This is a genomic window from Dyella sp. AD56, from assembly GCF_002878475.1.
GTDB lineage: Bacteria > Pseudomonadota > Gammaproteobacteria > Xanthomonadales > Rhodanobacteraceae > Dyella.
The window spans coordinates 226,031-283,701 of sequence record NZ_NRDP01000005.1 but is presented as its reverse complement, the minus strand read 5'-3'; the positions used below and the strand labels follow the sequence as shown (position 1 = coordinate 283,701).

Annotated in this window: 44 protein-coding genes (2 of these 44 running past the window's edge); 25 read left to right on the top strand and 19 right to left on the bottom strand. The window is 63.7% G+C overall.

What is annotated here, in order from left to right:
- Positions 1–1,198 carry the 3' portion of a sensor domain-containing phosphodiesterase gene (locus DyAD56_RS05730; protein ID WP_102301776.1) on the top strand. The gene continues 644 nt to the left of window position 1, outside the view, so only the last 1,198 of its 1,842 coding nucleotides appear in the window; its start codon lies off the left edge, out of view; it ends in the stop codon at positions 1,196–1,198.
- 19 nt (positions 1,199–1,217) lie between these two features.
- Here the strand turns inward: DyAD56_RS05730 and DyAD56_RS05725 are convergent, their stop codons facing one another.
- Complete coding sequence (locus tag DyAD56_RS05725; RefSeq protein ID WP_102301775.1) at positions 1,218–2,897, bottom strand: AMP-binding protein; 1,680 nt, start codon at positions 2,895–2,897, stop codon at positions 1,218–1,220.
- A 162-nt stretch (positions 2,898–3,059) separates the two neighbouring features.
- On the opposite strand from DyAD56_RS05725, the gene DyAD56_RS05720 reads away from it, so the two are divergent.
- A complete protein-coding gene (locus DyAD56_RS05720; RefSeq protein ID WP_102301774.1) occupies positions 3,060–4,355 on the top strand; it encodes an amidohydrolase in 1,296 nt (431 codons plus the stop codon).
- Positions 4,356–4,422: 67 nt separating this feature from the next.
- On the opposite strand, the gene DyAD56_RS05715 is transcribed toward DyAD56_RS05720, so the two are convergent.
- A complete protein-coding gene (locus DyAD56_RS05715) occupies positions 4,423–6,351 on the bottom strand; it encodes a S8 family serine peptidase (protein ID WP_102301773.1) in 1,929 nt (642 codons plus the stop codon).
- Between the two features lie 55 nt (positions 6,352–6,406).
- Positions 6,407–10,081, bottom strand: a complete 3,675-nt coding sequence (locus DyAD56_RS05710; protein WP_146010442.1) for an ESPR-type extended signal peptide-containing protein — start codon at positions 10,079–10,081, stop codon at positions 6,407–6,409.
- A gap of 431 nt (positions 10,082–10,512) precedes the next feature.
- On the opposite strand from DyAD56_RS05710, the gene DyAD56_RS05705 reads away from it, so the two are divergent.
- Positions 10,513–11,808 carry an ATP-binding protein gene (locus DyAD56_RS05705; RefSeq protein ID WP_102301771.1) on the top strand — a complete coding sequence of 432 codons (1,296 nt, stop codon included), beginning with the start codon at positions 10,513–10,515 and terminating at the stop codon, positions 11,806–11,808.
- A 26-nt stretch (positions 11,809–11,834) separates the two neighbouring features.
- On the opposite strand, the gene DyAD56_RS05700 is transcribed toward DyAD56_RS05705, so the two are convergent.
- Entirely contained in the window at positions 11,835–12,581 is a 747-nt protein-coding gene (locus tag DyAD56_RS05700) for a response regulator transcription factor (protein WP_102301770.1), read from the bottom strand.
- 374 nt (positions 12,582–12,955) lie between these two features.
- Between DyAD56_RS05700 and DyAD56_RS05695 the strand changes: the two genes are divergently transcribed.
- Both DyAD56_RS05695 and DyAD56_RS05690 read left to right on the top strand, forming a co-directional pair.
- Positions 12,956–15,202, top strand: a complete 2,247-nt coding sequence (locus tag DyAD56_RS05695) for a protease pro-enzyme activation domain-containing protein (RefSeq protein ID WP_102301769.1) — start codon at positions 12,956–12,958, stop codon at positions 15,200–15,202.
- A gap of 158 nt (positions 15,203–15,360) precedes the next feature.
- Positions 15,361–17,937, top strand: a complete 2,577-nt coding sequence (locus tag DyAD56_RS05690; RefSeq protein ID WP_102301768.1) for an ESPR-type extended signal peptide-containing protein — start codon at positions 15,361–15,363, stop codon at positions 17,935–17,937.
- A 160-nt stretch (positions 17,938–18,097) separates the two neighbouring features.
- On the opposite strand, the gene DyAD56_RS05685 is transcribed toward DyAD56_RS05690, so the two are convergent.
- The 4 genes from DyAD56_RS05685 to DyAD56_RS05670 form a co-directional block, all read right to left on the bottom strand.
- A complete protein-coding gene (locus tag DyAD56_RS05685; RefSeq protein ID WP_102301767.1) occupies positions 18,098–18,313 on the bottom strand; it encodes a hypothetical protein in 216 nt (71 codons plus the stop codon).
- 184 nt (positions 18,314–18,497) lie between these two features.
- Entirely contained in the window at positions 18,498–19,316 is an 819-nt protein-coding gene (locus tag DyAD56_RS05680; protein WP_102301766.1) for an OmpA family protein, read from the bottom strand.
- Positions 19,317–19,357: 41 nt separating this feature from the next.
- Positions 19,358–24,997: an ESPR-type extended signal peptide-containing protein gene (locus DyAD56_RS05675; RefSeq protein ID WP_158241263.1), complete on the bottom strand. Its 5,640-nt coding sequence runs from the start codon at positions 24,995–24,997 to the stop codon at positions 19,358–19,360.
- Between the two features lie 282 nt (positions 24,998–25,279).
- Positions 25,280–26,251, bottom strand: coding sequence for a helix-turn-helix domain-containing protein (locus DyAD56_RS05670; protein ID WP_102301764.1), 972 nt, complete (start codon positions 26,249–26,251; stop codon positions 25,280–25,282).
- A 617-nt stretch (positions 26,252–26,868) separates the two neighbouring features.
- Here DyAD56_RS05670 and DyAD56_RS05665 point away from each other — a divergent pair.
- The 13 genes from DyAD56_RS05665 to DyAD56_RS05605 all read left to right on the top strand — a co-directional run bounded on the left by DyAD56_RS05665 (position 26,869) and on the right by DyAD56_RS05605 (position 39,343).
- Positions 26,869–27,051, top strand: coding sequence for a Flp family type IVb pilin (locus DyAD56_RS05665; RefSeq protein ID WP_102301763.1), 183 nt, complete (start codon positions 26,869–26,871; stop codon positions 27,049–27,051).
- Between the two features lie 103 nt (positions 27,052–27,154).
- Positions 27,155–27,697 (top strand): prepilin peptidase, encoded by a 543-nt coding sequence (locus DyAD56_RS05660; RefSeq protein WP_102301762.1) that lies wholly within the window; start codon positions 27,155–27,157, stop codon positions 27,695–27,697.
- A gap of 11 nt (positions 27,698–27,708) precedes the next feature.
- Positions 27,709–28,194, top strand: coding sequence for a TadE/TadG family type IV pilus assembly protein (locus DyAD56_RS05655; RefSeq protein ID WP_255409200.1), 486 nt, complete (start codon positions 27,709–27,711; stop codon positions 28,192–28,194).
- Between the two features lie 27 nt (positions 28,195–28,221).
- On the top strand, positions 28,222–29,217 hold the full coding sequence (gene cpaB / locus DyAD56_RS05650; protein ID WP_102301760.1) for a Flp pilus assembly protein CpaB: 996 nt from the start codon (positions 28,222–28,224) through the stop codon (positions 29,215–29,217).
- Positions 29,214–30,518 carry a type II and III secretion system protein family protein gene (locus DyAD56_RS05645; RefSeq protein ID WP_102301759.1) on the top strand — a complete coding sequence of 435 codons (1,305 nt, stop codon included), beginning with the start codon at positions 29,214–29,216 and terminating at the stop codon, positions 30,516–30,518. Before cpaB ends, DyAD56_RS05645 begins: the two co-directional genes overlap by 4 nt.
- Positions 30,519–30,528: 10 nt before the next feature.
- On the top strand, positions 30,529–31,809 hold the full coding sequence (locus DyAD56_RS05640; protein ID WP_102301758.1) for a fimbrial protein: 1,281 nt from the start codon (positions 30,529–30,531) through the stop codon (positions 31,807–31,809).
- The gene (locus DyAD56_RS05635; RefSeq protein ID WP_102301757.1) at positions 31,794–33,158 is read left to right on the top strand and encodes a CpaF family protein; all 1,365 of its coding nucleotides are present in this window, start codon (positions 31,794–31,796) and stop codon (positions 33,156–33,158) included. The genes DyAD56_RS05640 and DyAD56_RS05635 overlap by 16 nt, the downstream gene beginning before the upstream one ends.
- The gene (locus DyAD56_RS05630; protein ID WP_102301756.1) at positions 33,155–34,084 is read left to right on the top strand and encodes a type II secretion system F family protein; all 930 of its coding nucleotides are present in this window, start codon (positions 33,155–33,157) and stop codon (positions 34,082–34,084) included. Before DyAD56_RS05635 ends, DyAD56_RS05630 begins: the two co-directional genes overlap by 4 nt.
- 43 nt (positions 34,085–34,127) lie before the next feature.
- On the top strand, positions 34,128–35,081 hold the full coding sequence (locus DyAD56_RS05625) for a type II secretion system F family protein (RefSeq protein ID WP_199178889.1): 954 nt from the start codon (positions 34,128–34,130) through the stop codon (positions 35,079–35,081).
- 1 nt (position 35,082) lies between these two features.
- Entirely contained in the window at positions 35,083–35,925 is an 843-nt protein-coding gene (locus DyAD56_RS05620) for a Flp pilus assembly protein TadD (protein WP_102301754.1), read from the top strand.
- Positions 35,926–35,942: 17 nt separating this feature from the next.
- On the top strand, positions 35,943–36,332 hold the full coding sequence (locus DyAD56_RS05615; RefSeq protein WP_102301802.1) for a DUF3613 domain-containing protein: 390 nt from the start codon (positions 35,943–35,945) through the stop codon (positions 36,330–36,332).
- Between the two features lie 5 nt (positions 36,333–36,337).
- On the top strand, positions 36,338–38,464 hold the full coding sequence (locus DyAD56_RS05610; protein WP_102301753.1) for a TadG family pilus assembly protein: 2,127 nt from the start codon (positions 36,338–36,340) through the stop codon (positions 38,462–38,464).
- Between the two features lie 135 nt (positions 38,465–38,599).
- On the top strand, positions 38,600–39,343 hold the full coding sequence (locus DyAD56_RS05605) for a DUF2968 domain-containing protein (protein ID WP_102301752.1): 744 nt from the start codon (positions 38,600–38,602) through the stop codon (positions 39,341–39,343).
- Between the two features lie 80 nt (positions 39,344–39,423).
- Here the strand turns inward: DyAD56_RS05605 and DyAD56_RS05600 are convergent, their stop codons facing one another.
- From DyAD56_RS05600 to DyAD56_RS05590, 3 genes are all read right to left on the bottom strand, one after another.
- A complete protein-coding gene (locus tag DyAD56_RS05600; RefSeq protein WP_102301751.1) occupies positions 39,424–40,908 on the bottom strand; it encodes an alkaline phosphatase family protein in 1,485 nt (494 codons plus the stop codon).
- 110 nt (positions 40,909–41,018) lie between these two features.
- Positions 41,019–41,435, bottom strand: a complete 417-nt coding sequence (locus tag DyAD56_RS05595; protein WP_102301750.1) for a hypothetical protein — start codon at positions 41,433–41,435, stop codon at positions 41,019–41,021.
- A 197-nt stretch (positions 41,436–41,632) separates the two neighbouring features.
- On the bottom strand, positions 41,633–42,343 hold the full coding sequence (locus DyAD56_RS05590; protein WP_102301749.1) for a DUF6624 domain-containing protein: 711 nt from the start codon (positions 42,341–42,343) through the stop codon (positions 41,633–41,635).
- A 152-nt stretch (positions 42,344–42,495) separates the two neighbouring features.
- On the opposite strand from DyAD56_RS05590, the gene DyAD56_RS05585 reads away from it, so the two are divergent.
- The 7 genes from DyAD56_RS05585 (at position 42,496) to DyAD56_RS05555 (ending at position 52,014) form a co-directional block, all read left to right on the top strand.
- Complete coding sequence (locus tag DyAD56_RS05585) at positions 42,496–44,040, top strand: peptidase S10 (RefSeq protein WP_102301748.1); 1,545 nt, start codon at positions 42,496–42,498, stop codon at positions 44,038–44,040.
- Positions 44,041–44,061: 21 nt separating this feature from the next.
- Positions 44,062–45,627 carry a peptidase S10 gene (locus tag DyAD56_RS05580; RefSeq protein ID WP_102301747.1) on the top strand — a complete coding sequence of 522 codons (1,566 nt, stop codon included), beginning with the start codon at positions 44,062–44,064 and terminating at the stop codon, positions 45,625–45,627.
- Positions 45,624–47,324, top strand: coding sequence for an acid phosphatase (acpA, locus tag DyAD56_RS05575; protein WP_102301746.1), 1,701 nt, complete (start codon positions 45,624–45,626; stop codon positions 47,322–47,324). The genes DyAD56_RS05580 and acpA overlap by 4 nt, the downstream gene beginning before the upstream one ends.
- A gap of 125 nt (positions 47,325–47,449) precedes the next feature.
- Positions 47,450–47,764 (top strand): EF-hand domain-containing protein, encoded by a 315-nt coding sequence (locus tag DyAD56_RS05570; RefSeq protein ID WP_102301745.1) that lies wholly within the window; start codon positions 47,450–47,452, stop codon positions 47,762–47,764.
- Positions 47,765–47,922: 158 nt separating this feature from the next.
- Positions 47,923–49,779 (top strand): M1 family metallopeptidase, encoded by a 1,857-nt coding sequence (locus DyAD56_RS05565; protein WP_102301744.1) that lies wholly within the window; start codon positions 47,923–47,925, stop codon positions 49,777–49,779.
- Between the two features lie 88 nt (positions 49,780–49,867).
- On the top strand, positions 49,868–51,016 hold the full coding sequence (locus tag DyAD56_RS05560) for a DUF6624 domain-containing protein (protein WP_102301743.1): 1,149 nt from the start codon (positions 49,868–49,870) through the stop codon (positions 51,014–51,016).
- Between the two features lie 2 nt (positions 51,017–51,018).
- Positions 51,019–52,014, top strand: coding sequence for an alpha/beta fold hydrolase (locus DyAD56_RS05555; RefSeq protein WP_102301742.1), 996 nt, complete (start codon positions 51,019–51,021; stop codon positions 52,012–52,014).
- 82 nt (positions 52,015–52,096) lie between these two features.
- Here DyAD56_RS05555 and DyAD56_RS05550 read toward each other — a convergent pair whose 3' ends face one another.
- The 8 genes from DyAD56_RS05550 to ttcA all read right to left on the bottom strand — a co-directional run.
- Positions 52,097–52,663, bottom strand: coding sequence for a hypothetical protein (locus DyAD56_RS05550; RefSeq protein ID WP_102301741.1), 567 nt, complete (start codon positions 52,661–52,663; stop codon positions 52,097–52,099).
- Entirely contained in the window at positions 52,660–53,022 is a 363-nt protein-coding gene (locus DyAD56_RS05545; protein WP_102301740.1) for a hypothetical protein, read from the bottom strand. The genes DyAD56_RS05550 and DyAD56_RS05545 overlap by 4 nt, the downstream gene beginning before the upstream one ends.
- The gene (locus DyAD56_RS05540; protein WP_102301739.1) at positions 53,019–53,693 is read right to left on the bottom strand and encodes a sigma-70 family RNA polymerase sigma factor; all 675 of its coding nucleotides are present in this window, start codon (positions 53,691–53,693) and stop codon (positions 53,019–53,021) included. The genes DyAD56_RS05545 and DyAD56_RS05540 overlap by 4 nt, the downstream gene beginning before the upstream one ends.
- A 144-nt stretch (positions 53,694–53,837) precedes the next feature.
- The gene (locus tag DyAD56_RS05535; RefSeq protein WP_102301738.1) at positions 53,838–54,416 is read right to left on the bottom strand and encodes an isoprenylcysteine carboxylmethyltransferase family protein; all 579 of its coding nucleotides are present in this window, start codon (positions 54,414–54,416) and stop codon (positions 53,838–53,840) included.
- A 121-nt stretch (positions 54,417–54,537) separates the two neighbouring features.
- Entirely contained in the window at positions 54,538–55,308 is a 771-nt protein-coding gene (locus tag DyAD56_RS05530) for a SprT family zinc-dependent metalloprotease (protein ID WP_102301737.1), read from the bottom strand.
- Positions 55,309–55,456: 148 nt separating this feature from the next.
- A complete protein-coding gene (locus tag DyAD56_RS05525; RefSeq protein WP_102301736.1) occupies positions 55,457–56,374 on the bottom strand; it encodes a recombination-associated protein RdgC in 918 nt (305 codons plus the stop codon).
- A 70-nt stretch (positions 56,375–56,444) separates the two neighbouring features.
- Entirely contained in the window at positions 56,445–57,644 is a 1,200-nt protein-coding gene (locus DyAD56_RS05520; RefSeq protein ID WP_102301735.1) for an amino acid aminotransferase, read from the bottom strand.
- Between the two features lie 4 nt (positions 57,645–57,648).
- On the bottom strand, positions 57,649–57,671 hold the 3' portion of the coding sequence (ttcA, locus tag DyAD56_RS05515) for a tRNA 2-thiocytidine(32) synthetase TtcA (protein ID WP_102301734.1). Its footprint extends 865 nt past the window's final position; 23 of the gene's 888 nt are visible here — the last part of the coding sequence; the start codon falls outside the window, past its right edge; it ends in the stop codon at positions 57,649–57,651.

The following is a 57,671-nucleotide window of genomic DNA, read 5'->3' as shown; positions in this document are numbered from 1 at the left end:
GCCGGTGCAGCGCTTCAATGCCTTCATCCGCGCCATGGGCCACGCCTATGCCGACGAACTGATGCGCGGCGTGGCCGCGCGCGTACAGGCGTGGATTCCCCCTGGCACCCATCTCTATCAGGTGGGCGCCACACGCTTCGCAGCGGTACTACCCGATCATCATCTGCTCGATGACACCACACGTCTGGACGATCTGGTCAAACGCCTGCGCCAGCCATTCGACTGTCTCGGCATCCCGCTGACCATTCAACCGGGTGTAGGCCTGCTGAAGATCAACGCGACTGAACTGCGCGGCGGTGATCCGTTGCGGCTGGTGATGAATGCGTCGTATGCGGCGCAGCAGAGTCCACGCGGATGGGCGGTCTACAACCGCTTGCAGGATGAGCAGCAACGGCAGGAATTTTTGCTGGTTACCGAACTGGCCGCGGCGCTCGATGAGGGTGCGGAGCTGGATCTGCACTATCAGCCGCGCATCGATCTGGACACCGGCCGCTGCGTCGCGCTGGAAGCCCTCGCACGCTGGCACCATCCCACGCTGGGCTCCGTGCCACCTGCGCATTTCGTGGCACTGGCCGAGCGCGCCGGCTTAATGCACTCGCTCACACAATGGGTCATGGAGCGCAGCCTTGCGCAGCTCGCCGTATGGCGGCACGCCGGCCACGACATCAAACTCTCGCTCAATGTTTCCAGCAGTGACCTGGGTGCCGACCTGGTGGGCCGCCTACGCGCCGTCGCCGAGCGCCACAAGATCGGGCTCGACTCGCTGGAACTGGAATTCACCGAAAGCACGTTGATGGAACACAGCGCGATCACGCGGCGTCACCTCACCGCCATCCGCCAGCTCGGCGCGGGCATCGCCATCGACGATTTCGGCACGGGCTACAGCAATCTGGCCGCATTGCGGCAAATGCCAGCAACGAGCTTGAAGATCGACCAATCCTTCGTGCGCGGCATGGGCACCAGCCCACACGACGAGGCCATTGTTCGCTCCGTCGCAGACCTGGCGCGCAATATGGGTTTCCGCGTCGTGGTCGAAGGCGTAGAGACATCCAGCATCTACGAAAGCGTGCTGGGCATGGCCTGCGACGAGGCCCAGGGTTTCCACATCGCCTACCCGTTGCCCTCGGGTGACGTGCCGGCGTGGCTGGACGCGCATCAGGGCATGCCGTCGCGACGGGCGGTGCGCTGGGGCGAGTAACACCCCTCCGCCGCCCTGATCAGGCGACCGGCAGACCCAGTTCCTCCACCATGGCTTCGCGCATCAGGTACTTCTGCACCTTGCCCGTCACCGTCATCGGAAAAGCGTCGACGAAGCGCACGTAGTGCGGCACCTTGAAGTACGCCAGATGATGGCGGCAGTAGCTCTGGATTTCCGCCTCGCTAGCTTCGCAGCCTTCGCGCAGGCGAATCCACGCGCACACCTGCTCGCTGAATTTTTCGTCCGGCACGCCGAACACCTGCACGTCCTGCACCTTTGGATGGGTATAGAGGAATTCCTCGATCTCGCGTGGATAGATGTTCTCGCCACCGCGGATGATCATGTCCTTGAGGCGACCGACGATGGTGCAGTAGCCCGCCTCGTCGATCACGGCGAGATCGCCGGTGTGCATCCAGCGTGCTTCGTCGATGGCCTCGCGGGTTAGCGCCTCGTCTTCCCAATAACCGAGCATCACGGAGTAACCGCGCGTGCACAACTCACCGGGTGAACCTTGCGGTACGATACGTCCGCGCTCGTCCACCAGCTTCACTTCCACGTGCGGATGGATGCGGCCCACGCTGTTGACGCGCCGCTCCAACGGATCGTCAGTGGTGGATTGGAAACTCACCGGGCTGGTTTCCGTCATGCCGTAGGCGATGGTGACTTCGCTCATATGCATCTCGCTCACTACGCGGCGCATGACCTCGATGGGACACGGCGAACCGGCCATGATGCCGGTGCGCAACGAGCTGAGATCGAAGCGACCGAACTCGGGATGCTCCAACTCTGCGATGAACATGGTGGGTACACCGTGCAAGGCCGTGCAGCGCTCTTCCTGCACCGCTTCCAGCGTGGCCAGCACGTCGAAACCTTCACCGGGGATCACCATGCAGGCGCCGTGGGTTACGCAGGCGAGATTGCCCAGCACCATGCCGAAGCAGTGGTAGAAAGGCACGGGAATGCACAGGCGATCTTGCTCGGTAAGACGCATCGCGGCGCCAATGAAAAAGCCGTTATTGACGATGTTGTGGTGCGTGAGCGTTGCCCCTTTGGGCGCGCCGGTAGTGCCGGAGGTGAACTGGATATTCACCGGGTCGTCGAAACCGAGTTGGCATTCCGTGGCGCGCAAGAGAGCCATCGCCTCATCGTCGGCGCGCGCTGCCAGTTCGCGCCACGGCCGCGTGCCCGGCACGGCTTCGTCGTCGAGCAGAATGACCTCGCGCAATGACGGCAAGCGCTCGGACTGCAACTCGCCCGCTGTCGCCACCGCGATCTCCGGCGCCAGCTCCATCAGCATGTCCAGGTAATGCGAGGTCTTGAAGCGACGCGGCAATACCAAGGCGCGGCAGCGCACTTTATTGAGCGCGTACTCCAACTCGTGCAGGCGATAGGCCGGGTTGATGTTGACCAGGATCAGCCCCGCCTTCGGCGCCGCGAACTGCAACACCACCCACTCGGCACGATTCGGCGCCCAGATGCCGACGCGATCGCCGCGTTGAAGTCCCAATGAAAGCAACCCGGCGGCGACGCGTTCGACTTCCGCATGAAACTGTCGGTAATCGAGGCGGATGCCCTGTGAGCGCACCACCAGTGCCGGCCGCTCCGGATGAGTCGCAGCGATGCGATCCAGCAACGTGCCGATCGTCTCGCCAAGCAGCGGCTGCGAACTGACACCATGGACGTAGCTCGCACCGGACATGACAGGGTTCTCAGGGGTCGGGAACCGAGCATAGCACCGGGTTTGCGGCGCTCTTCGGGCTATCGACCTTGGTCGGAGTAGCCTGCCGCTGCGATGGTGCTGCGCACCCACGCAAGCTGATCCGTCTTGCTAGGATCAGGGTTCCTTACGCGGAGACATCCCATGCGCCTGACCTCGCTCGCCCTGGCCGTCGCCACCGTCATCGCTGGCACGGCCCACGCCGCCGACACCACGCAACTCGTGCAGGGTGAGCTGCCGCAGGTCACTGCATGGCGGCGCGATATCCACCAGCATCCGGAACTCAGCAACCGCGAAACGCGTACCTCTGCCCTCGTCGCGGCGCAGCTGAAGAAACTGGGCCTGGAAGTGCACACAGGCATCGCGCATACCGGCGTGGTCGGTATCCTCAAAGGTGGCAAGCCGGGACCGAAGCTCGCCATCCGCGCCGACATGGACGCGTTGCCCGTCACCGAAGAGGTGGATCTTCCTTTCGCCTCCAAGGCCAAGGGCGAGTACCGCGGCAAGCAGGTCGGCGTGATGCATGCCTGTGGTCATGACTCGCATACCGCGATGCTGCTCGGCCTCGCCACCGTGCTCGCCGGCATGAAGAAAGATTTGCCCGGCGAAGTGATGTTCGTGTTCCAGCCCGCTGAAGAAGGGGCACCGGCAGGCGAGGAAGGCGGCGCATCGCTGATGCTGAAAGAAGGCGTGTTCCGCGACTTCAAGCCCGACGCGATGTTCGGCATGCATGTGGTCAGCTCGCTCAACGTTGGTACCGTGGCGGTGCGTCCCGGCCCGACCATGGCGGGTTCGGACTGGTTCAAGCTGGTGGTGCATGGCAGGCAGACACACGGCGCGATGCCGTGGAACGGCGTCGACCCCATCGTCACCTCCGCTGAGATCATCAGCGCGGCGCAGACCATCGTCAGCCGCAAGCTCAACATCGGCGACCTACCCGCCGTGCTCAGCTTTGGCATCGTGGAAGGCGGAGCGCGCTACAACATCGTGCCCGATCAGGTGGAGCTGCAAGGCACGCTGCGCACCTTCGATGCGGGCATGCGCCAGCAAGCTATCGACAACCTCAAGAGCATCGCCGAGCACATTGCCGCAGCGAACGGCGCCACCGTGGATACGCAGATCCCGGTGGGCGACAGCAACCCGATCCTGGTCAACGATCCCGCACTGGCGGGACGCGTACGGACCAGCATCGGCAAGGCCATCGGCGGCGACCATGTGATCGAGGCGAAGCCGTGGATGGCCTCAGAAGACTTCGCCTATTTCGCGAAGGAAGTGCCCAGCGTGTACTTCTTCGTCGGCTCAACGCCGATGGGGCAGGACGCACTCAAGGCGCCGGCCAACCATTCGCCCAAGTTCTTCATGGACGAGGGCGCGATGAAGATCGGCATGGAGTCGATGTTGCAGGCGACGCTCGACTATCTCAATACGCCGGCCTCCTGATAAAAACACGCGCCCGGCTCCCGACGGTTCTGGACCCGTCGGGAAACCGGGCGACATGCCCCCTTTCTCAGTGCGCCGTGTAGCTCGCGGTGAGCTGCACGTTGGCGAAGGTCTTGACGCCGGTCACGCGCACGTACCACGTGCCCGTGACGGGCGTCGTCTGCACGATCGCTTCGTTGTTGGTATTCGGCTTGGCCGACGAGAAGTCGGCGTTGGAACCGTTGGGTGCCACCGGCACGCCGACCTTCGCGTACAACGACACATCCCCCGTGCCACCGATGGTGCGAATGGTGAGGTTGGTGGCGTTGGCCGGCACCGTGATGCTGTAGATCAGCGATGTACCCGCATTGCCCGCCACCGTTACCGGCGTGCTGCTTACCAGCGTCGATGGTAGTGCCGTCATGGTCGGACTCAGCGCGGCTTGCACGGCCGCATTGGCATCGACGACGCCGCTACCAAAGGCGACACCCTCGCTGACGGGGAACACACGGGCCGAGGAAATCAGTGCCTCCTGGATCTGCAGCGGTGTGAGCGCGGGCTGGCCCGCGGCCTTCACCGCACCGATCATCAAGGCCACTACGCCCGCCACGTGTGGCGTTGCCTGCGAGGTGCCGGCCATCTCGCCGTAGATTGGGTTACCGGGTGCGGTCGTGCCGTCGTTGAGTGTGGACCATACGAAGCCCGCGTCCGGCGTCGTCGTCTGGGTCGGATCATCGTTGGCGTAGATGCCGCCACCGGGTCCTGCGATCGATACATAGCTGCCGTAGTTGGAATAGAACGCGCGCTTGCCGGTGATACCCACCGACGACACGGTGATCACGCCCGGGCAGCTCGACGGCGAGTAGTTCGCGGTGTTGTCGGTGTTGTTGCCCGCAGCAACGACCACGGTGACGCCACGCGAGATAGCACCGGCAATGGCGCTACCGAAAGCATCCGTCGCCTCGCAGGTGCCAGGACCGCCAAGGCTCATGCTGATCACCTGCGCGGGACTGGGGTTCGCCGGCATGTTGGGCACCGAACCGCCCGAGGCCCAGGTGATCGCATCGGCAATATCAGAAGTCGCGCCACCGCAGTGACCCAGTGCGCGTAGCGGCATGACTTGCGAACCCGGCGCCACGCCCGTAACGCCTACGCCGTTGTTGGTGACTGCCGCAATCGTGCCGAACACATGCGTGCCGTGCCAACTGCTGTTCGCGATGCCGCAATTCATGGCCACGGTCGTCCAGTCGCCCGTATCCCAACCACCCGGCACGCGGCCATCGGTGGCCCGGCCAGACGTCGCTGCGGCGGTGATGAAATCGTAACCGGCGTTCGCCAACGCCAGATTGAGGTCGGGGTGTTGCGTTACGCCGGTATCGATCTCGGCCACCACCACGCCGGTGCCGTCGTAGTTCAGCCATGCGGCGGACGCGTTGCTGCCGCCATAGTTGGCATAGCTGGTCGTGTCGGTACCGATGGTTTCCACCGTACCGGTGCCAGGACGCATGTGCCACTGATACGAGAAGTACGGATCGTTGGGCGTGCTGGTGCCCACGGCATCCGGCTTTACCGTGCTGCCCGCGATGTCCTTGACGATGTGCATGCGCACGTCGGGCTCGACGTGCGCCACAGCCGGATCGGCAGCGATCTGTTGCATCAGCGCCACTGCTTCATTGCGGCTCAGTTTGCGACTGGTGTGCACCACATCAGCGCCGATGCCGAGCTTGCGCTTCCACTGCACGCTGACGGCGTTCGATGGCGTGGCTTTCTGCGATGCCGCGTCGAGCTTCGCGCGCGTCACGGCCACGCCGACATTCTGCTCGACGGCATTGCCGTTGCTGCGTTCGACGGTGCCGTCGCGATAGGTGACGATAAAGGCGTCGATCGTGTCATTCGCACCCATGGTCGATGCGTTGATGGTGGCGCCGGTGCTGGTGACGATCGATGCGGCGTGCACCGTGGAAAAACCCAGTGCCGCAGCCAGGACGGCCATGCGGCCAAGTGTTTGACGATTCATGCATGTCTCTCCAAATTGATGGGCATGGAAAGGCGCCATGCGGCGCCCTTTCGCCTTACCAGCTGAAACCGCCGCCGACGCCGACGGATGTTTCGGAACCCGACACCGAAGCACCCACGGACACACTGGCGTGGCTGCTGGCGAACGCGCGCTGATAGCCGACGGCGAACGCCCCCTGGCCGTTGTAGTTGCCGGCGCCGAAGCCCACGCGGTTGTCGCCCGCAAGGTTCGATGTGTTTGCCGTCATCTGCGCCATCGCCGATCCCATCGCACCGACGCGATCGAGTCGCTGGTTGACGTTGTTGAACTGATCATTCATTTCCTGGCGCAGCGCACCGATGCCCGAGTTCGCGTCGTAATTGGCAATGGCCTGGTTGGTATACGCATTGGCCGACTGCACCGCCTGCTGCGATGACGCATCGGTATACGTCTTGGCGGTCTGCAGTGCCTGAGTCACCTGTGCACTGACCTGCCCGACGTTGGTGGCATCGGTAGCATTCACGCCGGCCGCCACGTTGACGATCTGGCGCTGGTTGGTGGCCGTACCCACCGATACGGTGTTGGCCTGATTAGCCACCGACCCTTGACCCAAGGCCACCGTATTGGTGGCCGTAGCGGACGAACCCTGACCGACCGCCGTACCCGAAGCCGCTGTCACCGACGCGCTTTCACCGACCGCCACTGCATTGGTCGCTGCGACAGCAATCGTGGTGTTGGCGCCGACCGCCGTACTACCGTCGGCATTCACCTTGGCGTTGCCACCGAAGGCGGTGTCATTGGGACCGTGCGCGAGTGCACCGCCGCCGACCGCCGTACCGTTGTCACCGCTGACACCGGTACCGACCGCTGCACCATTGCCGATCGCTACCGTATTGGCGCCGTTGGCACTGGCGTTGGTCATGCTGCCACCCTGGCCGTTCACTGCGAAGGTGCCGGGCATCCCGCCACCGCCGGCGCCGAGTTGCTGGGTCAGCGTGGTGAAGTCCGTGGTGAGCGTCGACAGCTCGCCGTTGATGGTGCTGGTAGCACTGGTGAACTGGCCCATGTTCACCGCGTCCATCGGTGCTACGCCAGCAGCGACGTTGTGGATCTGCGTGCCGTTGGCGCCTTGCAACGTGATACCCGCCTTGGTGGCGTCATCGTAAGTCACTGCCGTGAGCGGATTGTTGTTGCCATCCACCAACCCCGCGGCTTGCAGCTGTGACAGGTTCACCGCATCGGTCGCTTGCGTGCCCGCAGCGACGTTGATGATCTGGCGTTCCGCACCCGCCGCACCCACCGACACCGCGTTGTCGCGATCAGCCACTGAGTTCGCACCGATCGCCACGGCGTTCTGTGCCGTCACCGTTGCGCCATAGCCCACGGCCGTCCCCATGCCATTGGCACCCGTTGCCACTGCACCGCTACCGAGTGCAACGTCACCCGTACCCGCGGCATAGGCACCCGAGCCCTGAGCCATCGAGTAGTCACCCTCGGCATCGGCCATGTATCCGTTGGACATGCTCTGAACGCCATTGGCGATGGCGTTGTTACCGAATGCCTGCGCCTGCACGCCAGCCGCCGATGCACTCACACCCAGCGCCATCGCTTGATTGGCTGTGGCGCTGGAAGACGCGCCGATGGCCACCGTGTCACTGATATTCGGCAGAGGCAGCGGCGGATTCTGGTTGTTCTCCGTACCACGCAAGGCGTCGCCAGCGGTGGCGCCGTTGCCAATGGCCATATTGTTCGTACCCGTGCCACCGCCCGCGTAGGCATTGGTGCCCATGGCCTGATCGTTGGTCCACGCAGCGACCGCACTGCTGCCGATAGCGACCGCGCCGGTGCCCCAGGCCACACTTTGCGAACCGATGGCCGTGCCGTTGATCAGGCTGCCATCAGGTGATCCATTGGCGAGCGCATTACGACCGATCACGACGCTGCCATCGCCGTTGGTATAGCTTTCGTAGCCAATGGCAATAGCGCCCGCGGTTTGGTCCGCGTTGGTGTAACCCGCGCGATTGGCGTTGGGATAGCCCGTTGAACTACCCGCCGCCGTGGCACCCGCGCCCATGGCCACACTGAAATCGCCGATCGACTCCGCACCGGCACCAAACGCGCTGGAACCCACACCAGGCGAAACCGTAGTGCCGGAACCTGCGCCGGTAACGACGCCGGTTCCGTTGATGTCCAACCATCCACCCACGGCGGTCGAACCCGGTCCGATGGCATAAGAGCCCGCACCCATGGCCACTGAGCCTTCGCCGTAACCGATGGCACGCGTACCGATGCCGATAGCGTCGATGCTGCCCTGCGCCACGCCAGCGGTATTGCCGATGGCGATGCCATTCAAGCCGCCATACGAGATGGCGTTGCTGCCGATCACTACGCTGTTGCTTACCAACTGCGCGTTGCCATTGCTGTCTGTCGTTTCCACCGCTTCGGCGCTGTTGCCAATCACGACGGTATTGGGCGAATTGGGGCCGGAGTAAGCACCGCCTCCATTGCCGCCACCCGCGATGACAATGCTACCCGCGCCATTGGCCTGAGCATTTCCGCCAAGCGCCGTGGAACCCGCACCGAACGCGCTCGCGCCGCTGCCGAACGCAGATGCCGTATTGCCGACGCTGCTCGCACCGTAGCCCACTGCGGTGGCGTATGTACCTGACGTGCTGGCGATGTCACCAATCGCAGTGCCATAGGAGGCCTGCACGCTGGAGCCAACACCCACCGCCGTAGCAGAGGTCACCAACGCAGGCGTCGCAGACGTATCACCGACGAACGACTGTGCACCGATCGCCACGGAACTCGTCGCCGCATACAGAGAGGCACCGTTACCCATCGCAACATCGTTGCGGTAGAAACCGAACGCCGTGGTGCCCGCCAACGTCTGGTTGGTGATCGACGCACCCGGGCCGATCGCTACGCTGCTGGAGACCCCCGTAACGCTGGCACTGCTGCCCATGGCGATGGAACTGGAGCTGGCAGCCACTGTGCTGTTGCCGAGCGCGATGCTGTTACTCGCCGTCGCCTGCGCGCCCTGACCCAGCGCCATGCTGTTGGAGCCGGTTGCGCCGGCGGCCGCGCCCATGGCCATGGCCGCCGAGCCCGTCGCCTGCGCGCCCTGCCCCAAAGCCATACTGCTATCCGTCGCTGCAGCAGCGCCTGCGCCGAGCGCCACACTGTTCATGCCGGTCGCCGTGGCGTTCGCACCCACGGCGACAGCGGCGTTACCCACCGCGTTGGCAGCGCTGCCCACCGCCGTACCGTTGTCGCCCTGCGACTGCGCGCCGGTACCGACCGCCGTGCTGTTCGCACCGGTGGCCGTGGCATTGGCGGCGGCACCCAACGAGGTGCCGTTGTCACCCTGCGATTGCGCACCCGCGCCCACCGCCGTGCCATTGCTGCCCAACGTCACTGCGCCGGAACCCACGGCGACATCGTTACTACCGGCGGTCGATGCCGTCGTCGTACCGCCACTGGCGGGACCGGAAATTGCGACGGCGCCGGTGGGATCCACCACGGTCGTCGTGGTGCCACTGGCGGGCGTGGTGGTCGGTGGCGTCGCAATGGGCAGCGTCACCCCCGCCTGCACACCGTTCGCCATGGCCATGCTCAGCACGAGCACACCTATGACAGTGAGCGTGCGCGCCCGACGCTGACGTCCCTTGCCCGCCATACGCGCGAGCTCGGAAGCCACCACCACGGCGCCCAGCGCCGAGTTCCAGATCTTGCTGTAGATCGTATTCACCCGATTCCTCCCCGAATGGCCACTGGCTGCGTAGCCGCTTCCACGGCACGACGGTCGGCGATCTCCCCAAAGCCGATCCCGTCGACGCTCACCTGCGGCGACCTGTTGAATGAGGCGCAGTGCGCCCCGTTGGTGTGATGCCGTCCGGAGATTCAGTGAGGTCAGCAGGCAAGTCACGCACGCTCCCACACCAGCAGCACGCAGCTCTCCAACCTCACCAACATTTTCTCTTGCTCACGCGTGACAAGCGCGGAAGAATGGGGTCTTAGGTCGCGTCTACCGATGGGGATCGGAAAAACGCGGCGATTGTTGTTCGTTTTCTGGGGGAGTGCGTGACCATTCCAGGACTACGGGCCGTCAGGGAGTGGCTGGACCGTGCACCAACAAGGGATCCTGTCGATCGTTTAAACGCCCGCTTCGTCCAGATCCTGATGATGGCGGTCGGTCTGCAGGCGTTGCTGGTTCGCCTGTACTACATCTATGCCGAACCCAGCGCTGCATTGCCAACGGTGTGGTCGGCTGCCGACATCACCGATCTCATCGCGGACATTGCCCTCACCATGGGCGCATGGATCGGTGTACTGATGATCCGGCGCGGTCACTTCAACCGTGGCATTCAGCTGTTTCTTTGCGTGTACCTGCTTACGTTGGCCGGCAATTTTGCAACCACCGGCTATCGCCATGCGCCACCCGACCCATCGCCGACGCTACTGCTAGCGATTGCAGGCGTAGTGCTCGGTAGGCGCACGTTATGGACCGTGTTCACCGCCATCGTCGGCTGCTTTGCGCTGGGACAGCTTGCCGATGCGCTTTGGCTACCCGGCGCAACCAAGGATTTTTGGTGGGCATTCCATGCGCTGCCCATGCTTCTGGTCGCCTATATCCTTGTCGCCTATGCCATCGACTGCACGACGCGTGCCCTACGCCAAATGTTGTCCGACGCATTGCAGCGCGGCGAAGCGCTTGCTCGCGCCAACGAACGACTGAAGCAGGAAATGGAGGAACGCGAGCGCACGCAGAACCAGTTGATCCACTCGCAGAAGCTCGATGCCATCGGGCGCGCCGCCAGTGGCGTCGCCCATGACTTCGACAACGTGTTGAACGTGGTGCTGGGTTACGCCTCGCAACGCGAACAGTTGGCCGACCTGGGCACGCCCGCCTTGCTCAACGCCATGCAAGGCATCGAACTGGCCGCACTACGCGCGCTCACCATCAGTCGAAAGTTGCTCAATTTCAGCCGGCAGGAAGTGGGCGTCAGCCAAGTATTCGACGCCGCGACCGCCGTAGCAGAACTCGAGCCGATGCTGCACCAGCTGCTGGGCAACTACATCCAGCTCGACATCCAGGCATCGCCCGGCGAGCTGCTTTTGCAGCTTGATCGCGGCCAGTTCGAACTCATGATCCTCAACATCGCCGCGAACGCGCGAGATGCCATGCCCGAGGGCGGCTTGTTCACCTTGCGATTGGAAAGCGACGGCACGCCACCCATGCTGAAGCTCGCGCTAGCCGATTCGGGCGTCGGCATGAGCGATGACGTCCGCGCCAAAGTATTCGAGCCGTTCTACACCACCAAGCCGTTCGGGCGCGGCACCGGGCTTGGCCTTTCCGTGGTGTCCAGCATGGTGGACGCCGCGCACGGCGTCATCGACGTCACCAGCACACCGATGCAGGGAACGGCCTTCGTCATCCGCCTGCCGCTCCATGATGAATCAACGATACCGCTTTGAATGGACGTCCATACGGACGAAAAAAATCAAGAATCGCTGGCGAAGAGATAACCCTGCCCGCGCGACGTGAGCAACGGCAGCGGCTGCCCCGCGGCATCCTGCGCTTTGCGGCGGAGCCGGTGCACCATCATTTCCAGGCGGTGCGGGTCGAACTCATAGATGTCGGAGGTCAACGCGCTGATCAGTTTTTCGCGCGACACCGGCTCACCGCGCACCGCCATCAGCACACGCAGGATGCAGCGCTCCGGCGCGGTCAGCGGTAGCGCCTGCCCCACGGGGGTGACCAGGCACCAGTCGTCGGTATCCAGCCGCCAGCGGCCCAGGCCCGCCGACGTCGTCACCGCCCCGCCTGCACCAGCCACGCCGACAAGGCGGCGCCCCACGCTGTGCAAGGTGGCGGCCAGTACCTCGATGTTGACCGGCTTGTTGAGGAACGCATCCGCGCCGCGCGTCAGCGCAGTGACGTGGTCGTCCATCCCTGTGTTGCCGGTGAGCATGACGATGCCAAGCGTGGAAATTTCGCGCAGATGCTTCACCACATTGAGACCGCTGTCGTCAGGCAGGCCGATATCCAGCACCACCATGTCGAAACGTCTGCTCAACATGTGGCGATACAGCTCCGCCACCGAACCCGCGCCCGTCACCTGAAAGCCAAAGTAGCGAAGCCCTGGAATGATGATGCCTTCGCGCAACTGCGCGTCGTCTTCCAGCACGCCGACATGCCACGCGCGATCGGGCGTTCGGGCGGTTGTTTTCGAGGCTCCGTCGTTCATGCGGCCTGGCATCGGTAGGTCTAGGAAAGTTCCGACACTCTGCGGGCGTGACGTCCGTTCCGTCAACAGCGCGAGCAGGTCTTTGTTGGAATTCGCTGGCTTGCTCACAAGGGCTTGCGTGCGATTGCGTGGGCTGCGTGAGCAAGCGTGAGAAATAGTGGGAGTGGGTGCGTGTGTTGTGCAGTGCGTCTGGTGAAAGCTGAATTCAAGCCATCGTCTGGCTAGCACGTCGCCGCTGCAGACCAGGGGATGCCTCGCGCAACGAGGCATGGGGTACTCGGGATCGTCGCTAGTTATCCGCGCTTGGTAAAGCGCCAGTCGGGCGCCTATTCGAATTGGGGCCGCGCCGGCCCCACGCATCCCGGGGATCGAAGATGTCCAGCCGCACTCGTACGACTCATGCAGGCCTGCCCGCCCGCAAAGCCTTTCTGCCCATGGCCCTCGCACTCGCCTTCAGCCCGCTGGCTGCGCACGCGACCGACTGGGCGCCAACTCACAGCCACGCCGCGCTGTTGAAGACGGTAACCACATCGTCGGCACGCGCCGGGCAAGCACCCGTGACGCACACCAACTATGCCGTCAACCGCCACGGCCAGCCGCAGGTGTCCGCGGTGGTAACGCCGTTGGCCAACAGCAAGCTGCTGCACATCGCCGTTGGCCTGAGCCTGCGCAACGCGGACCAGCTGCAAGCGTTCATCAAGAACGTGAACACACCGGGTAACGCGGTATTTGGCAAGTTCCTCACGCCTGCGCAATTTAAGGCGACTTATGCGCCGACCGATGCCCAGGTACAGGCCGTCGTGACACACCTGCAGCAGTCGGGCTTTACCCGTATCACCGTGTCGCCGAACAACACGCTGGTCTATGCCGATGGCAATGCGGCCACCGTAGCCACGGCGTTCAACGCCTCCATGAAGACCTACACCGAGAACGGCAAGCAACGCTTCGGCAACGACAGCGACGTGATGGTCCCGCAGTCGCTCGGCGGCATTGTCGGCTCGGTGATCGGCCTGCAGAACATTGAACACAAGCATCCGCTGAGCTTCCTCGGCAGGCCGGTGACGGCAACGACGAATGTCGCTACCCAGGGCACGGCGTCCGCGGTGACGCACTCGCCCACGCAATTCCCGACGATCTACGACGCGGGCAGCACACCAGCAGCTTTCAACACCACGGTGGGGATCATTACCTGGGGTGATCTCACACAGACGCAGCGGGATCTCAACACCATGACCACCGCGGTGGCGATGAACGCCACCAACGTCCGCGTGGTGCCGGTGATGCTCGGCTCGGCCGTGGACTTCTCCGACGACCCCAGCTCGGACATGGAGTGGAACCTCGACTCACAGTCCATCGTCGGCACCTCCAGCGGCGTGAAGCAGCTGGTGTTCTACACGGCGGCGAATGGACAGGACGGTGCCGCGGACGAAGAACTGACCGACGCAGGCATCACCGCGGCCTACAACGCCGCCGTCACGGATACGACGCTCGCCAAGGTGATCAACGTCTCGCTGGGCGAAGACGAAACCATCGCCAATCAAAGCGGCACGCAGGCAGCAGACGACGCCGTGTTCGCGCAGGCCGTCGCGCAGGGCCAGACGTTCTCCGTCGCCTCGGGCGACCAGGGCGTATACGTCACCACCGACGGCGAGTTCGCCAGCGGCGCGGGCGTCGTGCTGCCTTCACCATTCAGCCTCTCGACCTACTCGGTGAGCGAACCCTCGACTTCGCCCAACGTGATCGCCGTCGGCGGCACCGAGCTGATGACCAACGGTACCGCCTGGGCCGGCGAAACGACCTGGAACGATGGCGTGGCAGCGGCCGATGATGGCAACGAACGCATCTGGGCCAGCACCGGCGGCAAGAGCGTGTTCGAAACCGCACCGTCGTGGCAGGCCTCTGGCCTTGGCGCCACGGTGCGCCAGGTGCCGGACATCGCCTTCGATGCATCCTCGTATTCGGGCGCGCAGATCTTCATCGATGGCACGCGCTACGCGGTGGGCGGCACCAGTCTGGCGTCGCCGATCTTCGTGGGCGTGTTTGCCCGCGTGCAGACCTACGCCAACAACTCCATCGGCTTTCCGGCCAGCATGATGTATCGCGATTTCCCGAATAATGCGGCCGTGCTGCACGACGTGACTGCGGGCAACAACGGCGTGGTCTTTGGTGGCCATACCTACGGCTACAACGCCGCCACAGGCTGGGACTTCACCACGGGCTTCGGTTCGCTGGATATCAGCCAGTTCAACGCCCTTGCCTACACATGGGGCAATGGCAGCCCGGCAGCCACCAATCCGCCGCCGGCAGCTCCGATCGCGCTCAGCAACGGCGTGGCCGTGACCACACTGGGACAGGCTGGCAGCAGCCAGCAGTTCACGTTGTTTGTACCCGCGGGCACAACCACCCTGACGTTCCGCACCAGTGGCGGCAGTGGCGATGTGTCGCTGTACGTAAAGCGCGGCAGCGCGGCCAGCGCCACCTCATACGACTACATCTCGGCCCACGCCAACACCAACACGGAGGCCGTGGTGGTGCGTGCGCCAACGGCAGGAACGTATTACGTGACGGTGACCAGTCCGGCCGTGTTTACCGGCGTCTCGGTGCTCGGCTCCTACAACTGAGTCCACTCCGGCGTGCGACAGCGATCGCACGCCGGACGATCAAGCCATCCAACCCACCATTCCATGGACGTCCATACGTCCGACAGCGATGCCATCCATGCGCGCCCCAAGGCAGGACGCAGGCCAGGCATCGCCGAAAACCCAGCGGGGAGAAATCAATGAACGCAATCCACAGCAAGATATGGAATGCCGCGCGCGGCATGCTGGTCGTCGCCAGCGAACTGGCGAAGTCGCACGGCAAGGGCAAGAGTGCCAGCCGCGCCAGGGCGATACTGGCCGTCGCTTCGCTTGCCATCGGCTCGATGCTGGCCACCGGCGCCATGGCGGCTGACAGTACAGCCCCTTCTTCCACCAGCACGGGCACGAGTACCGACACCACCGCCGCAGCGCCTTCGCTGCAGCTGGCGCAGGTGACGCCACAGGTATCCACGCCGGCCGACCCTTATTTCTCTGCGGATGGCGCAGGCGACGGCAGCGACTCGGCCTTGTCACTGGGTACTCACAGCGTTGCCGCCGGCGCCATGAGCACCGCCATGGGCACCGAGAGCAGCGCGGTCGGCTACAACAGCTTTGCCAATGACGACTACAGCACCGCCATCGGCGGCAACACCTTCGCCATGGGCATCGGCTCCTCGGCCATTGGACATAGCGCCACCACTGGCGCGAACTACGCCACGGCACTGGGCTACAGCGCCAATGCCAGTAACTACAACGCCATCGCCGCCGGTGCCAATGCACAGGCCACGGGCCTGAGCAGCGTGGCGATCGGCGGTTACGTGGTCGATTCCAGCGGCAATCCAAAATCGTTCGACATCTCGGGCAACCCCGTCGCCGCCGTGGCGTCGGGCGACTACGCCACGGCCGTGGGTCCTGGTGCGCAGGCCCTCGCCCACGGCGCCACCGCTATTGGCGTGGGCGCCAATGCTTCTCAGCAGAACACGGTGGCGATTGGCAACAGCGCGAACGCGACGGGCACCGACTATGCCGTCGCCGTGGGTACCGCCGCACAAGCGCTCGGCGATGCCAGCGTGGCTATTGGCAGCGAATCGGCTGCCAGTGGCGCCTACGGCACGGTGGTGGGCACGCAAGCACAGGCGCTTGGTACGGGCGACACCGTGATGGGTTTAGGTGCAGGCGCCAGCGGTGATTACGCGGTGGTCAATGGCTTTGCCGCTGCGGCAACGGGCACACAGGCCGTCGCCGTTGGTGCGGGCTCCAATGCCGTGACAGACAACTCCATCGCGCTGGGCGCGACCGCACAGGTGACCGGAGCGCAGGGCACGGCGCTAGGTACCGCGACCTCCGTCACCAGTAACAACGCAGTCGCACTCGGCGCGAACTCGGTGGGTGACCGCGACAACAGCGTGTCGGTTGGCGCCACGGGTGCGGAGCGGCAGATCATCCATGTTGCTGCGGGTACGCAAAGCACGGATGCCGTCAACCTGGGGCAGCTCACCGCGACGGCCACCTCTGTGGCGACGGCACTGGGTGGCGGCGCCACGGTGGCCAATGGGTTGGTGCCGTCGTACACGGTCCAAGGCACGGCGTACGCCAACGTGGGTTCGGCCATCTCTGCATTGGATTCCGGCGAAACCACGCTCAATCAGGATGTGGCGACGTTGCAGCAATCCGGCGGTGGCGCCAATCCGCTGGCCATCGGCTACGACAACGCGACCAAGGCGGGCATCACGTTGCAAGGCGCCAATGGCACGCAGATCCACAACGTCGCCGCAGGCGTGGCGCCGATGGATGCGGTGAACATGGGCCAGCTCACCAGTGCGACCAACACCATCAACGGCGCGTTGTCGGCGCTCACCACGGATTACATCACGCTTAGCCAGCAGTTGGGCACGGGCGGCATGCCGGGTACGTTCGCCGTGAACGGCCAAGGTGGCAGCATGACCAATGCCAGCGCCAAGGATGCCAATACCGTGGCCATTGGCAGCGGTGCGACGGTGGGTACGGGCGGTGACAATGGCACGGCGGTGGGTGGCGGCGCACTCGCGCACGGTCCCAATGACACCGCCTTCGGTGGCAACGCCAAGGTGAATGCCGACGGTAGTACGGCGGTCGGCGCCAACACGACGATTGCTGCCGCAGCGACCAACGCAGTGGCGGTGGGTGAGAGTGCATCGGTGACAGCCGCTTCGGGCACGGCGGTTGGTCAGGGTTCGTCCGCCACGGCCACCAATGCGGTGGCACTGGGCCAGGGCTCGGTGGCCAATCAGGCGAACACGGTGTCGGTGGGCACGGCGTCCAATCAGCGTCAGATCGTCAATGTCGCCGCCGGCGTAAATGCCACCGACGCTACCAACGTGGGGCAAGTCAGCGCGCAGGTGACCCAGGCGCTGCAGACCGCCAAGACGTATACCGATGCGTCATCGCAGCAGGCGGTGCAATCGGCCAATGCGTATACCAACCAGGCGATTGCCAATTACGACGCAAACTCCGGCATCGGTGCGCTGCGACAGGAAATGAATGACCAGTTCACGCAGGTCAACAAAAAGATCAACGACCAGGGTGCGATGGGCGCGGCGTCGACGCAGATGGCAATCAACGCGTCGGGCGCCACAGGCATCGGCCGCATCTCGGCGGGCGTGGGCTATCAGGGTGCGCGTTCGGCGATCTCGGTGGGCTATGCCACGCCGGTAGGCAGCGCTGCGCACATCAGCCTAGGCGCGACCACCAGCGGATCGCAAACCTCGGTGGGTGCGGGTTTCGGTATCGACTTGTAACGAGCACGCAGCGGCGATGGACCCTGCTCGCCGCTTTTTCTCACCCTCGGCGCCTACACGCCGAGGGTCTTTTTTTGGAGGGCCAAGAGTCGCTGACAAAACGTAGCGAACGCCCGCCTGATGGTCGCGCAGTAGTTCTGTTAGCGGCTCTTAATGCAGGTCACTGCATGCCATAGTTAGCCAGCACAATGGGCATCTTGCCGCCGAGAAATTCGACGCGCGCCGGCACGCCGGTCACGTCATGATGTTCACGCGCTAGGCGACGCGCCAGCTTGATGGCGACCGCCGGGCACAGTTGGCTGCGCACGAGCCGCTTGCCGAGCGTAATGCACCACTGGCGACCTTCGCGTTCGCAAACGGAATAGACGGATTTCATCGCACGATCCTCCTGCTCCTGTAGCGGCGCGAGTACGCGACGCCTGCCCTCGTTTCCTTCGTACCTTGAACCTGTCGTAGTCGGCACCGTGACGGCGGTCGGCGCTAGGGGGTGGCGCCGTAGAGGGGTCACCAATTTCCATGTGATCCGCCACGGTGCCGACTACGACAGGCTCGTCGACACGTCACATCTGCGCTCGTGCTGTCCCCTTCAGTTCTACGCGGCGATTGGGTGCCAGGCAGGCGATCAGACGATCCCGCCGTTTGTCGTTGCACTGCGTAACCGGATCGGCCTCGCCGCGGCCCGCTACCTGCATCGCTGCGGGCGATACGCCGTGAGCGGCCAGGTAATCGCGCACGGACTCGGCGCGCCGCTGTGACAGCGCGAGGTTGTAGCGCTCGCTGCCGATGCGGTCGGTGTAGCCGGTGATCATGATGTCCTGGATATGGCTGGCTTCCTGCACTTGGGAAAGCAGGCGATCGAGGTTGGCTTTGCCTTCCGGTGAGAGCGTGGCGCTATCGAAACCGAACATCGCATCAGACGACAAGGTGACCGCCATCATCGGCGCGACGGCCGGCGTGGGCGCCGATGGTGGTGTGGGCGGCGCGAGCAGGTCCTTGCACGATTCCGGCTTCCAGTAGAACGCCTGTGCGAGGTGACCCTTGTCGAACTGGATCTGGAACTGGCACTTGATCACGCCGCCGCCGGTTTCGCGGAAGGCGAAGATGTAGTTCCAGCGATGCACGCCGAACACGCCTTCGCTGAAGTGCGGCGTGCCAAGCAGATCGTAGAGCTGTTGCTTGGTCATGCCGGGTGCGAGCTTGCGCAGATTTTCCACGTTGACGAAGGCGCCTTCCGGCATGGTGGCGCGCGCCGGGTCGGGAAAATTCGGCCCGGCATCCGCCGTCTGCGCATGGCTTGGCGTGGCACTACTCGCTGCCATCGCGACGCCAGCCGCCAGCAGCGCGGGTAGCAATCGCCTCAGGTTGATGATGTTTCGCATGACGATTCCCCTTGATCGTTATCCGACGTTCGCTATCCGCCTCACCACATCATCCCTGCGCCGACTGAGAAGCCCGCATCGCCGCGCGAGTCCGCGCTGCCGGTGAGCTTGTAGACCCAGCGCCCACCCTGCGAGATGGTCGACACACCGATGGCGATGCTCGATTCGCCGCGGAACGTGCCGGCGGCGACGGCAGCCATGCTGTGGCCCGGCTCGTACGACTGCGGCAGTCCAGCCATCGCCATGCCAGCCGCGATGCCCGCATTGGCGCGATTGCTCACGTTCTGGATCTGGCTGTTGATCTGGTTGAAGCGCGAGTCGGTGTAGTTCTGCGCCCAGTTCTGTGCCTGCTGGATGCCGGCATTCAACTGCCCCACGTTCGCTGCGTCGGTGGTGGCGGTGCCGGCGGCCACGTTGTGGATCGCGGTGCCGCTGGCGTTGCCATTGCCCAGCGTGACGCTGCTGTAGTTGGTACTTCCATCCGTGTTGGTGTCGTAGCGAACAGTGCCCTGCGTGGAGCTGGTGATGCTCGCCTGCATCTGACCCAGGTTGACCGCATCGGTCGACGCGCTGCCAGCGGCCACGTTGGTGATCTGGCGTTCGTTGCCGGTGCTGCCCACGGAAACCGTGTTCGCACGATTGGCCACCGAACCCGAACCCAGCGCCACGGAGTTGTCTGCCGACGCATTCGCGCCATTGCCCACCGCCACGGCATTGGTGCCGCTGGCCTGCGCGACCGGACCGGCCGCGACGCTGTTGGCGCCGGTGGCGGAGGAGTCGGCCAGCGTCGAGTTGACGTTGTAGTACTTCACCGTGGTGGTGGTGCCACCGCCGCTACCGGGTTTGATGTTCTGGATAGCGTTGTACAGGCTGTAATTGCTGTAGACGTTGCCGGTGTTCTGCGTCCAGTTCCACAGCTGCGCACCGTTGATCGCCTGCGTGCTGGTGGCGCTGATGGCGCCCTGGTGCAGGTTGCTCAGCGTGGTGCCGCCCGTAACGCCGCCGTTGGTGCTGGCGGTGCTGTCGAGGGTGACGGTGTTGTGCGTGGCATCGTCGTACTGCACGGCGTTGCCCGCCGCGAACGACACCGCTTGCAATTGCGCGAGGTTGACCGCATCGGTCGCCGCACTACCCGCGGCAACGTTGGTGATCTGGCGCTCCTGGCCCGGCGAACCGATCGACACTTCGCCCGCAGAGTTCTGCAGCGTGCTCAGGCCGTAAGCGGTGTAACCGGTCTGCGCGCCGCGTGTTGCGCTGGAGGCATAACCCAGCGCCACGCTGTTGGCCACCGAGGCCGTTGCCTGTGCGCCGATGATGGTCTGCGCATTCGCCGTGCCGCTGGCGCTGTCGCCGATCACCACGGAATGGCCCAGGCGTGCTGCGTAGTCGTCCGTGGGAACGCCGGTCGGGTTGTTCGGGTCGTTAGTGCCAGCGCCCGGGAAGGCAGCGGCCGCCGTCTCTGCTGGCAAGGTGTGGCTTGCGTTGGTGCCGATCACCACTTCCTTCGAACCATTGGCGGTGGCGCCGTCGCCCATCAGCACCTGATAGTCCTGCGCCGCATTCACCGCCCAGCACGAGGTCTTCACCACGCCGAGCACGTTGGCGCAGGTCGAGGCCCAGGCCGGCGCGCTGTTCGGCAAGGCCAACCCAAGCAGGCCACCCGGTGCGCCGTTGTTGATGTTGGTGATGTAGCTGTCCGACGACACCGCACCGATCAGCGTCAGATGCGAGTTGCTGCCGGTGCCGCCCAACGCGGTACCACCCACCGTGGTGAGCACCGTGCCCACGGGCGTTCCATTCACCACCGGAATACCCAGCACGCTGGTTACCGAATAACCCTGCGTGAAGTTGGCCGCATTCACCTGCAGGCCGCCGTTGGTCACGTAGCCGTTGGTGTTGTTGAACAGCGCGTTGGTGGTGCTGCCCAGCAACTGGCCGGCTGTACCCACGACGCCGCCGTTGCCGACGATAAGCCCTGTCGGCGTTGCCGACGGAGCCGGCACCACCGGCACACCGGCCGCGCCGGTACCCGTGCCGGAACCACCCGTGCCTGAAATCGCAGGCGTTACGCCGAGCAGCGACGCTACGCCTGGCAGCGCCTTGTCGAGCAGGTTCGATGCGCCCGGAATAGCGCCGATCAGGTTCTGCCCGGACGACAGGCCGTTGCCGGTCTGACCCAGCTGCACGCCCGGCACGCTGTTCACCGTATCAGCCACGGTATTGGTGAGATTGCCGAGCAACGAAGACGCCGTGCCGTCCTGGCCAAGCACATTCGTCAGCCCCGTGCCGTTGGGCTGCGCGAGTACCGCGCCCACGGTAGAGGTGACAGCGCCGACGGTCTTGCCCAGGTCGGGCACAACCTTGCCAAGCGACGAACCATTCGAACCCAGGATGCCTCCCAAGCCGCCGCCGGATGTGCCTGGATTCAACACACTGCCGACCGTGGTGGTGAGGCCGGATAGCACGCCACCGAGGTTGCCAGCGCCCGCACCGCCCGCGGCCGGATTCAGCACGCTTCCTACCGTCGACGTCAGGCCGGACACGACGCCACCCAATCCATTGCCGGAGCCGAGCACGCCGCCGAGGCCGCCGCCCGAACCCACGCCACTGAGCACACCGTTGACCGTGGACACCACCGGCTTCACGACACCGGACACTGTGCCGGCGAGCGGCGTACCGGCGGTGACACCGCCGACCACACCGGTCACCGTATTCGTCACACCCGTCACCGTCGCCGGCAGGTTGGACACAAGGCCGCCCACGTTGCCGAGGCCGCCGCTATTACCCGTCCCCGGATTCAACACGCTGCCGACGGTCGACGTCACGCCCGACACAACGCCACCCAATCCATTGCCCGAGCCGAGCACGCCACCAAGGCCGCCGCCCGAACCCACGCCACTGAGCACACCGGTCACCGTGGTAACCACAGGCTGCACCACGCCAGACACCGTGCCGCTTAGCGGAGTGCCAGCGGTGACACCACCGACCACGCCGGTCACCGTGTTTGTCACGCCCGTGACGACGCCACCCAATCCGTTGCCCGAGCCGAGCACACCGCCGAGGCCGCCACCCGTCCCCACGCCGCCGAGCACGCCGTTAACGGTGGTAACCACGGGTTGCACCACACCGGACACCGTGCCGGCGAGTGGTGTGCCAGCAGTGACACCGCCAACCACGCCCGTCACCGTGTTTGTCACGCCTGTTACGACGCCACCCAATCCATTGCCTGAGCCGAGCACACCGCCGAGGCCGCCGCCCGAACCCACGCCACTCAGCACACCGTTGACCGTGGTTACGACAGGCTGCACCACACCAGACACCGTGCCGGCTAGCGGGGTGCCAGCAGTGACACCGCCGACCACACCCGTCACCGTGTTCGTCACGCCCGTGACGACGCCACCCAATCCATTGCCTGAGCCGAGCACACCGCCGAGGCCGCCGCCCGAACCCACGCCACCGAGCACACCGTTGACCGTGGTTACGACAGGCTGCACCACGCCAGACACCGTGCCGGCTAGCGGGGTGCCAGCGGTGACACCGCCGACCACGCCCGTCACTGTGTTCGTCACGCCCGTGACGACGCCACCCAATCCGTTGCCCGAGCCGAGCACGCCACCGAGGCCACCACCCGTCCCAGGATTCAGCACGCTGCCGACCGTCGAGGTGAGGCCCGATACCACGCCGCCAAGGTTGCCGATGCCCGCACCGCCGGTGCCAGGATTCAGCACGCTACCCACCGTCGACGTCACGCCCGACACAAGACCACCCAGGCCGTTGCCCGCGCCCAGCACGCCACCAAGACCGCCCAGGCCGCTGCCCGAACCCACGCCCGCTACGCCACTCAGGACACCGTTGACGGTGGTGACGACACCGGACACCACACCACCCAGGCCGTTACCCGTGCCGAGCACGCCACCCAGGCCGCCAAGGCCGGCCCCTGATCCCGTGGTTGCGCCAGCCAATGTGGTCGCCACGTTGTGCAGCGTCGATTCCACCGGCGGCAACACCGAACCCGTGACACTCGCGAGCGGCGTACCGGCAGTAACGCCGCCGACCACGCTGTTCACTGCACCGTTCACGCCATCCACCGTGGCAGGCAGCGTGGATATCAAGCCACTCGAACCCAGCACGCCACCCAGACCTGCACCTGATCCCGTGGTCGTGCCTGCCAACGCGGTTGCCACGTTGTGCAGCGTCGATTCCACCGGCGGCAATACCGAACCCGTAACACCAGCGAGCGGGGTACCGGCGGTGACACCGCCAACTACACTGTTCACTGCGTGATTCACGCCATCCACCGTGGCAGGCAGCGTGGATATCAGGCCGCTCGAACCCAGCACGCCACCCAGACCTGCACCTGATCCCGTGGTCGTGCCTGCCAACGCGGTTGCCACGTTGTGCAGCGTCGATTCGACTGGCGGCAATACCGAACCGGTAACACCGGCGAGCGGCGTGCCGGCGGTGACACCGCCAACCACGCTGTTCACGGCGTGATTCACGCCATCGACGGTGGCGGGCAGCGTGGATACCAACCCATTTGAACCCAGCACACCACCGAGACCAGCGCCCGATCCCGTCGCCGTACCCGCCAACGTGGTTGCCACGTTGTGCAAGGTGGATTCCACCGGCGGCAACACGGAACCCGTCACGCCAGCGAGCGGCGTACCCGCGGTGACGCCACCGACGATGCCGTTCACGGCACCACTGACGCCATCCACCGTCGCGGGCAGCTTGCTCACAACGCCTCCCAGGTTGCCTGCTCCCAGGCTGCCGGTGATCGGTTGCAACACAGGGTCGAGCGACGAAACGAGTTGCCCACCGACATGCAGGTTAACGTTGGCGTTCACTAGCGGCGTACTGGACAACACCGGCACGGCAACGCCGATGTGCGCGTGAGCGTCAACGAGATCGCCGTTGCTGGCGAGCACCGCAGCACGCGCACCAATAGTGGCATCCACCGGCGCCAGGGACGCAACTAACGGGTCCACGGGAGCAGCAGCGGGCGTACCAAGATGGACAAGCCCATCGGCGCCCAGCGCTGCATGCGCATTCTTATCGACCAGTGAACTGGTGACGTTGGCATGCGCCGCCAATGTCACGGAGCGATTGCGATCCGCGACATCGTTATTGGAGGGAAGCACCGCAGACACCACGCCCTGCCCCAGTGCAGCCACGTCGGCTCCGCCAGACATCGCACCCACGCGCGACTTCAGGTCAGCGGGAATGGTGACGCCCGAGCCGATCTGCTGACTGGTCGGCACGATAGGAATGCCCACGCGTGCACGCACACTGGCCACGACACCCTTGCTGCGATGTGCGGATGGCGCGGAAGACGAAGACGGTGCGATATCGCTATCGCCGGGTAGCGTCACCGCCACGCGATTCAACAGCGGCTGCACGCTGGCGCTCACGGCCACGGGAGCGGTGGCTTGCGAGGCAGGATGATCGTACTTGGCCGCCAGACCCATGAGATCGTTGAGCTTGGCGTCATCCGCGCTTTCCGCATGCGAGGCTGGGTGGTATGCCAGCGCGCAAAGCGCCAGGCCGCCCACCAGCAGGGCGCGCGCCGAGGGCATAAAGCCCACTTGGCGCGACATGCGACGGCGTTGCACGGAGAGTTCCGACGCAGGCACCCATGAGTGCCGTGATTCGGACCATACGAGACGATAGATGCGGTTCATTTGAAGTGTCCCCTCTTGGCCGGCGCAGTGCACGTTGTGTGTCTGCGCATACAGGTCCATGTGAGCTTTGCCGGCGCGCGTCATGCGCAACCTGCAACGCTGGGGGCTATTACAACGATCGCGCCGCTCGTCAGATGTCCCAATCCGGCAACGGCATAAGCCAATCCGGCAATGCCTAGGGCAAATACGGCAGCACCCTGCACAAATCCGGCACGGGGTAGGAATGACGTGAAGAAGTGAGCTGCGGCATCACCCCGGATGGGAGATGCTGAAAACGCCGGGTCAGGCCGCTTCGAACGGCGGCGCGCGCATCAGCGTGTCGCGCGGACGCTCGCCGAACACGCGACGATAGTGATCAGCGAAGCGCGAGAGATCCCACAGGCCGCAGCTGAGCGCGACCGACTTCACCGAGCGCCGGCTGGCGTCGGACAACGTGAGGTTCTTGCAGGCCGTACAGAGTCGAAGCATCGAGAGGTAACGGTTGGGCGAGACACCCAGCAAGTCGTCGAAGGCATATCGCAACGCGCGCTCACTGACGCCCGCCGCGTTGCACAGCTCCGTTATATAGATGTCCCGACGCAGATTGCGCCGCATGAATTCTTCGGCGCGCTGCATCGCCAGGTAATGCGTGCGGCGCCCACGCGAACAGGCGGGCCGATCCTCCGGCTTTACCGATAGCGCCGCGACGAGATGCGTTTCGATCAGCCCGTCTACGTCGACGTCCGGCGTGACCGGCTCCCGCGATAGATGCAGCACGCGCTCGCGCAACGCCTCGAACTTCATGCGCAAAGCCCGCGCGCGTTCGTCGTCCGACAAAGTAAATAGCGAAATCGCCCGCGTCGGCAAGTCGGGTTGGTGCGGGTTGAGTTCCAGGTACTTGTCCAACAGCCGCTGCTGCGGCACCAACACACCGGTGACGCAACTGCCGCTGCTGAGCACGAACTCGCTGATGCCCTCGGGCAACACCGTGAACGCCATGCCCGAACCCAGCGGCGTACCGTGGCACCAACTTTCCTGCGAGGTCCGATGCAGGTAGCCGAACAGGCACCAGCCCGGCGGCAGTGCAAAACGACCACGAAAGGCGAAGTTCACTTCGCCACTGAAATAGATAGCCTGCTCGGAGGCCAACGAATCGGCGTGCGCCTTCGGGCCTTGCTTGCCGAGCAGTACCAGCTCGAGCTCGCAGACCTTGAGGATGCCGCACAGCGTGACGAGATCGGGCGACTCTAGTCCGATGTCGTTCTCGACTCCCATTGATTGCCCCCCTGAGGCATCCAATTCCGACGCTCCCTATTAATCGGCTTACCGATTTTCCCTGGTGATAAGGCGCATTAAAGAATTCATGCGCATTACTCCATGCACATATTCGGCAAAAACCGTTTTGGCTGAAATGCCACCCACCTGTTTGTGAATTGCATCACATAATTGATCGTCATGCCTGCCGTTTTTGTGCAAGCAGTCACGCATGCCCGAACAAGACTGTGGCCGTACATCACTTCGCCCAGGACGGCCGGAGCGTACACGCACGGGGGATTTCTTTGGTAGTCGCGATACGCAATGTGATCATTTGCGTCAGTTTGTTGCCATTAACTGGCGTGAATTAAGTCTTCACATAATTCACGACTCCTCACGAATCTTTCATTTCATCGATCCAAATAATCGATCGCGGGTCGGTGTACCCATTTTTTCATCGATCCAACTGGCCATTCGTATTATTAGACCGATTAAAGGCACGGGCTATGCATCCATGGACCATAGTCCGAACGGACTAGTCACGGACCGCTTAGTGGTGATGCGTTTCAGTCGATAACCCAAGGCGGGTCGTTCAAAACCAGCGCAATTGAGAGCGTAAGGCTCTACGGAGACACACCATGAACACCATGATTCGCAAGTTTCTGACTGAGGAAGATGGCATCACCGCGATCGAGTACGGCGTGCTGGCGGCGGTGGTGGTAGCCGCGATCGTTGCGGTATTCGGGAACGCCGCCGGCGGTCTCCACGCGCTCTTCACCACCATCTTCACCAACCTAACCACCGCCGTGAATGGTGCCTGATCTCTCTGGGCATCCTGCAGGGGTTTTTTGCCGGCCTTTATGCACGGCATCCGTATCAGCTGATCCAGCCAAGGATGGCTAGACGGCCATTGGGGGAACGGACATGGCAACAGTGCTTCCCATGCTCGCCATCGTGCTCTGTGCGCTGGTCGTGCTGAGCGATCTGTATGCTCGACGCGTGCCGAACACCTGGCTTGTGATCACCCTTTCGGTGGCCGCCTGTGCGGGCTTATTGTCATTGAGCATGGGTGCGGAGCACCCTGCTCGCCCGTCCCTGCTCGGACTGGCGGTCGGACTAGTCAGCATGCTGCCCTTCTACGCGATTCGCTGGATGGGTGCGGGTGACGTGAAATTCTTCGCGACACTGGGCTTTCTGCTTGGCACCCACGCCCTGCTGCCGATCTGGGCCATAGGTTGCTTGCTAACCGGCGTGCACGCATTCGCCGTGATTGTGCTCCGCCTCCCCCAGGTCGCCGGCGCACCGGGCATCACGACCGCGCGGCAACATCTCTACGCATCGCCACTGTGGCAACGCATCCTTTGCGCGCGCCAGGGGCGGGTCGGCCAGCCTCATGCCGCCTATCTCGGCATCGCCACGATATTGGTCGTGCTGCATCCCGAGCTGTTGCCATGGGGGCACCTGTGAAGATGAGGCATGTGCCCGCAGTACCGTTTCGCCAGCGCGGCGTGGCGGCCATCGAATTCGCCCTGATGCTTCTATTCGGCATCCTGCCGCTTCTGCTGCTCACGTTCACGGGCGTCATGATCTTCGCTGCCCAGCAGTCACTGTCACTGGCGTCTGCCGAGGGCGCGCGGGCAGCGTTGCAATACGGCTCCACAGCGCAGCGGCAAATGAACGCGTGCAATGCCGCGCAGCGCTCCATGGCCTGGCTACTCACGTACGCCAATGAGAACGCGAACTGCGCCACACCGAGCTCACCGGGTGGCACCTACGCGCCTATCGCGGTATCGGGTAGCGCGCCATGCCCAAGTAACGCTAGCGCGTTGTGCATCACAGTGGTCGCGTCGTTTGACTACAACAACCACCCATTCATTCCCGGCACCAGGACGCTGTACGGCTGGGCGCTGGGCACCAACCTCAGCAGCACGGCCACCGTGCAGCTGGATCCCACAGGCAGCTGAACCACCGCCGCACCGGAGACGTTCCAGATGCATAACGTGTCACGCATCGCAGCCATCCTGCTGGTCGTCCTAGCGACAGTGCTGGCGCTGGTCGCCTTTACGCTGGGCAAGCGCCGTCAGGACACGCCACCGGTCCCGTCGCCCGTAGCGACAGCACCGGCCGCACCGATCGTTCCGGCCAGGACGGCTCGCGTGGTGGTGGCCGCGCAGATGCTAGCGGGCGGCGAAGTGATCAGCGCCTCGTCCTTGCGCACAGTCGCCATGTCGACCGCACCGGAAGGGAGCTATGAGCAACCGGAATTGCTGGCGGGCGAAGTGCCACGCGTGAGCATTCCTGAGGGCACGGTGATTACCTCCGCTCTGCTTTCCAATCCCATCGCCATGCAGCTACGCCCTGGCGAACGCGCACTTGCCGTGCCGGTGGACGAGATTTCCGGCGTTGGCTATCGAGTGCAGCCGGGGGATTACGTCGATGTTGTCCTCACGCTGAAGATCGCCGAACCCGCGCCCAACGGCATAGGGATGGCCAAGGAGCATTCCGAAAGCCGACTACTCGCCTCACGCCTGCGCGTGCTGGCTTACGGGGTACGTGACCTACCACGCGTCGGGGCCGTGACGGCAGCGCCCGCATCCGGCAAGAGCGATGCAGCCGAACCACCACCCAAAATGGCTGTGCTCGCGGCGCCGCTGGACGATATCGACCCGCTGGTGCTCGGCGCGCAGAGTGGCAAGCTGTCCCTCGCACTACGGCACCCCGGTGACGAGGGTATGCCAAGCAATCTGCTGTTCCCGCTGCCGGCTACGGTATTGTCGCCGCGCAACGACCTCAACGGAGAGCAGCGCGGCTGGCTGGCATCGCCCGAGAATCGCGCCTATGCGGGCGTCGACGAACCCGGCCTGATCGGACGCTCGAAGACGGCAACACGCCCTGTACTACGTGCATCCTCGCCTGGCGGATTGGAGATCATTCGCGGCTCGACGGCCGCGTCGTCCTCGCATACGTCGCTGGCGGTGAATCCATGATCCGGCGGTACTGGATCGGCCTGCTTAGCATCGCGTTGCCGTTGGCTACAGGCCAAGCGGCCAGTGTCAGCGACGCAGCCATCGCGCTGCAGGTGCACGAGCAACGACCGTGGCATCTGCCCGGCGATATCGAACGCGTGGCGATCGCTGATCCCTCGGTGACCGACATCGTCATGCTCAAAGGCCAGCGCGATGCCTTGCTGGTCGGTAAGAAAGCCGGCGAAACCACTCTGTTGCTATGGCGGCGCGGCGATGCCACGCCACAGCGCCTGTCCGTGCAGGTGCGCAGTGCCGGGCAAGCTGCGTTGCAGAATGACAGCGGGCTGCAGATTGCCGTGCAGGACAACGAGGCCGTGCTGCACGGCCAGGCCGACAGCATGCTTGAGCACGAGCGGGGTGTAGCCGCCGCAACGAACGCCGTCGGCGAGAAGGGCTCTGTGATCGATGCGTCCAGCGTCTCCAGCGGTGGCGTGGTACAGGTGGAAGTGAAGGTGGTCGAGTTCGACAAGACCGTGATGAGCCAGATCGGCATCAACTTCAATGCCACCAACAATGGCTTCAGCTACGGCTTCACCTCACCGCTGACCAGCAGCACCAGCACGACCGGAGGCGCCATTTCCTCCGCCTTCAACCTGGTCATGGGCCACAAGAGCGCCAATGGCCTGCATGCGTGGAATGCCAACATCGACCTGCTGCAGAGCGATGGCATGGCGCGCGTGCTGGCCGAGCCCACGCTGGTGGCGCTGTCGGGCCAGAGCGCGAGTTTCCTCTCCGGCGGCGAGCTGCCCATTCCGGAGCCGCAGGGTCTGGGCACCACCACCATCGTGTACAAGCCCTTCGGCATCGGCCTCACGGTGACACCGACGGTGCTCGCCCCGGACCGCATCGCGCTCAAGGTTGCGCCGGAGGCCAGCGACCTCGACTACACCAATGCCGTTGTGCTTGGCGGCGTCTCCGTGCCGGCAATCACCACGCGGCGCGCCGACACAACGGTGGAACTGGGCGACGGTGAGACCTTCATCATCGGCGGCCTGGTCAGTCAGAACATCTCCAGCCAGGTGGACAAGATTCCCCTGCTGGGCGACATCCCGATTATCGGATCGTTCTTCCGCGATCTGAAGTACAGCCGGCAGGACAAGGAACTGGTGCTGATCGTGACGCCGCACTTAGTGCGTCCCATCGCCAGGGACACCAAGATTCCGCTGCCCGGTGAGCGCGAAGAAAAAAACAACCTGCCGGTGTGGGGCTCATGGCTGCTCAACCCCGCAGGTTCCGATCAACTGCCTGGCTTCTCGCGTTGAGGATATGGCGATGCAGGCGAATCCCACTGTAGTGACCCTCGCGAAGCCAACACTGGAGCCCACGCTGCTGCTGTACTCGCCCGACGAGAACAACGCGCAGCGCTTCTCTGCGCGCCTACGCAACCTGGTGACGTTGTCGTGGTGCGACAGCAACCAGTTCTCGGCCAGTCGCCGCGTACTGGACCAACATCAGCCTCGCCTTGTGCTGCTCGATTTCTCCAAGGGCTACACGGATGCATCCGCGGAGATCGCGCGCCAGCTGATGGCGCTCGATCCCGGCTTGACCCTGCTGGGTATCGGCGCGGCTGCGTCCGATCGCGGCGCGGGCGTGCTGGGTGCGATGCGCGCGGGTCTGAAGGAATTCATCGACATCGACGCAGGCGACGAGGAAATCCTCGAGCAGTTGAAGACCGCGCTGGAACAGCTGAAAACGGCTGCTTCGGGTCAGCCGGCCCGCGCTATGAAACGCGGACAGCTCGTGCTGGTGTGTGGCGTTCGCCCCGGCTTGGGTAGCAGTACCCTGGCGGCGCATCTAGGCGCGCTGGCCGCTTCCGCCAAACCGCAGACGGATGCGCCGGACAGCGCCAACAACGTGATGCTGCTGGACCTCGGCCATTCCAGCGGCGACGTCGGCCTTTACCTGGGCACCGGCGGCGACTTTCATCTTGACGACGCCCTGCGCAACGCCAATCGGGTCGACGCCACGCTGGTCCGTACCGCGGTGCCGCGCCATGCCAGTGGCACCGCCGTGCTTGGGCAGCCGCGCGAGCGGAACATCAGCCTCGCCGGCGCTGAAGTCGCTCCCTTGCTGGAGCGTCTGCTCTCTATGTTCGACCTGGTGTTGTGCGATCTCGACAGCCGCGCGCTGGACGACGTCGCTCACTCACTACTCAAGCTGGCCGATGAAATCTGGCTGGTGACCGACCAGTCGATTGGCTCAATGGTGGCGCTGGATGCGTGCCTGCGCCAACTGGAGCGCGCGCAAGCACGCGACCTGCGCGTGTCACTGGTGGTGAACCGCTACGACGAAGCCTGCGGCATTACCGGCATCCGCATGTCGGAACGCTTCAGTCTGCCATTGCTCGCCACCCTGCCGGAACGTTCGCGCCCTCTACGCGCGGCAGCCAATCGCGGCTCCCTGTTGCACGAAACCTCGCCGAATGATGCCTACGTACGCGCGCTTTCGCCCTTGCTCTCCCGCCTCCGCCTGCGCGTGAAGCGTGAGGCCGACAAGGGTGCCCTGAAAGCGCTGCTCAACCGAATGGGGGGTACCCTATGGAAACGCCGCTGAACTCGTCCAGTGCGTTGCTGGCCGCTGCGTTGCGCAGGGCCGACGTGTCGGCCCGACTGGACGGGGCGGACTTACCGTTCGAGCAAACCCAGCAGTTTCAGGATGTGCTGTCCGCCGCACACGAGTTCCTGCTGAATCGCATCGAAGACCAGCGCATCGACATCGCGTCGTGGTCGCGCAGCACCGTCACCAAGTACGTGGAGACGGAAACCGCGAGCTTCGTGCAGGAGTGGCGCATCCCGGTCAACGAATCGGAGATGCAGCAGGTATCCGGTGCACTAGTTAAGGAACTGACCGGTTTCGGTCCCCTCGACGACCTGCTGCTGGATGCAGACGTCGAGGACATCCTGATCAACGGACACGACGACGTGTACGTGTCACGTGGCGGCATACTCCGGCGCGAAAACATCCGTTTCAGCGACAACCACCATCTGCTGCGCATCGTGCGTCGCATCCTGGCACCGCTCGGACGTCGCCTGGACGACTCCAATCCCATGGTGGACGCGCGCCTACCCAATGGCGGTCGCCTCAACGCCATCATCGAGCCGCTGTCGGTCACCGGGCCCTGTGTCTCCATCCGCAAATTCCGCAAGGACCCATTCACCCCCGACGAGTTGCAGGAGAAAGGCACCTTCGATCGCGCGATCCGAACGCTGCTGGAAGCGATGGTGCTCGGTCGCTGCAACATCATCGTGTCCGGCGGCACCAGCTCGGGCAAGACCTCGCTGCTCAACGCACTGGCGAGCTTTATTCCGTCCCAAGAGCGTGTGATCACCATTGAGGACACTGCCGAGCTTTCGCTTAATCATCCGCACGTGGTGCGTTTGGAGAGCCGCCTGGGCAGCTTCGACGGCGAGGGCGCAGTGAGCATTCGCGACCTGGTGCGCAACAGCCTGCGTATGCGTCCCGACCGCATCGTGGTGGGCGAGGTGCGAGGCACGGAAGTACTGGAAATGCTGCAGGCCATGAACACTGGCCACGACGGTTCCATGTCCACCATCCACGCCAACTCGCCGCGTGATGCGCTGTATCGCCTCGAGATGCTCGCTGGTTTCGCCGGCTTCCAGGGCAGCGAGAACAGCCTGCGCCGGCAGATCGCCAGCGCGGTGGATTTCATCGTGCAGATCGCCCGACTCAGCAACGGCCGTCGCGTGATTTCTTCGATCACCGAAGTCACCGGCGTTGGTGACAACATCCTCACCACGCAGGACATGTACCGGCATGACCCGTTCGTCGACCGCGACGGTAAGGATGTCGATCGCTGGATGAGCCTGGGCCTGCAACCACACACCACCAAGCTGGAGCCGTTCCGGCAGATGCTGCGCGATAGCAGCGGGCCATTCGCATGATCCAGGCGCTTGCCCTTGCCGCCATCGCCCTGCTGCTGCTCGCCGGCGCGATCGAGCTCTGGTGGGGCAGTGCACTGCGATTGCAACAGCGCAAGAGCCTGGAGAACATCGAACAACGATTGGTCACGCAACGCCCGACTGAGCACCGGACGGTGCCACCACCTCTGCCCGGGCAGCGCAAGCGCGCGCTCCTACAGCGTGCCGACGGTTTGCTGATGCGTGCCAACCTGCCTGCAAACCGGGCTATCTACGCCGTCCTGGCTGCTTCCGGCTCTGTACTTTGCCTACTCGCCTGGTGGCGCATCGGCAGCGTGCTGGCCATTCCGCTGGTGCTCGGCTTGTATATCGCGCTGGTGTGGCTATGGCTGCGTCAGCGCATCGAGAAGCAGCAACAGAAGCTACTGGCGCAACTGCCGGATTTCCTGGACGGCATGATCCGCATGACCAGCGTCGGCAACAGCCTGCCGATGGCCTTCCAGAGCACCACCAAGTCCGTAGCCATGCCCTTGCGCGGTGTACTGGATCGCACTCTGTCTTCCATGCATGCCGGTGCCGATCTCGATCAAGCGTTAATGATGGCCTCGCGCCCCTACAACTTGGAGGAACTCTCACTGCTGCATGCCGTGCTGGGTATCGGCATGCGGGTGGGTGGCCGGGCGGACCATATCCTGCAGCGCATGGGCGATTTCATGCGCGATCACGCGCACGCCCGTGCCGAGCTGAAATCCATCACTTCCGAAACGCGTATGTCCGCTTGGGTTCTGGCGCTTCTACCGGTGGGCGTATCGGTCTTCATGACGCTAGTCGATCCCGGCTTCTTCAAGCCGATGTTCCAAGAACCGCTGGGGCACCGGTTCTTGCTTATCGCGCTCGCGCTGGAGGCGGGCGGGGGCCTATTGCTTTATCGACTGGCCAAATCGTTGTAGTCGCGCACAGCGCGTCAGTAGAGTCGATCACAGGGGGAGTGCCGTGGAAACGGGTTGGATCATGGTGATTGCTGTCGTAGCCCTGGTCGCAGGCTTAGCGCTGCTGGCCAACGAAGCCGTACGCCATGTCCGGCAACGCCGACTGGAAAGTCGCCTGATCGACCGCGCCCTGCTCGGCCCTCCTGTCAATGATTCTGCGGAGAGCTCGGGAGAGAATGCTGAAAGTGGCTGGCAGGTCCTCATGCGCTGGCTGGTCGTGCTGGGTAAACGTTTCGAAAGCAGCCGACTGGGGCGAGCGCTGATCACGCCGGAAGACCGGCTGTTGCTTGGGCAGATCAATAGCAACACTGGGGACGGGCGCGCCGTGTTCCTCGGCCTTCGGCTTGCATTGGCGATGGCCGTGCCATTGCCCGTGCTGCTATGGCTGGCACCGAGCGGCCTGCATGCATTCGCGATCTTCGTAGGCGCCGCGGCCTTTGGCCTGATCGCGCCCAAACTGGTACTGAGCATATGGGCCAAACGTCTGCGCAAGCGGGCCGATGATGAACTGCCGCTGCTGATCGATCTGTTGCGCCTCTTGCAGGGCGTGGGTTTCAGCGTGGACCAGAGCCTTCAGATGGTGGCGGATCGATTCCAGGAGGCCATGCCACTGCTTAGCCGCGAGGTAGGCGACGCCAATACGCTGTATCTGCGCGGCCGCTCGCGCATGCAGTCGCTACATCGGTTGTGCGAGTTCGATAACGACGGCCTAAAGAGCCTCGTGCAGATCCTGGTGCAGGTACACGAGCACGGTGGCGCGGTGCAAGAACCGCTGCGGCAGTTCGGGGACCGGCTGCGCGAGCAGCGAAAACTGCGCATGAAAGAACTGAGCGGCAGGCTATCCGTGAAGATGACGCTGGTCATGATGCTCACACTGATCCCTGCGCTCATGCTGGTGATGGCCGGACCCGCCGTCATTTCGCTCGTCGCATCTATGACCAAGCTTGGAGGACACTGACATGGCATCGCGCATCCACGTCGCTTACTGGATAACCACCGCGTCAGCCTGTGTGCTACTCGCTGCCTGCGGCAAGACGCTGGGTGGCTACCCTAACCACGCGCCAACGGCGTCACTGGTGGCGCCGAGCACCAGCGCACGCGATGACAAGACGGTGTACCTGGATCTGATCCGCCAGATGCAACAGCAGGGCGCGTATTACGCCTCGCTCGCGCACATCGATGCCTATCGGCAGCGTTACGGCGATGCGCCCGAGCTGCGTCGCCGTCAGGCCGATGCGCTGCGGGCGACGGGACAGCTGGACGCAGCGCGCACCATCTACCGCGGCCTGCTCAGCGGCGACCAGGCCGCGGCGGCGTGGCACGGACTGGGATTGGTCGATGCACAATCGAATAACCCGGTAGGCGCCGATGAGGCGCTGCTCAAGGCCACCGAACTCGAACCCGTGAACGCTGCCTACCTCAGCGATCTCGGCTACGCGCGCCTGTGCGCCGGGCAGGCGACCACTGCGAAAGACCCGCTGGCGATGGCGGCCGAGCTTGATCCAACCAATGCCAAGGTGATCGCCAATCTCGCCCTGTGGGCCATGCTGACCGGCGACACGACACGCGCGGACGCGATCATGCAGCGCGGGCAGTTACCTGCCAACAGCCAGGATGACGTACGGCGACTAGCGGTGCAGCTCGCCTCACGCCAGCGACAGGCCGCCGTGTCGCCTGCTCGCGTCGCGACGCCCATCGCCGCGACCACGGATATACGCAGCACATCCACCAAGGCGGACGTACCCGCCAGCATGCTGCAGCGTTTCACCACCGACGCCACCGCTTACGAGGCACGGCCATGATGCCATCGACGATTTGCATGCACGCACGATGGATCACCATCGCGTTGATCGCCTCTACGACATGCCTTGGCGTGAGCGCACAACAGGCGCCGATCACCGGACAAATGCTTGGGCCCACCGACTCACCCGCAGCCGCGAATGCGCCCGCCACTTCACCGACGCCTGCGCCCATCCAACCGACGCCGGTTGCCGATGCAACGCCCCAGATCGGTGACGTGACGAGGCAGTTACTCAGCATGCAGGCGCAGGGCACGCACGCAGGCAAGCTGCTGCCCATACCGGGCCAGCAAGCCTCGGCGAGTTATCAGCGCTACCTCAAGAGCTTCGAACACCCGATCCCCGAGTTCTATGAGGCCGCCGTGTCCAAGAACAGCACCGGCGGATCAGGCTCCTCCAGCACGCCGTGACCGCTATGCCACACACCTTCGACAAACGGAAATCTTGGTGTCGTGAACGCGGCGCGACAGCGGTCAGCATGCTACTGATGATGCTGTTTCTCATCAGCATGCTCGGCATGGTGGAGGTGGGTTATCTCTACTGGGCCAAGCGCGACACGCAGAAAGTGGCGGACCTTGCCGCGCTCGCGGGCGCGCAGCAGCTTACTGCCTGCGCATCGAACAACATGGGCAATACGGCGGCGAGCGGCAACGCGCTGATCGAGAACAAGTTCACCAGCCGCGGCACGCTGACGATCCAGTGCGGCACATGGGACCCTGTCGCCAATGCCGGCATCAGCGACCACTTCAGCACGACGGTAACGGGGTCCACACCCAATGCGGTGAAAGTGGTGGCACAACGCCCGGTGCTGCCCATCTGGGGTTTTGCCGGCAACCTGCCCAACGTCAGTGCCGAAGCAGTGGCATCCAGCCAGGAACCCACCGCGGTGTTCAGCATCGGCAGCACGCTGGCCACGGTGAGCGGCAAATCCCCACTAGGCCAAGCGTTGAGTGCCGTTGGGCTCACGATTCCCGAAGCATCCCTGGTGGGATACCAGGGGCTCGCCAATGCCACGATTACGCCGTCGGGCTTGCTCAACCAACTTGGTGTGCAGATACCGGCCAATATCAGCGCGGGCGGGCTCAATCAGCTTCTCGCCTCGTCGGTGCAGGCACATGCATTAATCGACGTGCTCAATGCCGTGGTCAATGCCGCAGGCCAACAGCAACTGCTGGGCGCCAACGTGACATTGGTCAACGCCGTAACCGCAGCGATTGGCAGTGCACCCGGACAGGTGACGCTGGGCTCCAACGGCCCGACGTCGGGTCTGTTTGCGCAAATCACGGCGCCGAACTCGGCCGGTTTGCAATCCGCGCTCAACGCTCAAGTCAGCGCGCTGCAACTGATCAGCACGGCGGTCGCCGTGGCGACGGGGCAGCACGCGTTGAGTGGCAACCTATCCACGCCGGCCGGCGCGATACCCGGGCTCAGCATCAGCACCGCGTTTGCGGTGATCGAGCCACCACAGATCGGCATTGGCGGTGTCGGTGCCACGGCATCGACCGCGCAGGTGCGTGCCTTCGTCAACGTGCAATTCAACTCCGCCAGTATCCCGCTGGTCGGGGCACTGCTAAGTCCGCTGGTATCGATCAGCCTCAACCTGCCCATCGCTATCGACCTGGTCAACGCGCAGGCGACGGTCGCCAGTCTTTGCACGTCGACGAACGGCAGCCCAGAGACGGCCACGTTCAACGTGACCTCGTCGATCCTGCAGATGTGCGTGGGTGGCATCACTCAGGCCAGCGCTTTCAGTACAGCGGGTAGTTGCGCGCAGATTCCCATTACCAACACCAACCCCTTGCTGACGGTGAAGGCTGCCGGTGCGGTGCTCGCCCAGGTGGGCAACCCGTTCACGCTGACTGGCCTGTCCGCTAACGGCACCGGCACACTCACCGCCGGTACGTCCGCCAACATTCCTTCCAATGGCACGACGCTGAACATCGGCACGGCCGTCAGCAACCTGTTCACGGCGCTGACGACTGCACTGATCACCCAGTCGACGACGCCGTCCAGCTCGTCGGGGATCTCCCTGCCTTTAGCGACGGATCTGTGGAACAACAACGTCGCATCCCATACGGGACTCACCCCAAACCTCAACCAGCTTTCGGCGGCGCTGAACCAGCTTTCGAGCAGTACGACGGGCTTGCAGGGTTTCCTGCAGAACACCACCAGCAGCGTTGGCAACATCCTCGGCAGCACGCTGACCCTCAACATACCGGGCCTGCTCACCGGTACGGGTAACCTGCTGGGCGGCGTAGTCAACCTGCTGGGCGGTGTCCTCACCCAGACAGTTTGTGCGCTGGGCAACCAGCCGTCCTGCATCGCGGCCATCCAGACCGCCATGAATGGTGGATCGACGTCGCTCCCCAACAGCCTGGTGGCGGTGCTTGGCTTCGTCGTACAGGCCTTACAGGGTCCACTGAACAGTCTGGGCTCCCAGGTCCTCACCCCACTGCTGACCAGCGCGTTGGGCATCGACCTGGGCGTCAGCACGGTGTCTCTGCAGTCATTGCAGTGTCACGGTGTGCAGTTGGTCTACTAGTTGGCGCCCGTTGTAAGCCCCGGCCCCTTGACCGCCCCGGGCAGACCCTTAGACTGTCCCGGATGGCCCGGCCATGGAGGGAGTGCGCGCCCAAGCGCGCCCCGGGGCCGGCCACGATCAGAGGGGAAAGACGGGATGAAGGCTTTGACTCGCAGCGCGAGCCCACGATGTGTGCTGTTCGCCATCGGCACCATGGTCCTCATGGCCACGTCGGCCTGCGCCAGCGCACCCGCCACGGCCAACAACCCGATGCCCCAGGCGGTGGCCGCTCCGGCCGCCACGCCGCCCAGGGTGCCGTTGAATACGGTCGAGAGCCTGCGTCAGCTGATCGATAACCACCAGCTCACCGAAATACGCACGACGTACAACAGCACCTACGGTGCAAGCCTGCTGTTCCGTCCGGAAACGCTGGGCTATTACGTGGTGCTGTTTCACGGCAAAGAGTTCTGGCGCGTGATGCAGACCGACTCCTTCGATGATGCCGAAAGCCTCTATCGCACCTTTGTGGCGCAGACACAGACGCTAGGCCAGGTCGAAATCGACACCTTGCGCCTGGATGCCGGCAACAAGTACGCCGAGCACATGATCTCGGTGAACGAGGCCAAGCTGCGTAGCCTGCAGCAGGATGCGAACAACCAGCAGCAACAAGCCCGCCAGGTGGCCGAGGCGCAGGAACAGTCGCGCCAGCAGGCCGTCACGCTCAGCAGCGATCTGCACAACACCAATGCACAGCTCGACGCGGTGAAGCAGCAGATCCGCGCACTGGAAGCCGTGCAGGCCAACCCGGCGCTGGTGCTGCCGACACCGGCTCCCGCACCGGCAAACACCACCGACGCGCCGACGACGCAGCCGCAACAGCAGCCACCCGCTACGCCCTGATTCGTCGGCGATAAGCTGGTCCACGAAACCGCCGCTGTCTTGCCGACGCGGCGGTTTTGTTTTTGGCGCTGCCGACGGCGTCAGTGGCGGGCGATAGACGCGCGATGCTGATTCAAGCGATCCAGCACGCTCTGAATGTAGTCCAGACTCTGCTTAGTGGTCTTTACCGAGGTTTCCGGCAGACGAATCTGCTCCAGCACGAGTGGCGCGGCTGGCGGCGCCTGACCGTGTGTCAGGCCGATGTCCAGGCTCGCAGCAATGCGGGTGAAGCCCGCCAGCGCCGGATCGGGTGCAGCGTCAGGATCAATAGGAACGGATGCTGCCGCCATGGCCTGAAGAGCCGGGGCATTGAGTTTCGTCGGTGCCTGCATGTCGCTCACCCTGGGGTCTGGACGCGTGAGCAATGGCAGGAGAGAAGCTGCCCCGGCATCGCGATCAGTCAGCGCATTGAGCTGGAAGATCTCCTCCAATGTTTTCAGTACGGAGGTGTGATCAAAAAGACCATGGTTCACACCTGCATCGACCCACGGCGACACGAGCACGGCCGGCACGCGAACACCATAGCGGCGGAAGTCGAAGGGATACGGATCGGAGGCGTGCCCCAAATTCAAGTCCGCATCACCCGGGGCGTCACATGTTGGCGGAATGACGTGGTCGAAGAATCCGCCATGTTCGTCGTAGGTGATCAATAGCAGTGACTCTACCCACACGGGCGAATTGCGGATGGTCTCGTAGACGTACTTGATCAACGCTTCTCCGCTGGAGACATTGCCCTTGGGATGCTGGGAGTTGCCGCCGTACATGTTGGTCAGAATGCTGTAGTCGGGCTCGATGAAGGTGTACGCGACCTCGTACTGCCCGGATTGGAGTTGGGTGGCGAAAGCGTCGTCCGGACTGTCTGGACTGATGGATGCAAAGTTCGCACTGTTGTCGATGAACGGCATGACATGACGTTTGACCGCTAACACCTGAGGCAACGCGTCGCCATGGAAGACCCGCCACGACAGGCCTTTGTCGTCGAGGCGGTCGTAGATGGATCCATTTTCGAAACTGAAGGCCGCCTCATCAAGGGTGACCCCCGCAAGCGACGTCAGTGCGCTCGGACTGTTCGTCAGCCCGCCGGACGAACCCGCGTGCACAAAGAACCGGTTCGGCCACGTGGGACCGGGCATGGATGAGTGCCAGTTGTCGAACACGGTAAACAACTGCGCAAGCTGCGTGAGCACAGGCACGCCGGCTTGGGTGAAACACGCCATCGTCTCCGGGCCGCCGCTCGCCACGAATCCCTGCATCGTCGGCACCGCCGAGGAGTCTCCGGTAAAGCCGTCCGGCGGCGGCGTCGAATAGAGCTGCTGCCAGACGTTTTCGAATTCGTGGCCTGGGTCCGACGCCGGCCGATCCGTTGCTCCATTGCTGGCTTGCACCGGTGGCAGAGGTGAAGCCGAAGGGTCCGGATTGCTCATCCCCGTCTTTACGCCGTCCACGCCGGGCAGATAGCCGAGCATGTGATCGAACGAGCGATTTTCCAACATGAGTACGAAGACGTGCTTGATGGACGCAGGCATGCATGGCTCCTAATCAATAGCGCTGTACGATGCGTATCCGGGCGCCTCTCTTGCTGACAGGGTGACGACCGCTTTCCTTGCTTCGGCGCGTCCATGCTGGCGCATTCAGCTCACAACGTTTTGAATACGTCGCGTACCGCCTGCAGCAAGAACCACGCGGCGACGGCGAGCAGTGACGGTGTGGCGATAATGCTGAGCGTGGAAGCCACGCTCAGAAAGTGACCGTGCGCCTTGCTGGGTTCGATTCCCCGCTTCTTCTCTACCACCCATTGCAGAAACTCGATCGCGAAGAAGCGATGGGCCAGTCCGCAACCGACGGCCAGCGCCATGAAGATGAAGCACCACTCGAACGACGACGATGCTTGCTTGAACGCATCCTGGCCATGATCCGCGGTCTTTTGCAGATAAGTGGCGAAGAAAGCGAGTACCACCGGCGCCAACAGTGAAAGTCGAACGACCTCCGCGCTAAACGCCACATAGCGATCATGGATGCCGAGGTCCACGTCGAAATCCCGGATGTCGCTCATCGCCCTCTCCGTATCCAGATGGCGCCCTGAAGTATTGGCAGGCGGCTTGCGGCTGTCGCTAGACCATTGGTGATACCGAAACGGGGTCAGAATGCACCGCTCCTATCACGGCAGGACCGGACCGCCACAGGTGCCCTAACGCAAGCAATGACCACGGATCGACACGAGCCGCCGCATCGTCAGGGATGGTGGCGGCTCTACTTCGGGGCGGGGGCGGTCGCGTACATCGCGCGCAGCGCGCACTCGTAGTCATGTATGGGCATCAGGCCCATGCGTGCGCGCCGTTCATCCAGATGCGCCGGGTCTTCCACCGGTGATAGATGCATGTCGCTGGGCTTCGCGGCGTCACCAACGAACTGGGAACCATAGAGCTGCGGCTTGCCATGGTTAGTACGCACGCGATCGACCAGCATGGCGTAATCCGAGGGGCGGATGGTGCCGTCGTGCGCGCGAGGTTCGAGCAGGCCAAGCACGTGCGACTGAAACGTCGGATCGCTATCTGCATGCTGCACGAGCAGCCAAGCATTGGTGACGCCCTGTATGCCGACTTGCTCCGGCGTGGGGAAACCCGAGCGAGCGATCACGCTCTTGAGCCAAGCGAGGTTGGTCGCATCGACCTGCTGCACGGCCTTCGCTTCCTTGCTGCCCAAGTCCATGCCAACGGCTATCAATGCATCACGTGCCTGCTGGTCCCGGTCGGCATGCTGCTGCAATGCAGTACGCAACGCGGGCTCGGAGAACGTTCGACTGCTGTCGCGACTCTTGGCCTGCTGTACAGCATTAGCCTTTATCCAGGCCGCCGCTGCCGGGCAGGAAGCCGCTACTCGCGCCGGCACATCGCCCTCCTCAGCCCGCGCCATACCGCAATAAACCGCTGCAAGCAGCACCGGCACGATCCATGGCCTCATCCCCGCGCTCCCTGCGTTTGATCTTGCGGTGATGCTACCTCGGCAAATTTTCGTCAGTCAAAAGCAAGTCTCCCAGTACTTTTGTCACGGTCATCCGTCGGCCTTCCTACGCATACTCGGGCTTACATCGATCCAAAGCCCTGGGGAGTTCCATGCGTCGCCTTTTGACCTTGCTGATGGCCGGCAGCCTTGTGCTGTCGCCGTGTTCCATGACCCTGGCCAAGGATGCGCCGCCCGACAAGAAGGCCACTGCCAGCAAGGACGAGGACATCCGGGCCCCCAGTACCGAGACGGCGGTGCGCACCAAGCACAGCGTGAGCGTCAACGGCCGATCGGTGTCGTACACCGCCACGGCAGGCACGGTGATCATCCGCGACGACAAGGGTGAGCCACAGGCCGGCGTGTTCTACGTGGCCTATACGGTGGACACCGGCAAGCCGGAGAAGCGCCCGGTCACCTTCCTCTACAACGGTGGCCCCGGCTCGTCGTCGATGTGGCTGCATATGGGTTCGTTTGGCCCGGTGCGTATCGCTACCGCCAGCCCTGCGGCCACTGCGCCCGCGCCGTACAAGCTGGTACCGAACAGCGACAGCCTGCTCGACAAGACCGACCTGGTCTTTATCGATGCGGTGGGCACGGGTTATTCGCGTCCACTCGGTAAAAACGAAGGCAAGGATTTTTGGGGCGTGGATCAGGATGTGTCGGCGTTCTCGCGCGCCATCCAACGCTACGTGACCATCAATAATCGCTGGAATTCGCCGAAGTTCCTCTACGGTGAAAGCTATGGCACCACGCGCTCCGGCGCGCTGGCTGATGCACTGCAGGACAAGGGCATGTCGCTCAACGGCGTGATCATCATGTCGTCCATCCTCAACTACGGCGTGCGCAACCCCGGCTACGACGAGATGTATATCGGCTACGTGCCAAGCTACGCCGCCGCCGCGTGGTATCACAACAAGCTGGCGAACAAGCCGGCAGACCTGAAGACCTATCTCGACCAGGTCCGCGCTTTCGCGCGCGGCCCATATGCCACGGCGCTCGCCAAGGGGCAGGACGTACCGCCCGCCGAAGCGGACGCGGTGGCACGCCAGCTTGCGGCGTTTACCGGCCTTTCCGCCGAGTACATCAAGGAAGCGAACTTGCGCGTGGACCCTTCGCGCTTCCGCAAAGAGCTGTTGCGCAATGAGCGTCGCACCATTGGCCGCTACGACGCGCGATTCGAAGGTGTGGACGAGGATTCCGCCGGCGAAACGCCGGACTACGATGCGTCCGACACCGGCATCAGCGGTGCCTTTGTCACTGCGTTCCATGATTACGTGAGCAACCAGCTCAATTACCACAGTGACCTCGAATACCGCCCGACCTTCGGCGACATCGGCAAAGCGTGGGATTGGAAGCATCAGGCCGCGGGCATCAAGCGTCCGCTGCAGACCACCTACGTCGCGGGTGACCTCGCGCACGCCATGCGCACCAACCCGAACCTGCAACTGCTGTCGATCAACGGCTATTACGATTTCGCTACGCCGTTCTTCATCACTGAGTACGACATCTCGCACATGAATCTGGAGCGGTCGCTCCGCAACAACGTGCATTTCCTGTACTACCCGTCGGGCCACATGATTTACCTCAACACCGAAGCGCTGCAGCAGCTCAAGGGCGACCTGGCACGCTACTACGACGCCACCACCCACTCCTGATCCCCACCGGAGACGACTGACATGCGCCAGCTTTCATTTGCTTCGCTCGCCCTCGCCACGATTCTTGCGCTGGGTACTTTGCCGCTGCACGCCGCCGATACACCGAAGGACGCGTCCAAGTCCGAGCAGGGTGACAAGGACAAAGACAAGAACGCCGACGACAATAGCCAACCCGCACCACCCGAAACGACGTCAGTGACGAAGCACAGCGTGCGCGTGGGCAACCGCAGCATCAGCTACACCGCCACCGCCGGCCGCCTCACCATTCGTGACGACAAGGGCAAGCCGACGGTGAGCTTCTTCTACGTCGCTTACACGGCCGACGGCGGCAAGAACAGCAAACGTCCGGTGACGTTCTTCTACAACGGCGGTCCGGGTTCGTCGTCGATGTGGCTGCACATGGGCTCGTTTGGCCCGGTGCGCGTGGCCAACGATGGCGACAAGCCGATTCCGCCTGCGCCCTATCACTGGGTGCCGAACGACCAGAGTCTGCTGGACAAGAGCGACCTGGTCTTCATTGATGCACCGGGCACCGGCTACTCGCGCCTGGTCGGCAAGACCGACGGCAAGGACGTGTGGGGCGTGGATCAGGACGCCGATGCGTTCACTAAGTTCATCAGCCGCTACGTGAGCGTGAACAACCGCTGGAATTCGCCCAAGTTCCTGTTCGGCGAAAGCTACGGCACCACGCGCTCCGCCGTGCTGGTGAAGTCGCTGCAGGACGCCGGCATGGAGTTCAACGGCGTCATCCTGATGTCGTCGATCCTCGACTTTTCCGTCGCCGCGCCGGGCATCGATCACGGCTACATCGTGAATCTGCCGACCGAAGCGGCGATTGCTTGGTACCACAACAAGGTGCCGAATAAGCCCGCCGACATCAAAACCTTCCTCGACGAGGTGCGCCACTTCGCCTCGGGCGATTACACCCTGGCGCTCGCCAAGGGCGATGCCATCGACCCGGCCGAGGTCGACCGCGTCGCCAACCAGATGAGCCGCTATCTGGGTATCTCGCCGCAGTACATCAAGGAAGCGAACCTTCGCGTCAGCCCGAGCCGGTTCCGCAAGGAACTGTTGCGCGACCAGCGACTGACAGTAGGACGTCTGGACGGCCGTTTCCAAGGCATCGATCCCGATGCTGCTGGCGAAACTCCCGATGGCGATACCGCCAGCGACGCCATCACCGGCGCCTACGTGGCGGCGTTCAACCAGTACGCCGCGACCGAACTGAAGTTCACCGACGACCGCCCGTACCTGCCCAACAACTACGCCGCCATTGGCAAAAACTGGGATTGGAAGCGTAAGAAGAACGGCGGCTGGCTACAGGCCACCTACGTGGGCGACGACCTGGGCGATGCCATGCGCCGCAACCCGCACCTGAAGGTCTTCTCGGCAAACGGTTACTATGATCTGGCTACGCCGTTCTATGCGACCGAATTCGACCTCACCCACCTTGGGCTGGAGCCGGCGGAACGCAAGAACGTCTTCTACGGCTTCTATCCGTCGGGTCACATGATCTATCTCGACCAGACGTCGCTGCAGGAGACCAAGGCGGACCTGTCCCGTTTTTATGATGATGCAGCACCGTGACCAAGCTCCCTCCCCCGCACTCCCCCGATACCGTTGAAGAACAACAACCCGTAGATCCCACCCGACGCCGCCTGCTGGGCGGCCTCGCGCTGGGTGGCGCGGCACTTGCGTTAGGCGGCACCGAGGCCATGGCCGCCAGCAAAGCGGCAGGACCCTCGCCCGTGGCGCCCGCCGCGATCGACGAAGCGTTGCGCAAGCAGATTCAGAAAGTGGTGGTGATCTATCTAGAGAACCGCAGCTTCAACAACCTGTTTGCCAACTTCCCCGGCGTGGAGAAGCCACTCAGCGCGCTCACGCCCGAGGAATATCAGCAGCACGACCGCGACGGCTCGCTACTCACCAACCTGCCGCCGATCTGGCATGGCCTGGCCCCACACCAGCAGACCGTGAACCACCGCACCTACCAGGTGATGCAGGACGACATCACCGGCCTGCCGAACGCGCCGTGGGCCTTGCGTACCGGCAGCGGCGAGCCTTTGCCGCATGGTGTGGTGACACGCGATCTGGTACACGCGTTCTACGAGAACCAGCGGCAGATCAATGGCGGCAAGAACGACGGCTTCGTTGCGTGGGGCGACACCGGCGCGATGGTGATGGGCCACTACGACGACAGCGCCGCCAACCTGCGCCTATGGCAGCTCGCCCGCCAGTACACGCTGTGCGACAACTGGTTTATGGGCGCGTTTGGCGGTTCGTTTCTCAACCATCAGTATCTGGTCGCCGCGCAACCACCGTTCTATCCGGATGCAGACAAGAGCCCGGCGCAGTTCAACATTGCTGTGACCGAAAGCGGTAAGCCGGACGATCCGCGCTTGAAGCTGTCCGGCGAATCGCCGGCCAGCGCCATGCAGGGCAGACCGAAGTTTGCGTCGCGCAGCCAGCTCACGCCCGACTTCTGGGCGGTGAATACCATGATGCCGCCGTATCAGCCGTCCAGCACGCAATCGGGCAAGGACGAGGATCTCGCCTCCGAAGACAGCCCCAACACGCTGCCACCGCAGGTACACAAGAACATCGGTGACATGCTGTCCGCCAAGGAGGTGGACTGGGCGTGGTATGCGGGTGCGTGGCAGCTCGCGCTGGACGGCAAGGGTGACGGTGACGAACACCAATTCCCGCAACGCCCCAATTTCCAGATCCACCACCAGCCACTGAACTACTTCAAGAGCTTTGCGCCCGGCAGCACCGCGCGCGCAAAGCACCTGCGCGATGCCGGCGTGGGTGAAACGGCGAAGACCAATCATTTCCTCGCCGACATCGAGGCCAACCGCCTGCCCGCCGTGAGCTTCTACAAGCCGGAGGGCGACCTGAACATGCACGCCGGCTATTCGGACGTGGATGCGGGCGACCGCCATGTGATGACGATCGTTCATGCATTGCAGAATTCGGCGGCGTGGAAGCACACGCTGGTCGTCATCACCGTCGACGAGAACGGCGGCTGGTGGGACCACGTGGCACCGCCCAAGGGCGATCGCTGGGGGCCGGGTTCGCGCATTCCCGCCCTGATCGTGTCGCCGCTCGCGAAGAAGGGCCACGTGGACCACACCATCTACGATACCGGCTCCATCGCGCGCTTTCTCACGCGCCGCTTCGGGCTGGAGAAGCTGCCCGGCCTGACCATGCGCGAGCAGGCCATGGTGGCCGCCGGTGGCCCGCCGCCGGGCGACCTGACCAACGCGCTGGAACTGGGCGCCTAAAGCCCTGCTCCGTTCTGCAGGAGCGCACCTGTGCGCTCCTGCAGAACGGCAAGGCTCTGCCCGAACGAACTGCTCACATCCCCGGTGACATACTCCGCCCGCCTTTTCAGGGAGAGACATTCACCATGCGTCACATCGTTCTCATCATCGCCGCACTCGCCGCCTTTGCCGTTACCGCCAGCCACGCGCAGACGGGCCTGGGCGCTATCGCTAACCAAGCCCAGAATTCGATGAAGAACTTCGACATCGCCGACAAGAACAAGGACGGGCTGTTGACGAAGGAAGAAGCCGAGAAGGGCCCGGTGCCCTTTATCCGCGCGCATTTCGACGCCATCGACAAGAACCACCGCGGCGTGGTGTCCAAGCAGGACGTGGTCGATTACGTGCAGTCGCTGCAGCATCCGCAGGCAGCGCCGGCGACGGCGGGTTCGACGCACTAAGCTGGGGATAGGCATCGCTGCCCCCTCAGGACAGCTACCCCTCCACCGTCATCCCGGCGTAGGCCGGGATGACAGCAAAACCCGGGATGACCATCCACACCCGCGGCCACCCACCCGCCAATGGCATACTCGGCATTCCTGCTTTTGGAGTGACCCCGATGCGCCCGTCCCACCTCCTCGCCTTCGGCGCGCTTGCGCTGCCGCTGAGCGCCTTCGCTGCCGACCCGCATTCCTATGCCCAGCCCGACCAGGTCCGCGTGACGCACCTGGATCTGGACCTGAAGGTCGACTTTCCGCACAAGCAGTTGGACGGTCAGGCCACGCTGAAGCTGGATTGGAAGGACGCGAAGGCGAAGTCGCTGGTGTTGGACACGCGCGACCTGAAGATCGCCAGCATCGAAGGCATCGATGCCGCGGGCAAAGCAAGCGCGCTGAAGTACGCGCTGGCGCCGAATGACAAGGAGCTGGGCAGCAAGCTGACCATCGCCACCCCGCAGCATCCCGCGCAGGTACGCATCGTCTACACGACTGTGCCGACGGCTTCCGGCCTGCAGTGGTTGACGCCGGAGCAGACAGCGGACAAAAAGCTGCCCTTCATGTTCTCGCAATCCGAATCCATCCATGCGCGTTCGTGGGTGCCGCTGCAGGATTCGCCGGCCGTTCGTTTCACTTATAACGCCCACGTCACCGCACCGAAGGACGTGCGCGTGGTGATGAGCGCACTGAACGATGCCAACCATCCGCTGGATGGTGACTTCAGCTTCAGCCAGCCGCATCCGATTCCCTCGTACCTGCTCGCCATCGCGGCGGGTGACATCGCGGCGAAGGAAACCGGCCCGCGTTCGGCCGTCTATGCCGAGCCGAGCATCGTCGGCAAGGCGGCGAAGGAATTCGAGGACACCGAGAAGCTGATCAAGACCGCAGAGTCGCTGTATGGCCCATATACCTGGGGCCGCTACGACTTGCTGGTGCTGCCGCCGTCGTTCCCGTTCGGCGGCATGGAAAACCCGAACATGACCTTCGCTACGCCGACGCTACTGGTGGGCGACAAGAGTCTGGTGTCGGTGATTTCGCATGAGCTGGCGCACTCGTGGTCCGGCAACCTGGTCACCAGCGCCGCGTGGCGTGACATCTGGCTCAACGAAGGTTTCACCACCTACGTGCAGGGCCGTATCACCGAGGCCGTCTACGGCAAGACGCTCGCCGATGAAGAAGCGCTGATTTCCGCGCGCGGCCTTGAGAAGAACATCAAGGACATCCCGGAGAACGCGCAGCGCCTTGCGCCCAAGCCCGGCATTGGCGCAGACGATTCGATTTCCGAAGTGCCGTACGACAAGGGCAGCTGGTTCCTGCGTACGCTGGAACAGCGCTTCGGCCGCGAGACCTTCGATGCGTACCTGAAAGGCTATTTCGCGCACTTCGCTTTCCAGAGCATCACCACGGAGCAGATGCTCGATTACCTGAAGGCCAATCTGTTCGACAAGAATCCCGGCAAGATGAGCTGGGATGAAGTGAAGCAGTGGGTGTACGAGCCGGGCATTCCCAAGGATGCGCCGCTGCCGGACTCGCCGCGCTTCAACGCCATCGACAAGGAGCGCGCTTCGTTCCTCGCCGGTTCGCTCGCCGCAGACAAGCTGGATGCGAAGAGCTGGAACACGCAGGAATGGATGTACTTCCTCGACGGCCTGCCGGACGTGACGCCGCTCGACAAGATCAAGCAGATCGACACCGCATGGCACCTCACCGGCACACCCAACGCCGAGATCGGCATGCGCTGGTACAGCCACGCCATCGCCGCGGGTGATAAGGACGTATGGCCGGCCGCCGCTGAGCACATGACACGCATCGGTCGCCTGTACCTGACCATGCCGTTGTACCGCGCCTTTGTGAAGACGCCGGAAGGCCTCGCCTATGCGCAGCAGGTGTATGACAAAGCCAAGAGCGGCTATCACCCGCTGACGCAGCAAGCGGTCGAGACGCTGATCGAAAAGACCAAGAAGAACGGCAGCAAGTAAAACGGATCCCCGCCCTTCCCGTCGCGCTGCGACGGAAAGGGTACGGAGGACATGACCAGATCGTTTCCAACACCGACAGGAAGACGGCATGGCACACGGAAGGTTCGCATGGCTTTGGCCGATCGCACTGGGCCTTTCGTTACCGGCTCTCGCCGGTGCGCCGAAGGCAAGTGGTGATTTGGCCCAGGATTCGTTCGATACCGGCTTGCATGACGCACTGATTGCCTTGGACAAGGTGTCGCCAAGTCCATTGGATGCAGCATCCGCCGCCAAGCTCAAAGCACTGATTCACGACGATACGTGGCCAAGTGTGGCCCGTATCGGCCGTGACGGCGTTGATGCAGCGGGCCGACTGGCGGAACGTGCCGGCATCGATCCCGCCCTCCAGGAAACCATGGAACACGCCATGCGGTCCCACATCGGCATCGACGTCGATGCCGATGGTTACGCAGCGCTGTGCGACCGCATCGACGTATCGCACGGTCAGCCACAGGAGTACGGCACGCTGCTGGCTCTGAAGGATGGGAAGGTCGTCACGTCGCCCTTCGTGACCACCGCCAGCGCCACGGAGTCACGCGACTCGATCGGCCTATCCTTCATGGACGCCCGCCTTGCCGAGGTGCAGACGGCCTTGAAAGCCGGTCAATCCCTCGACGACATCAACCGTGCGCCGCCGCTCTCCATGGCACCGCAGTGGCCCAGCGAGCCCGCGCTTCGACAAGAACTGCGCGACATGTTCAAAGCGGACCAGGCGGTTCGCCGCAGCTTCGTGGAAAGCGGTATGAAACAGGATTCGCCGCAGCAGAAAGCGGTGATCGATATTGACGCCAAACATATCGAGCGCGTCCGAACGATCCTTGACCAGTACGGCTTCCCCAGCCCCGCCATGGTCGGGCGCAACGGATCGGCTTACATGCTGTTGCTGGCCGACCATATCGAGAATGACGACGTCCTGATGGGGCGCGTACTGGAACTATCCCGTCCTCTGGTGGACAAAAGTCAGCTATCCCACGCCCTTTACGCTACGGTGGTCGACCGGCACCTTGTTTTACAGCATAAACCCCAAATCTACGGCACCCAGGCCACCCTGACGAACGGCCACAGCGTACCGTTGCCCATGGTGGACCCCACCCATCTGGAGGCGCGTCGCGCCGCGATGGGCATGGAGCCCGAAGCCGACTACTTGAAAGAGAACGACGAGGCCTACCAGGCCGACTCGACACAGAGCAAACACTGACCATGGCAACCAAGACTCCGACCACCACCTCCTCTCGTCCGCTGTGGCAGCGCCTTGCCCTACGCCGACTCAAGTTCCTTGGCTTCGTCGCCATCGTGCTGGCTGTTGTGCTGGGCGGCTCCTACCTGTTCGCGCCGCAATGGCTGATGAGCGCCGACATCAAGCGCCAGGCCATGGCCGCGCACGTGGACAAGCACTCCGTGCAAGTGGGCGACACAACCTGGTCGTACTACGAAGGCGGCGAGGGCCCCACGCTGCTGTTGCTGCACGGTTTCGCCGCCAGCAAGGAAGTGTGGTTGAAGCAGATGGAACAGCTCACGCCCCACTTCCACGTGATCGCACCGGATCTGCCGGGCTGGGGTGAATCCACCCGCGTCGATGGCGCCAGCTACAACGTCGACTCGCAGGTCGCCCGCTTGCAGGGCTTTGTCGACACGCTGCACCTGCCCAAGTTCGTGCTTATCGGCCATTCCATGGGTGGCGCGATCGCCGGCGTCTACGCTGCCGAACATCCGGAGCACGTCGCCGAGCTCGCACTCATCGACTCGTTCGGCCTGAAGGCCAACGAGAACGAGTTCTCGCGCGAAGCCATGGCCGGCAAGAACGTGTTCATCTTCGACAACCGCGAGCAGTTCGCCAAGGCCACCGCCTGGGCCTTCGTCAAGCCGTTGAGCATTCCTGGCCGCTTTCAGGACGTGTTGATCGAACGTAACAAGAAAGACCGCAGCTTCCTCGACCACACGTTCAACGAACTGCGCGATCCCTCGCAGTACCTGTCGCTGCAAAACCGTCTGGATCAGCTCCAGATGCCGGTGCTCGGCCTGTGGTGCCATGATGACAAGATCATCGACATCTCCGCATTGGATAGCCTGCGCAACGGCCTGAAGAACGCCAGCGCCATCAGCACCAGCATGCTCACGGGCTGCAACCACATGCCCAACGTCGAGAAGCCTGACGAGACCGCGCGCATCATCACGCAGTTCGCGCTGTCGCACTGATGAAGAACGCAGTCGCCGAGTGATCGACATGCGCGCCGCCGCATAAGCGGTGGCACGCAGCCTTATCGGGCACCCGCCCTCTTCAGTCCGCAAACCCGAGATTCACCGGCGCATCCGGCAAGGTGTGTGCCGCATCGTCAGTAACCGGCACGTCCTTACCTACAACCTCGAATTTCAGCCCGTCGGCCCAGACCTGGCCCTTGTTCTGCAACAGTGCGCCAAAGGCGATGTCGCGCGCGTCGTTCGGCACGTCCAGCACGATGTCGTACCGTTGCCAATCGTGATCACCCTGCGGAGCGCGAAGCTCCATGTTGTCGAAGGCGGCGCTCTTGCGGTCCGCACCGTCGACGCGCATCCACAGCTGCCCCTTGCCTGCGCCCTTGGTGCGTAGATAACCGGAAAGGCGTACGCGCTTGCCGTGGTAGGCAGTGGCATCGATGGTCTGCATCACGCTGCCGAAGCCCGTGTTTTCTTCCTTGGCTCGCAGATAGACGCTGGTGCTGCCCGATACCCGCGCGCCCTTCTCCGTACCGATGTCGTAATCGCTGGCCGCTGAGCCGGTGACAAACCAGCCTTTGGGGACCGCCGCATGCGCGGCGCTCGCCAGCAGGCCACTTAGTAGCAGCATATAGGTGAAGCTTTTCTTCATGGCGCGTTCCTTGTGTCAGGCGTGGAGTTCACTGGGGTTGTACTCATCAGAAAGCGATCCAGATCGCTGGGCGGCGGCATAACGTCCATGCGCAGCAACTCGGCACGGGTGCGTCCGGCGTCCAGCCCTGCATTCGCAGTGAGGGGGAGATTTGCGGCGTGCGGGGGGCCGCTTGCTACGACCCAGATCAGCAGTAGCGCCGCTGCAGCCAACGGCCACACGGCACGATGACCGATCCGGCGCATCGTGGCGACGCGGTCGGCGGCGCGCAGAATGCGTGCGTCCACAAGCGGTGGTGGCGCCTCCCGGGCTGTGCACCGATAGATCGACAGCAATTCGTCCATGCCATCGTTGCTCATCGCCAAGGCTCCAACGCATCACGCAACTTTTGCTGCGCATAGCGCAGACGGCTTTTCACCGTCTCTCGCGTGGTGCCGGTGGCCGTAGCGATGTCCTCCAAACTGAGTTCCCCTTCCGCTTTCATCAGGAAGGCCTCGCGTTGCGGAAGCGGCAACGCCTGAACGGCTTCGATCAGTGCGTGCCCCAAGGCGTCGTTGTGCAACAGGCGATCCGGTGCATGTAGAGGTGATGCGGCGTGCTGCTCGAGCACCTCCTCGTCACCACATGCATCGATCGCGTCCGGCGCATGCCGGCCAAGTACGCGCCAGCGATCCGCAGCACGCCGATGCGCAATACCAAACAGCCACGCCGCGAACGATGCCTGCGGCTCGTAGCGATCCTTGCCGTGTACGACAGCCATCCAGACGTCCTGGAAGATCTCCTCTGCCTCGCTGGCCCTACCAGCCAGCCGCAACGCGTAGCGGTGCAGCTTGTCGCGATAGCGCGCATAGAGAGTACGGAAAGCCTGGGCATCGCCTTGGCGATAGCGGCGCATGCACTCGCCGTCGCTCCATGGCGATGCATCCGTGGCGGGGCCGTCCTGCGATTGCGCCCATTGCTCCTGCAAGTGGGCCAGCGCATGCGCGCAAGCCTGCGTCCAGTCCTGGGACAGTACGATGGTGGCCGACATGGCGTCCTTTCCGTTGGCGATACTTCCATAATCGCCGGGAATGCCGAAATGGGGTTAACGCAGAGCCTCAGATCGCACGCATCATCACGTGGTTTGCGCTCACGCGCCGATGGCCCTTGAGCCATTCGGCCGCCAGAAGCACTGCTACAGCACGCCGGGAATCAGCGCCTTGGTCCGCTGCATGTATTGCTCGTAAGCGGCGCCGAAGTTGTCGCGCATCCAGCGCTCTTCCAGTCGAAGCTTGAACCAGAACGACACGCCGACGATGGCCACGCAGATGGGCCCGCGCCATTCACCGATGGCCATCCCGGTACCGAAGAAGGCTAGCAACAGCCCTGTGTAAATCGGATGGCGAACGAAGCGATAGGGGCCACGCTGAATTAACTCGTGGTCCTGCTTCACCTGCACCACCGAACTCCAGTTGCGTCCCAGTACGTAGCGCGCCCAGCAGGCAAAGGCCACGCCAGCCCATGCGAGCAATGCGCCGAGCAATGCGGTACCGAGCCACGCGGGATACATGCGCTCACCCAACCACGTTCCATGGAACCAGCGGTCAGGTCCAATCAACCACACGGCGACGGCTAACGGCAACCAGTATTTGAGGATGCGAGGCAGCACGCGCTCACCGCGCTGGGCGCTCTTCACGCGCCGCCATCCCCACAGCCAGTAGAGCCCGAACACCACCCAGGCTGCCTTGATGATTCCTTCGATGGGCAACTCCATGGCCATTTCCCCGTGAACGGATGGCCAAAGACTCAGGCGTAAGCAGGGCGACGGCAAGTGACAGCCGTCACACAGTCCATCTGCACCATCTGATGAGTCACACGCGTTGCTGACTGATTCGTCAGTCAGCAACGTCGGCAATGAGCCGATCCAGCTCCGTCTTCAACCAGGCACCGTTGAGGCGCAGCCAGTCGCGCTGTTCGCGCCAGTCGGGGAACAAGCCTTCCACCTGCTGCCAGAAGCGTGGTGCGTGGCTACGCACTTTCAGGTGGCAAAGCTCGTGAGCGAGCACGTACTTCAGCGCGTTGGGTGGCGCGAGTGCCAAGGCGAGATCGAGGTTGATGCGATCGCGCGTGTCGAGGCTGCCCCACAGGCTTTTCATGGGCCGCACGCGCAACGCGGTTGGCGCGAGGCCGAGTTGCGGCACGTAGCTGGCCAGCCAGCGCGCCACGTCGCGACGGATCTGCGATTCGAAGTGCGAGGCAAGCAGACCGCGCGCCACCGGTAGCGCGCGCGTGTGCGGGCGCGGAATGACCAGGGTGAGCGTGCCTTCGCTTGCTTCGACTTTTGGATACGGGCCTTCCGCCCAATCGAGCTGCACGGTTTCACCGCGGAGCGGAAATTCCGTCGGCGTACCGACGCGCAACGGTGGCAACGGTTTGACGATGAGGTGCAGCTCGTCGAGCTTGCGCTCGAGCCAGTCAGCGTGATGACGAAGGAAGGCACTGACCTGCGCCGGATGCGTGCCGTGCGGATACGACACGCGCGCGCCCTTGGGCGTGACGGTGAGGCGCAAACGGCGCGCGCGCGGATGCGCCGCCTTGAGCACACGGATAGTGCTACCGCTTGCGGTGGCCAGTTCCAGCCAATCGCCTTCGAGATGCTGCGTCATGTTCCACCCTGCTACGACTACGAGTGGCGTCCAGGCCCACTAGTGTCCCAAAGGGAATGTGGGGGGAGCATGCAGGCTTCGCAAGACGGGCCCGTGACCGCCCGGACCATACGGTCAGGGCGGCGAAGGCTGAACAAAGCCCCGGGGCTCAGGCCTCGGCGGGACGCGGCAGGCCGAACCATTCCTCCAGCTTGCCCAGCAGGCGCTCTACCTCGAGGGTGAGCAGGGCGAAGGTGGCGTCGGCCTCTGCGGCGGCGTCAGGGTGGCTGTCGCCCAGTTCGTCGACGACCACGTCGAGGAACTTGAGCTTGCGGACGATCAGGTCCTCGCCCAGCACGAAGCTCATGCGCTCATCGAAGGTGAGACCGAGCTGGAACACCTGTTTGCCGTTACGCAGGTGCTCCTTCACTTCCTCGCCATCCAGGTCCTGGCGACGGCACTTGGCAATGGCTCCCGTGGCCGACGCAGCGTCGCGCAGCTCCACCTCGTCACCCAGCGCGAGGCCTGCCGGCAGGTTGCCGTTGGCCAGCCAGTCGGTCATGAGCACGCGGGGGCCTTCTTCGGGCGCCAGCGGGACGGCCGGGAAGCTACCGAGCGCCTCGCGCATCTGGGTGAGCGTGTTCTCAGCGGACTTGCGACTGGACGTATCCAGCACCAACCAGCCGTTCTTCTTGTCCACATAGGCGCGCTGGCGCGAGCTGCGGATGAAGGCGCGCGGCACCAGTTCGTTAAGCACGTCTTCCTTCAGGCGCTTGCGCTCGCGACCGCCGACCTTGCGGCCTTCTTCTTCGGCGATTTTCTGCACGCGGCGGTGAAGTTCGTCGTTCACGACAACACCCGGCAGGAGTTTGTCCTCGCTGCCCACCGTGACCATGGTGCAGGCATTCACGACGTGGGTGAGCGCGGCTTCCTCACCGCGGCCCACCGGCGGCACAAAGCCCTTGGTACCCATTTCCATAGGGCCACAGGGGCGCAGGCGATGTTCGCCCAGCACCTCGTCGAGGCGGTTCAGGTCATCGGAAACGTTGGAGGAAAAGCGAAACATCGTGAGATTGCGGAAGAACATTCGGTATCCGTACTGGTTGCTGTCACTCCGGCCGAAACCGGAATGACTGGCATAAAGGTAAGGCTGGCGATCAGCGGCTGACGGCAGCCACCGCGTTCACCACGGTATCCAGGTTGACGCGGTTGAGCGCGGCGACGCAGATGCGGCCGGTGCCGATGGCGTAGATGGCGTATTCATCACGCAGGCGATCGACCTGGGTCTTGCTGAGACCTGAGTACGAGAACATACCCGCCTGCTGCTGGATGAAGCCAAACTGCGGCGAACCGGCGGCGGCGAGCTTCTCCACCATGCCGGCGCGCATCCCGTGGATGCGTTCGCGCATCTCGCCCAGCTCCTGTTCCCACATGGCCTTCAGCTCTTTGCTGTTGAGCACGGCCGAGACCAGTGCGCCGCCGTGGGTGGCCGGGCTGGAGTAGTTGGAGCGGATGGTGCGCTTGACCAGCGACTGCACGCGCAGGGCCTCTTCGCGGTCCTTGCCCACCACCGACAGCGCACCCACGCGCTCGCCGTACAGCGAGAACGACTTGGAGTACGAGTTGGCGACCACGAACGCATCGATGCCCGAGGCGGCGAACAGGCGCACGGCGGTGGCGTCGGCGTCGATGCCCTCGTCAAAACCCTGGTAGGCCATGTCGATGAAGGGCATCAGGCCGCGGTCTTTCACCAGGTCCACCACCTGCTGCCACTGTTCGGCGGTGAGGTCTACGCCGGTCGGGTTATGGCAGCACGCGTGCAGCAGCACGACGGTGCCGGGCTCGAGCTTGCCCAGGTCCGCCAGCATGCCAGCGAAGTCCAGGCCGTGCGTAGCAGCGTCGTAATAGGCGTACTCCACCACCTCGAAGCCGGCCGCGCTGAACACCACGCGATGGTTTTCCCAGCTCGGGTTGCTGATGGCGATCTTGGCCTTGGGCAGCACCTTCTTTAGCAGGTCGGCGCCAATGCGCAGCGCACCGCTGCCGCCGATGGTCTGCGAGGTGGCCACGCGGCCGGCGGCCAGCAGCGGCGAATCTTCGCCGAAGACCAGTTTCTGCGTGGCGCTGTTATAGGCCGGCATGCCATCGATGGGCAGATAGCCGCGCGGCTTGGCTTCCAGCGCCAGCGATTTCTCCACCTCGTGCACGGCACGCATCAGGGGGATGCGGCCCTGCTCGTCGTAATAGATGCCCACGCCCAGGTTGACCTTGCCCGGACGGCTGTCGGCCAGATAGGCCTCGGTGAGTCCCAGGATCGGATCGCCCGGGGTCATTTCAACGGATGCAAAGAGGGACACGGCGTTACTCGACTGTTTTTTGTTGGA

What these genes read in the sequence shown, in the direction of transcription:
- DyAD56_RS05545 (WP_102301740.1), bottom strand. Translation starts at nt 53,022, where the DNA reads ATGAGCAACGATGGCATGGACGAATTGCTGTCGATCTATCGGTGCACA.
- DyAD56_RS05555 (WP_102301742.1), top strand. Translation starts at nt 51,019, where the DNA reads ATGGCAACCAAGACTCCGACCACCACCTCCTCTCGTCCGCTGTGGCAG.
- DyAD56_RS05685 (WP_102301767.1), bottom strand. Translation starts at nt 18,313, where the DNA reads ATGAAATCCGTCTATTCCGTTTGCGAACGCGAAGGTCGCCAGTGGTGC.
- DyAD56_RS05615 (WP_102301802.1), top strand. Translation starts at nt 35,943, where the DNA reads ATGCACGCACGATGGATCACCATCGCGTTGATCGCCTCTACGACATGC.
- DyAD56_RS05595 (WP_102301750.1), bottom strand. Translation starts at nt 41,435, where the DNA reads ATGAGCGACATCCGGGATTTCGACGTGGACCTCGGCATCCATGATCGC.
- DyAD56_RS05610 (WP_102301753.1), top strand. Translation starts at nt 36,338, where the DNA reads ATGCCACACACCTTCGACAAACGGAAATCTTGGTGTCGTGAACGCGGC.
- DyAD56_RS05675 (WP_158241263.1), bottom strand. Translation starts at nt 24,997, where the DNA reads ATGAACCGCATCTATCGTCTCGTATGGTCCGAATCACGGCACTCATGG.
- DyAD56_RS05645 (WP_102301759.1), top strand. Translation starts at nt 29,214, where the DNA reads ATGATCCGGCGGTACTGGATCGGCCTGCTTAGCATCGCGTTGCCGTTG.
- DyAD56_RS05585 (WP_102301748.1), top strand. Translation starts at nt 42,496, where the DNA reads ATGCGTCGCCTTTTGACCTTGCTGATGGCCGGCAGCCTTGTGCTGTCG.
- DyAD56_RS05580 (WP_102301747.1), top strand. Translation starts at nt 44,062, where the DNA reads ATGCGCCAGCTTTCATTTGCTTCGCTCGCCCTCGCCACGATTCTTGCG.
- DyAD56_RS05715 (WP_102301773.1), bottom strand. Translation starts at nt 6,351, where the DNA reads ATGAATCGTCAAACACTTGGCCGCATGGCCGTCCTGGCTGCGGCACTG.
- DyAD56_RS05665 (WP_102301763.1), top strand. Translation starts at nt 26,869, where the DNA reads ATGAACACCATGATTCGCAAGTTTCTGACTGAGGAAGATGGCATCACC.
- DyAD56_RS05690 (WP_102301768.1), top strand. Translation starts at nt 15,361, where the DNA reads ATGAACGCAATCCACAGCAAGATATGGAATGCCGCGCGCGGCATGCTG.
- DyAD56_RS05535 (WP_102301738.1), bottom strand. Translation starts at nt 54,416, where the DNA reads ATGGAGTTGCCCATCGAAGGAATCATCAAGGCAGCCTGGGTGGTGTTC.
- DyAD56_RS05565 (WP_102301744.1), top strand. Translation starts at nt 47,923, where the DNA reads ATGCGCCCGTCCCACCTCCTCGCCTTCGGCGCGCTTGCGCTGCCGCTG.
- cpaB (WP_102301760.1), top strand. Translation starts at nt 28,222, where the DNA reads ATGCATAACGTGTCACGCATCGCAGCCATCCTGCTGGTCGTCCTAGCG.
- DyAD56_RS05720 (WP_102301774.1), top strand. Translation starts at nt 3,060, where the DNA reads ATGCGCCTGACCTCGCTCGCCCTGGCCGTCGCCACCGTCATCGCTGGC.
- DyAD56_RS05605 (WP_102301752.1), top strand. Translation starts at nt 38,600, where the DNA reads ATGAAGGCTTTGACTCGCAGCGCGAGCCCACGATGTGTGCTGTTCGCC.
- DyAD56_RS05590 (WP_102301749.1), bottom strand. Translation starts at nt 42,343, where the DNA reads ATGAGGCCATGGATCGTGCCGGTGCTGCTTGCAGCGGTTTATTGCGGT.
- DyAD56_RS05635 (WP_102301757.1), top strand. Translation starts at nt 31,794, where the DNA reads ATGGAAACGCCGCTGAACTCGTCCAGTGCGTTGCTGGCCGCTGCGTTG.
- DyAD56_RS05525 (WP_102301736.1), bottom strand. Translation starts at nt 56,374, where the DNA reads ATGTTCTTCCGCAATCTCACGATGTTTCGCTTTTCCTCCAACGTTTCC.
- DyAD56_RS05640 (WP_102301758.1), top strand. Translation starts at nt 30,529, where the DNA reads ATGCAGGCGAATCCCACTGTAGTGACCCTCGCGAAGCCAACACTGGAG.
- DyAD56_RS05705 (WP_102301771.1), top strand. Translation starts at nt 10,513, where the DNA reads ATGATGGCGGTCGGTCTGCAGGCGTTGCTGGTTCGCCTGTACTACATC.
- DyAD56_RS05540 (WP_102301739.1), bottom strand. Translation starts at nt 53,693, where the DNA reads ATGTCGGCCACCATCGTACTGTCCCAGGACTGGACGCAGGCTTGCGCG.
- DyAD56_RS05560 (WP_102301743.1), top strand. Translation starts at nt 49,868, where the DNA reads ATGGCACACGGAAGGTTCGCATGGCTTTGGCCGATCGCACTGGGCCTT.
- DyAD56_RS05600 (WP_102301751.1), bottom strand. Translation starts at nt 40,908, where the DNA reads ATGCCTGCGTCCATCAAGCACGTCTTCGTACTCATGTTGGAAAATCGC.
- DyAD56_RS05620 (WP_102301754.1), top strand. Translation starts at nt 35,083, where the DNA reads ATGGCATCGCGCATCCACGTCGCTTACTGGATAACCACCGCGTCAGCC.
- DyAD56_RS05570 (WP_102301745.1), top strand. Translation starts at nt 47,450, where the DNA reads ATGCGTCACATCGTTCTCATCATCGCCGCACTCGCCGCCTTTGCCGTT.
- DyAD56_RS05695 (WP_102301769.1), top strand. Translation starts at nt 12,956, where the DNA reads ATGTCCAGCCGCACTCGTACGACTCATGCAGGCCTGCCCGCCCGCAAA.
- DyAD56_RS05530 (WP_102301737.1), bottom strand. Translation starts at nt 55,308, where the DNA reads ATGACGCAGCATCTCGAAGGCGATTGGCTGGAACTGGCCACCGCAAGC.
- DyAD56_RS05725 (WP_102301775.1), bottom strand. Translation starts at nt 2,897, where the DNA reads ATGTCCGGTGCGAGCTACGTCCATGGTGTCAGTTCGCAGCCGCTGCTT.
- DyAD56_RS05670 (WP_102301764.1), bottom strand. Translation starts at nt 26,251, where the DNA reads ATGGGAGTCGAGAACGACATCGGACTAGAGTCGCCCGATCTCGTCACG.
- DyAD56_RS05660 (WP_102301762.1), top strand. Translation starts at nt 27,155, where the DNA reads ATGGCAACAGTGCTTCCCATGCTCGCCATCGTGCTCTGTGCGCTGGTC.
- DyAD56_RS05550 (WP_102301741.1), bottom strand. Translation starts at nt 52,663, where the DNA reads ATGAAGAAAAGCTTCACCTATATGCTGCTACTAAGTGGCCTGCTGGCG.
- DyAD56_RS05700 (WP_102301770.1), bottom strand. Translation starts at nt 12,581, where the DNA reads ATGAACGACGGAGCCTCGAAAACAACCGCCCGAACGCCCGATCGCGCG.
- DyAD56_RS05680 (WP_102301766.1), bottom strand. Translation starts at nt 19,316, where the DNA reads ATGCGAAACATCATCAACCTGAGGCGATTGCTACCCGCGCTGCTGGCG.
- DyAD56_RS05630 (WP_102301756.1), top strand. Translation starts at nt 33,155, where the DNA reads ATGATCCAGGCGCTTGCCCTTGCCGCCATCGCCCTGCTGCTGCTCGCC.